53 protein-coding genes and 1 pseudogene are annotated in these 48,225 nt (G+C 61.9%); 39 read left to right on the forward strand and 15 right to left on the reverse strand.

All coding sequences use genetic code 11. From position 1 onward, the window contains the following. Window positions 1-27: 27 nt before the first annotated feature. The 4 genes from ACE04I_RS16170 to ACE04I_RS16185 all read right to left on the reverse strand — a co-directional run bounded on the left by ACE04I_RS16170 (window position 28) and on the right by ACE04I_RS16185 (window position 2,900). Entirely contained in the window at window positions 28-1,326 is a 1,299-nt protein-coding gene (locus ACE04I_RS16170) for an extracellular solute-binding protein (protein ID WP_046794034.1), read from the reverse strand. A 138-nt stretch (window positions 1,327-1,464) separates the two neighbouring features. Next, a complete protein-coding gene (locus ACE04I_RS16175; protein ID WP_046794033.1) occupies window positions 1,465-1,833 on the reverse strand; it encodes a YraN family protein in 369 nt (122 codons plus the stop codon). Beyond that, window positions 1,820-2,734: a 16S rRNA (cytidine(1402)-2'-O)-methyltransferase gene (gene rsmI / locus ACE04I_RS16180; protein ID WP_487207283.1), complete on the reverse strand. Its 915-nt coding sequence runs from the start codon at window positions 2,732-2,734 to the stop codon at window positions 1,820-1,822. Before rsmI ends, ACE04I_RS16175 begins: the two co-directional genes overlap by 14 nt. Before the next feature lie 25 nt (window positions 2,735-2,759). Continuing rightward, window positions 2,760-2,900 carry a hypothetical protein gene (locus ACE04I_RS16185; protein WP_156176940.1) on the reverse strand — a complete coding sequence of 47 codons (141 nt, stop codon included), beginning with the start codon at window positions 2,898-2,900 and terminating at the stop codon, window positions 2,760-2,762. A gap of 93 nt (window positions 2,901-2,993) precedes the next feature. Here ACE04I_RS16185 and dnaN point away from each other — a divergent pair, with 93 nt between their 5' ends. The 11 genes from dnaN to ACE04I_RS16240 all read left to right on the forward strand — a co-directional run bounded on the left by dnaN (window position 2,994) and on the right by ACE04I_RS16240 (window position 11,601). Next, entirely contained in the window at window positions 2,994-4,112 is a 1,119-nt protein-coding gene (gene dnaN / locus ACE04I_RS16190; protein WP_046794030.1) for a DNA polymerase III subunit beta, read from the forward strand. 127 nt (window positions 4,113-4,239) lie between these two features. Further along, window positions 4,240-4,833 (forward strand): phospholipid N-methyltransferase PmtA, encoded by a 594-nt coding sequence (gene pmtA / locus ACE04I_RS16195; RefSeq protein ID WP_046794029.1) that lies wholly within the window; start codon window positions 4,240-4,242, stop codon window positions 4,831-4,833. A gap of 6 nt (window positions 4,834-4,839) precedes the next feature. Continuing rightward, on the forward strand, window positions 4,840-5,439 hold the full coding sequence (locus tag ACE04I_RS16200; RefSeq protein WP_046794028.1) for a histidine phosphatase family protein: 600 nt from the start codon (window positions 4,840-4,842) through the stop codon (window positions 5,437-5,439). Then, entirely contained in the window at window positions 5,426-6,118 is a 693-nt protein-coding gene (gene pyrF, locus ACE04I_RS16205) for an orotidine-5'-phosphate decarboxylase (protein WP_046794027.1), read from the forward strand. The genes ACE04I_RS16200 and pyrF overlap by 14 nt, the downstream gene beginning before the upstream one ends. Window positions 6,119-6,145: 27 nt before the next feature. After that, window positions 6,146-6,433, forward strand: coding sequence for a DUF1330 domain-containing protein (locus ACE04I_RS16210; protein ID WP_046794026.1), 288 nt, complete (start codon window positions 6,146-6,148; stop codon window positions 6,431-6,433). 111 nt (window positions 6,434-6,544) lie between these two features. Then, complete coding sequence (locus ACE04I_RS16215; RefSeq protein ID WP_046794025.1) at window positions 6,545-7,525, forward strand: complex I NDUFA9 subunit family protein; 981 nt, start codon at window positions 6,545-6,547, stop codon at window positions 7,523-7,525. A gap of 256 nt (window positions 7,526-7,781) precedes the next feature. Further along, window positions 7,782-7,949: a hypothetical protein gene (locus ACE04I_RS16220; protein ID WP_170986300.1), complete on the forward strand. Its 168-nt coding sequence runs from the start codon at window positions 7,782-7,784 to the stop codon at window positions 7,947-7,949. Between the two features lie 157 nt (window positions 7,950-8,106). Then, on the forward strand, window positions 8,107-9,243 hold the full coding sequence (locus tag ACE04I_RS16225) for a TRAP transporter substrate-binding protein (RefSeq protein WP_487207284.1): 1,137 nt from the start codon (window positions 8,107-8,109) through the stop codon (window positions 9,241-9,243). A 125-nt stretch (window positions 9,244-9,368) separates the two neighbouring features. After that, window positions 9,369-9,953, forward strand: coding sequence for a TRAP transporter small permease subunit (locus tag ACE04I_RS16230; RefSeq protein ID WP_046794328.1), 585 nt, complete (start codon window positions 9,369-9,371; stop codon window positions 9,951-9,953). Continuing rightward, window positions 9,950-11,368, forward strand: coding sequence for a TRAP transporter large permease (locus tag ACE04I_RS16235; protein WP_046794023.1), 1,419 nt, complete (start codon window positions 9,950-9,952; stop codon window positions 11,366-11,368). The genes ACE04I_RS16230 and ACE04I_RS16235 overlap by 4 nt, the downstream gene beginning before the upstream one ends. Window positions 11,369-11,436: 68 nt before the next feature. Further along, window positions 11,437-11,601, forward strand: a complete 165-nt coding sequence (locus ACE04I_RS16240; RefSeq protein ID WP_170986299.1) for a hypothetical protein — start codon at window positions 11,437-11,439, stop codon at window positions 11,599-11,601. A gap of 9 nt (window positions 11,602-11,610) precedes the next feature. Here the strand turns inward: ACE04I_RS16240 and ACE04I_RS16245 are convergent, their stop codons facing one another. Next, window positions 11,611-12,417 carry an undecaprenyl-diphosphate phosphatase gene (locus ACE04I_RS16245; protein WP_046794022.1) on the reverse strand — a complete coding sequence of 269 codons (807 nt, stop codon included), beginning with the start codon at window positions 12,415-12,417 and terminating at the stop codon, window positions 11,611-11,613. A 143-nt stretch (window positions 12,418-12,560) separates the two neighbouring features. Here ACE04I_RS16245 and ACE04I_RS16250 point away from each other — a divergent pair, with 143 nt between their 5' ends. The 12 genes from ACE04I_RS16250 to guaA all read left to right on the forward strand — a co-directional run bounded on the left by ACE04I_RS16250 (window position 12,561) and on the right by guaA (window position 25,401). Beyond that, on the forward strand, window positions 12,561-13,253 hold the full coding sequence (locus ACE04I_RS16250; protein WP_071007494.1) for a glutathione S-transferase family protein: 693 nt from the start codon (window positions 12,561-12,563) through the stop codon (window positions 13,251-13,253). Then, a complete protein-coding gene (queG, locus tag ACE04I_RS16255) occupies window positions 13,234-14,418 on the forward strand; it encodes a tRNA epoxyqueuosine(34) reductase QueG (protein ID WP_046794020.1) in 1,185 nt (394 codons plus the stop codon). Before ACE04I_RS16250 ends, queG begins: the two co-directional genes overlap by 20 nt. Then, window positions 14,418-15,290 (forward strand): SDR family oxidoreductase, encoded by an 873-nt coding sequence (locus ACE04I_RS16260; RefSeq protein ID WP_046794019.1) that lies wholly within the window; start codon window positions 14,418-14,420, stop codon window positions 15,288-15,290. The genes queG and ACE04I_RS16260 overlap by 1 nt, the downstream gene beginning before the upstream one ends. A gap of 380 nt (window positions 15,291-15,670) precedes the next feature. Beyond that, window positions 15,671-16,033, forward strand: coding sequence for a septal ring lytic transglycosylase RlpA family protein (locus tag ACE04I_RS16265; RefSeq protein WP_046794018.1), 363 nt, complete (start codon window positions 15,671-15,673; stop codon window positions 16,031-16,033). An 88-nt stretch (window positions 16,034-16,121) separates the two neighbouring features. After that, window positions 16,122-17,411: an RsmB/NOP family class I SAM-dependent RNA methyltransferase gene (locus ACE04I_RS16270; protein ID WP_046794017.1), complete on the forward strand. Its 1,290-nt coding sequence runs from the start codon at window positions 16,122-16,124 to the stop codon at window positions 17,409-17,411. Between the two features lie 131 nt (window positions 17,412-17,542). After that, entirely contained in the window at window positions 17,543-18,820 is a 1,278-nt protein-coding gene (locus tag ACE04I_RS16275) for an imelysin family protein (RefSeq protein ID WP_046794016.1), read from the forward strand. Between the two features lie 46 nt (window positions 18,821-18,866). After that, on the forward strand, window positions 18,867-20,408 hold the full coding sequence (locus ACE04I_RS16280; protein ID WP_046794015.1) for a di-heme oxidoreductase family protein: 1,542 nt from the start codon (window positions 18,867-18,869) through the stop codon (window positions 20,406-20,408). Then, on the forward strand, window positions 20,408-21,511 hold the full coding sequence (locus ACE04I_RS16285; protein WP_046794014.1) for an imelysin family protein: 1,104 nt from the start codon (window positions 20,408-20,410) through the stop codon (window positions 21,509-21,511). The genes ACE04I_RS16280 and ACE04I_RS16285 overlap by 1 nt, the downstream gene beginning before the upstream one ends. A gap of 6 nt (window positions 21,512-21,517) precedes the next feature. Next, window positions 21,518-22,603, forward strand: coding sequence for a DUF1513 domain-containing protein (locus tag ACE04I_RS16290; RefSeq protein ID WP_046794013.1), 1,086 nt, complete (start codon window positions 21,518-21,520; stop codon window positions 22,601-22,603). A gap of 80 nt (window positions 22,604-22,683) precedes the next feature. Beyond that, window positions 22,684-23,133 carry a PaaI family thioesterase gene (locus ACE04I_RS16295; protein WP_046794012.1) on the forward strand — a complete coding sequence of 150 codons (450 nt, stop codon included), beginning with the start codon at window positions 22,684-22,686 and terminating at the stop codon, window positions 23,131-23,133. After that, complete coding sequence (locus ACE04I_RS16300; protein ID WP_046794011.1) at window positions 23,130-23,783, forward strand: 5'-methylthioadenosine/S-adenosylhomocysteine nucleosidase; 654 nt, start codon at window positions 23,130-23,132, stop codon at window positions 23,781-23,783. The genes ACE04I_RS16295 and ACE04I_RS16300 overlap by 4 nt, the downstream gene beginning before the upstream one ends. A 40-nt stretch (window positions 23,784-23,823) precedes the next feature. Next, window positions 23,824-25,401, forward strand: coding sequence for a glutamine-hydrolyzing GMP synthase (gene guaA, locus ACE04I_RS16305; protein ID WP_046794010.1), 1,578 nt, complete (start codon window positions 23,824-23,826; stop codon window positions 25,399-25,401). A 117-nt stretch (window positions 25,402-25,518) separates the two neighbouring features. Here the strand turns inward: guaA and ACE04I_RS16310 are convergent, their stop codons facing one another. Both ACE04I_RS16310 and ACE04I_RS16315 read right to left on the reverse strand, forming a co-directional pair. Beyond that, window positions 25,519-26,121: an NADPH-dependent F420 reductase gene (locus ACE04I_RS16310; RefSeq protein ID WP_046794009.1), complete on the reverse strand. Its 603-nt coding sequence runs from the start codon at window positions 26,119-26,121 to the stop codon at window positions 25,519-25,521. Between the two features lie 30 nt (window positions 26,122-26,151). Then, window positions 26,152-26,886, reverse strand: a complete 735-nt coding sequence (locus ACE04I_RS16315; protein WP_046794008.1) for an SDR family NAD(P)-dependent oxidoreductase — start codon at window positions 26,884-26,886, stop codon at window positions 26,152-26,154. Window positions 26,887-27,154: 268 nt separating this feature from the next. Between ACE04I_RS16315 and ACE04I_RS16320 the strand changes: the two genes are divergently transcribed. Beyond that, window positions 27,155-28,051 carry a LysR family transcriptional regulator gene (locus ACE04I_RS16320; RefSeq protein WP_046794007.1) on the forward strand — a complete coding sequence of 299 codons (897 nt, stop codon included), beginning with the start codon at window positions 27,155-27,157 and terminating at the stop codon, window positions 28,049-28,051. 71 nt (window positions 28,052-28,122) lie between these two features. Here ACE04I_RS16320 and ACE04I_RS16325 read toward each other — a convergent pair whose 3' ends face one another. Next, window positions 28,123-28,638 carry a hypothetical protein gene (locus tag ACE04I_RS16325; protein ID WP_046794006.1) on the reverse strand — a complete coding sequence of 172 codons (516 nt, stop codon included), beginning with the start codon at window positions 28,636-28,638 and terminating at the stop codon, window positions 28,123-28,125. After that, the gene (locus ACE04I_RS16330) at window positions 28,635-29,552 is read right to left on the reverse strand and encodes an arginase family protein (RefSeq protein ID WP_046794005.1); all 918 of its coding nucleotides are present in this window, start codon (window positions 29,550-29,552) and stop codon (window positions 28,635-28,637) included. Before ACE04I_RS16330 ends, ACE04I_RS16325 begins: the two co-directional genes overlap by 4 nt. Window positions 29,553-29,853: 301 nt before the next feature. On the opposite strand from ACE04I_RS16330, the gene ACE04I_RS16335 reads away from it, so the two are divergent. From ACE04I_RS16335 to ACE04I_RS16350, 4 genes are all read left to right on the forward strand, one after another. Next, on the forward strand, window positions 29,854-30,498 hold the full coding sequence (locus tag ACE04I_RS16335; protein ID WP_046794004.1) for a DUF47 domain-containing protein: 645 nt from the start codon (window positions 29,854-29,856) through the stop codon (window positions 30,496-30,498). Continuing rightward, window positions 30,498-31,502 carry an inorganic phosphate transporter gene (locus tag ACE04I_RS16340; protein ID WP_046794003.1) on the forward strand — a complete coding sequence of 335 codons (1,005 nt, stop codon included), beginning with the start codon at window positions 30,498-30,500 and terminating at the stop codon, window positions 31,500-31,502. Before ACE04I_RS16335 ends, ACE04I_RS16340 begins: the two co-directional genes overlap by 1 nt. Window positions 31,503-31,585: 83 nt before the next feature. After that, window positions 31,586-32,149, forward strand: coding sequence for a methylated-DNA--[protein]-cysteine S-methyltransferase (locus ACE04I_RS16345; RefSeq protein WP_046794002.1), 564 nt, complete (start codon window positions 31,586-31,588; stop codon window positions 32,147-32,149). 22 nt (window positions 32,150-32,171) lie between these two features. Next, window positions 32,172-33,176 (forward strand): Gfo/Idh/MocA family protein, encoded by a 1,005-nt coding sequence (locus ACE04I_RS16350; RefSeq protein ID WP_046794001.1) that lies wholly within the window; start codon window positions 32,172-32,174, stop codon window positions 33,174-33,176. A gap of 65 nt (window positions 33,177-33,241) precedes the next feature. Here the strand turns inward: ACE04I_RS16350 and ACE04I_RS16355 are convergent, their stop codons facing one another. After that, window positions 33,242-33,409 carry a hypothetical protein gene (locus ACE04I_RS16355; protein ID WP_170986298.1) on the reverse strand — a complete coding sequence of 56 codons (168 nt, stop codon included), beginning with the start codon at window positions 33,407-33,409 and terminating at the stop codon, window positions 33,242-33,244. A 173-nt stretch (window positions 33,410-33,582) separates the two neighbouring features. Here ACE04I_RS16355 and ACE04I_RS16360 point away from each other — a divergent pair, with 173 nt between their 5' ends. The 5 genes and pseudogenes from ACE04I_RS16360 to ACE04I_RS16380 all read left to right on the forward strand — a co-directional run bounded on the left by ACE04I_RS16360 (window position 33,583) and on the right by ACE04I_RS16380 (window position 36,359). Beyond that, window positions 33,583-33,930 carry an ArsC family reductase gene (locus ACE04I_RS16360; RefSeq protein WP_046794000.1) on the forward strand — a complete coding sequence of 116 codons (348 nt, stop codon included), beginning with the start codon at window positions 33,583-33,585 and terminating at the stop codon, window positions 33,928-33,930. After that, window positions 33,930-34,406: a Cys-tRNA(Pro) deacylase gene (gene ybaK, locus ACE04I_RS16365; RefSeq protein WP_046793999.1), complete on the forward strand. Its 477-nt coding sequence runs from the start codon at window positions 33,930-33,932 to the stop codon at window positions 34,404-34,406. The genes ACE04I_RS16360 and ybaK overlap by 1 nt, the downstream gene beginning before the upstream one ends. A gap of 72 nt (window positions 34,407-34,478) precedes the next feature. After that, the gene (locus ACE04I_RS16370) at window positions 34,479-35,732 is read left to right on the forward strand and encodes an aminopeptidase (RefSeq protein WP_046793998.1); all 1,254 of its coding nucleotides are present in this window, start codon (window positions 34,479-34,481) and stop codon (window positions 35,730-35,732) included. Window positions 35,733-35,783: 51 nt separating this feature from the next. Further along, window positions 35,784-36,072 (forward strand): annotated as a pseudogene (locus tag ACE04I_RS16375) (type II toxin-antitoxin system RelE/ParE family toxin). Next, complete coding sequence (locus ACE04I_RS16380; protein WP_046794327.1) at window positions 36,072-36,359, forward strand: addiction module antidote protein; 288 nt, start codon at window positions 36,072-36,074, stop codon at window positions 36,357-36,359. The pseudogene ACE04I_RS16375 and the gene ACE04I_RS16380 overlap by 1 nt, the downstream one beginning before the upstream one ends. 24 nt (window positions 36,360-36,383) lie before the next feature. On the opposite strand, the gene xseA is transcribed toward ACE04I_RS16380, so the two are convergent. Beyond that, the gene (gene xseA, locus ACE04I_RS16385; RefSeq protein WP_046793997.1) at window positions 36,384-37,991 is read right to left on the reverse strand and encodes an exodeoxyribonuclease VII large subunit; all 1,608 of its coding nucleotides are present in this window, start codon (window positions 37,989-37,991) and stop codon (window positions 36,384-36,386) included. Between the two features lie 212 nt (window positions 37,992-38,203). On the opposite strand from xseA, the gene ACE04I_RS16390 reads away from it, so the two are divergent. Further along, window positions 38,204-38,434 (forward strand): hypothetical protein, encoded by a 231-nt coding sequence (locus tag ACE04I_RS16390; RefSeq protein ID WP_046794326.1) that lies wholly within the window; start codon window positions 38,204-38,206, stop codon window positions 38,432-38,434. 11 nt (window positions 38,435-38,445) lie between these two features. On the opposite strand, the gene ACE04I_RS16395 is transcribed toward ACE04I_RS16390, so the two are convergent. Continuing rightward, window positions 38,446-40,284: a hypothetical protein gene (locus ACE04I_RS16395; RefSeq protein WP_137326626.1), complete on the reverse strand. Its 1,839-nt coding sequence runs from the start codon at window positions 40,282-40,284 to the stop codon at window positions 38,446-38,448. Between the two features lie 117 nt (window positions 40,285-40,401). Here ACE04I_RS16395 and ACE04I_RS16400 point away from each other — a divergent pair, with 117 nt between their 5' ends. After that, on the forward strand, window positions 40,402-41,403 hold the full coding sequence (locus ACE04I_RS16400) for a glycosyltransferase (protein ID WP_046793996.1): 1,002 nt from the start codon (window positions 40,402-40,404) through the stop codon (window positions 41,401-41,403). Beyond that, complete coding sequence (locus ACE04I_RS16405) at window positions 41,400-41,774, forward strand: GtrA family protein (protein WP_046793995.1); 375 nt, start codon at window positions 41,400-41,402, stop codon at window positions 41,772-41,774. The genes ACE04I_RS16400 and ACE04I_RS16405 overlap by 4 nt, the downstream gene beginning before the upstream one ends. A gap of 5 nt (window positions 41,775-41,779) precedes the next feature. On the opposite strand, the gene ACE04I_RS16410 is transcribed toward ACE04I_RS16405, so the two are convergent. Further along, entirely contained in the window at window positions 41,780-42,766 is a 987-nt protein-coding gene (locus tag ACE04I_RS16410; protein ID WP_046793994.1) for a Gfo/Idh/MocA family protein, read from the reverse strand. Window positions 42,767-42,959: 193 nt separating this feature from the next. On the opposite strand from ACE04I_RS16410, the gene ACE04I_RS16415 reads away from it, so the two are divergent. The 3 genes from ACE04I_RS16415 to ACE04I_RS16425 are packed head-to-tail and all read left to right on the forward strand — an operon-like array spanning window position 42,960 to window position 45,367. Beyond that, a complete protein-coding gene (locus ACE04I_RS16415; RefSeq protein ID WP_046793993.1) occupies window positions 42,960-43,910 on the forward strand; it encodes an aldo/keto reductase in 951 nt (316 codons plus the stop codon). A 41-nt stretch (window positions 43,911-43,951) separates the two neighbouring features. Further along, window positions 43,952-44,947 carry an aldo/keto reductase gene (locus tag ACE04I_RS16420; RefSeq protein ID WP_046793992.1) on the forward strand — a complete coding sequence of 332 codons (996 nt, stop codon included), beginning with the start codon at window positions 43,952-43,954 and terminating at the stop codon, window positions 44,945-44,947. Window positions 44,948-45,007: 60 nt separating this feature from the next. Further along, the gene (locus ACE04I_RS16425) at window positions 45,008-45,367 is read left to right on the forward strand and encodes a nuclear transport factor 2 family protein (RefSeq protein ID WP_046793991.1); all 360 of its coding nucleotides are present in this window, start codon (window positions 45,008-45,010) and stop codon (window positions 45,365-45,367) included. Between the two features lie 12 nt (window positions 45,368-45,379). On the opposite strand, the gene ACE04I_RS16430 is transcribed toward ACE04I_RS16425, so the two are convergent. Both ACE04I_RS16430 and pheT read right to left on the reverse strand, forming a co-directional pair. Next, a complete protein-coding gene (locus tag ACE04I_RS16430) occupies window positions 45,380-45,997 on the reverse strand; it encodes a hypothetical protein (RefSeq protein ID WP_487207285.1) in 618 nt (205 codons plus the stop codon). Window positions 45,998-46,075: 78 nt separating this feature from the next. Continuing rightward, the coding region (gene pheT / locus ACE04I_RS16435; RefSeq protein ID WP_487207286.1) for a phenylalanine--tRNA ligase subunit beta at window positions 46,076-48,225 on the reverse strand (2,150 nt) is incomplete at its 5' end.

A 48,225-nucleotide genomic window follows, 5' to 3' on the forward strand; every position in this document is an offset into this window, starting at 1 on the left:
CCCCCCCCACTTCCTAGCGATCCTGAATCAGCCGGCGGTCTTGGCGAAGCGGGCGAGGAGGTCGTTGCCTTCCTTCTCGATCGTTTCGAAAGCCTGCTTCACCGTGGTCTCGCCCGCAAAGATCTTGTTGTATTCGCGCTCCATGATGGAGCGGATCTGCGGATAGAAGCCGAGACGATAACCCTTGGACCATTCACCGGAGGGAAGCATGAGCTGCTTGATGCCGACTTCGGCAACCGGCTGCTTTTCGTAATAGCCTTCCTTCTTGGCCAGTTCGTAGGCCGCCTGGGTGATGGCGACGTAGCCGGTGGCCTGGTGGTAGAACTTCTGGATTTCCGGGGACGTGAGGAACTGGAAGAAATCCGCGACGCACTTGTTCTCGGCTTCCGGCTTGCCGGCCATTGCAAAGAGGGCCGCGCCACCGATGAAGGTGTTCGTGCCGGCGCCCTTAACGTCGAACCAGTAAGGCAGGAAATCGGCCGAGAACGGCATGGTGGCGGTCTTCTGGAGGCCGCCGAACGAACCCGACGAGCCGATCCACAGCGCAACCTTGCCCTCTTCGAAAGGTTTCTGGTTGTCGTTCCAGCCCGCGCCGTAGAAACCGTAATAGCCAGCGTCAGCCCATTCCTTGAGCTTTTCGAACATCTTGACGAGATGCTCGTCCGTCAGGTTCATTTTGGTATCGACAACGCTGTCGTAGCCATTGTTGTTCGTCGCAAACTGGATGTTATGGCGCGAGAAGAAGTTCTCGGTGAACTGCCATGTCAGCTGCGATGCCGTCAGCGCGATATAGCCGGCTTCCTTAAGCTTCGGAGCCGCGGCCTCGAATTCTTCCCAGGTCTTCGGAACCGCTACGCCTGCCTTTTCGAAAGCCTGCGTATTGACGTACATGATCGGCGCGGAAGAATTGAACGGCATGCCCACGAACTTGCCGTCGGAATCAGCGTAGAAGTAACGGACGCCTTCGATGAAGGCTTCGCGGTCAAACTTGTAGCCGGCGTTGTTGATTAGGTCTTCAGCGGCGACGGTTGCGCCCTTGGCGTTGATGATGGTGGCAGCGCCGGCATCAAAAACCTGCAGAATGTTCGGCTGCTCGCCCGAGCGGAAGGCAGCGATGCCACCAGCGAGGGCCTCTTCGTAGGTACCCTTCGAGATCGGCGTCAGGTTGCAAGCCGTCTGCGAGGCATTGAATTTCTGAGAGACCTCGTTGATGACCTCGCCATTGCGGCCACCCATGCCGTGCCACCAGGTGATTTCAGTCGCCGCAAGCGTGTGCGACGCAGACAGTGCGACCGCGGTCGCGGCCATCGAAAATTTCCGGAACATGCTTCGACCCTCTCCAGCGTGTAATGGATAAGAGCCGCAATAGAGCGCTCATGTGACGCCATCGTCACAGTTTCATGTCGGAATGATTACAAATGGAACGGTGCTGTGCACAGCCGTGCAAAAAGCTGAGAAAATGACCTAGAAAGCGTCGGGAAAATGCCGCGGCAGGCGGCCCGGCAAAACGGTCACGATGTCATAGCGTTGCGACAGGCGGGCGGCATCGGCCCGCCTTGCGAGCCACAGATCGCTCGCGGCCCGGATGCGCCTCTGCGCGGCAAAGCCCACCGCGTCGATCGCCTCCTGCTCGACCCGGCGCGCCTTCACCTCGACGAAGACAGCGAGATCACCCTTCCTGGCGATGATATCGATCTCTCCGAGCCTGGTTCGATAGCGGATGGCGAGAATGCGGTAGCCCTTCGCGAACAGGAAAAATGCCGCGAGATATTCCGAGAAATGCCCCCGGCGCACGGCTTTCCTGCGCTTCAGGCTCCAGTCATCCTGCGCCATCTTCGCCCTTCAGGCCGAGAAGCCGCTGGTAAAGGTCCTTACGGGAAAGGCCGGTGAGCCTTGCGGCTTCCGCAGCCGCCTTGGCGGTGGGCATCGAGGCGGCGAGTTCCCGCAAGAGGACATCGACCTCGACCGCGCCCGGCACGTCGTCGATTTCGGGAGGTGCCACGAGGAGCACGATCTCGCCCTTCACGACCCGGTCCTCACCGTAATAGGCGGCGAGTTCCCCAAGCGTGCCGCGCCTGAACTCCTCGAAGGTCTTCGTCAGCTCCCGGCAGACGGTGGCGTGGCGGTTCGGGCCGAGGACATCCGCGGCGGTCGCGAGACTCGCGCCGATGCGATGGGGAGACTCGAAGAAGATCAGCGTTGCCGGCACTCTGGAAAGCTCGGCCAGCCGATCGCGCTTGCCCTTGTCCTTGACCGGCAGGAACCCGGCAAAGAGAAAAGCATCGGACGGCATTCCAGAGCCGACGAGTGCCGCAAGCGGCGCCGACGCGCCGGGGATCGGCACCACCCGGTGCCCGGCCTCGATCGCCATCTGCCCCAGCCTGTATCCGGGATCGGAGACCAGCGGCGTACCGGCATCGGAGACGAGCGCCACCGATTTCCCCTCCCCCAGCGCGGCCATGAGACGCGGCCCGGCCTCATCCGCATTGTGCTCGTGATAGGAGAAGGGCCGGTTGACGATGCCGTAACGGTCGAGCAGCACGCGGGTGACGCGGGTATCCTCGCAGGCGAGCACGTCCGCCCCCGCCAGCGTCTCGAGCGCCCGCAGCGTGATATCGCCGAGATTGCCGATCGGCGTGGCGACGAGATAGAGCGCCGGCTCCAGCGGGCGCGCCTGCACGAAAGTGTTTGCGACGCGGTAGCCGCGCGCAGCGGTCTTTTGTTCGTCCGTCACGGGATTTCACGAAAAACGAGGATGCTCATGCCCCTTTATGGGCAAGGCCGCGCCCTTCGGCAAGTAAAGCAAGCCCATGTTTTCTGTGTGCAGTGCGTGCGCGAATGGGGAAATGCCGCATGGCACCTTCGTTCTCCTCTTGCATTCCCATGAAAATCTCTGCCATTTTGCCCGTCCACATCCACCAGCCGCCTTCCGGTGGCAGAATATCAGGGGTCCGGCCCATGCCGGATCGCCACGGTCGAAAGCGATAGCGTCCATGCGTATTACTCTTGAGCGGTCAAATCTTCTAAAGTCGCTGAACCACGTGCACCGGGTCGTCGAGCGGCGGAACACGATCCCGATCCTCTCCAACGTGCTGCTGCGCGCTTCCGGCGCGAACCTGGACCTGAAGGCGACCGACCTCGATCTCGAAGTCACCGAAGCGGCACCGGCCATGGTGGAGCAGGCAGGCGCGACGACCGTGCCGGCGCATCTCCTCTACGAAATCGTCCGCAAGCTGCCGGACGGCTCGGAAGTGCTGCTCGCCACCAATCCCGACGGCGGCTCGATGACCGTGCAATCCGGCCGCTCGAAGTTCTCGCTGCAATGCCTGCCGGAATCGGATTTTCCGGATCTCACGGCCGGCAGTTTCTCGCATACCTTCAAGCTGAAGGCGGCCGATCTGAAGATGCTGATCGACCGCACGCAGTTCGCGATCTCCACCGAGGAGACCCGCTATTATCTCAACGGCATCTTCTTCCATACGATCGAGGCCAACGGAGACCTGAAACTTCGCGCCGTGGCAACGGACGGGCACCGTCTGGCCCGCGCCGACGTGGAGGCGCCGTCGGGCTCGGAAGGCATGCCGGGCATCATCATTCCGCGCAAGACCGTGGGCGAACTCCAGAAGCTCGTGGACGATCCGGAAGCCCTGGTCACCGTCGAAGTCTCCGACGCCAAGATCCGCCTGACGATCGGCAGCATCGTGATGACCTCCAAGCTGATCGACGGCACCTTCCCGGATTATCAGCGCGTCATTCCGACCGGCAACGACAAAGAAATGCGCGTCGATTGCCAGAGCTTCACCAAGGCGGTGGACCGCGTCTCGACCATTTCCTCCGAGCGCGGGCGCGCGGTGAAGCTGTCGCTTTCCGAAGGCCAGCTCATGCTGACGGTCAACAATCCCGATTCCGGCAGCGCGACGGAAGAGGTCGCCGTCAGCTACGAGCACGATCCGATGGAAATCGGCTTCAACGCCAAATATCTGCTCGACATCACCGCCCAGCTTTCCGGCGAGGACGCGATCTTCATGCTGGCCGATGCCGGCTCGCCGACGCTGGTGCGCGATACGGCCGGAGACGACGCGCTCTACGTGCTGATGCCGATGCGCGTTTAACCCATAGAAAGCGGCGATCTCGAATTCGCCGCTTTTTTTGTCGCATTTTCTCGGAGCGACATTTTATCTTGCTTTTGCGCCAGAAGACTCCAGATAGGACCTCGGCGGAACCGGATGGGAGAGGATGATGGAACTGCGCCTGAAAGAGCGGCTCGGCCGCAAGTTCGATGAAGAAATCCGTTTCTTCAAGGGCTGGATGGACGGCCCGAAGCGGGTGGGGGCGATCCTGCCGACTTCCTCCGTGACCGCGAGGCGCATGGCAAGCGTGATCGACACGTCCTCCGGCCTTCCGGTGCTGGAGCTGGGTCCCGGCACCGGCATCATCACCAAGGCGATCCTGGAACGCGGGGTGCGGCCCGAGAACCTGGTTTCCATCGAATATTCGACGGACTTCTATCAGCATCTGGTGAAGACGTTTCCCGGCGCGAACTTCATCAACGGGGATGCCTTCGATCTGGAGCGCACGCTCGGGGAGTGGAAGGACAAGACGTTCGACAGCGTGATTTCCGCCATACCGCTGCTCAGCTTCCCGATGGAAAAACGCATCGCGCTTCTGGAGGACCTGCTCGGACGGATGCCGGCCGGCAGACCGTTTGTGCAGATCACTTACGGCCCCGTCTCGCCGATCGTCGCACGGCCCGACCGCTATCAGATCAAGCATTTCGATTTCGTCGTCCGCAACATTCCGCCGGCGCAGCTCTGGATATACAGCCGCGGCTGACATTCCATGTACGGGCTCTACATCACCCACCCGCAGGTCCGCATCGACCCGAACGTGCCGGTGCCGGACTGGGGCCTTTCCGAGATAGGTCGCGCCCGCGCCGAACAGGCGGCCCGGTCGGCTTGGGCGAAAGGGCTCGGGCGGATCGTTTCGAGCGGCGAGGCCAAGGCGATCGAGACAGCGCAGGTGCTGGCAGCCGCGGCCGGCATTTCCTTCGAGATCGCCGAGGACACTCACGAAAACGACCGCTCCGCCACCGGCTTCCTGCCGCCGCCGCAGTTCGAGGAGGCTGCGGATTGGTTTTTTGCCCACCCGCACGAAAGCTTCAAAGGCTGGGAGACGGCGGCCGACGCACAGGCGCGCATCGTCTCGGCCGTCACGCGCGCGCTCGACGCGCATGACCGGACCGTGCCGATCGCCTTCGTCGGCCATGGCGGCGTCGGTACGCTGCTCAAATGTCATTTCGCCGGCCGGTCCATATCCCGCGACCGGGATCAGCCCGGCGGCGGCGGAAATCTCTTCTGCTTCACCCTTGCGGACCGGGCATTATCGTGCGACTGGACGCCGATGGAAGTCTGGAAGGGATTCGAACATGGACGCACGTGACCGTCTTATCGTTGGCCTCGACATTCCCACCGTTTCCGAAGCGAGAGCGATCGTCAAAACGCTCGGCGAAGAAATCTCCTTCTACAAGATCGGCTATCAGCTCGCTTTCGCCGGGGGCCTGGAACTCGCCCGCGACCTCGTCGCGGACGGCAAAAAGATCTTCCTGGACATGAAGCTGCTCGACATCGACAACACGGTGGCGAAAGGCGTCGAGAACATCGTCAAGATGGGCGTCTCCATGCTCACCCTGCATGCCTATCCGAAGGCGATGCGTGCCGCGGTCGAGGCCGCCAGGGGCTCCGATCTCTGCCTGCTCGGCGTGACGGTCCTGACGTCCATGGACGAGGCGGACCTGATCGATGCCGGCTACGAATACGACCCGCATACGCTGGTGCTGCGCCGTGCCGAGCAGGCGCGGGCGGCCGGCATGGGCGGCATCGTCTGCTCGGCGGCAGAATCTTCCGCCGTCCGCAAGATCGTCGGCCCCGACATGGCCGTAGTGACTCCCGGCATCCGCCCCGCGGGCGCCGAAGCCGGCGACCAGAAGCGGGTGGTGACGCCTGCGGACGCGATCCGCGCCGGCTCCAGCCATCTCGTCGTCGCCCGTCCGATCGTCAAGGCGCCGGACCCGAAGGCAGCCGCGCAGGCGATCCTTGCCGAGATGCAGGGCGCGCTTTAGGCTCAATCGCCAACCGGAGGAGATTTTATGGCAAAGGGATACTGGATCGCCCGGGTCGATGTGCGCGATCCCCAGCGCTACAAGGACTATGTCGCGGCAGCGAAGCCCGCCTTCGAACGCTATGGCGCGAAGTTCCTCGCGCGTGGCGGCGCGTTTACCGAACTCGAAGGCAAGGCGCGTGGGCGAAACGTAGTGATCGAGTTTCCCTCGCTGCAGGCCGCCGTCGACTGCTACAATTCACCGGAATATCAGGTGGCGGCGAAGATCCGCCAGGAAGTCGCGGATGCCGAAATGGTAGTCGTCGAGGGTATTTGAGCCTATAATCAGCGGGTGTGCGGGTGCGGCAGCGGAAAGGCTTCACGCGCTGCCGCAATTCGGTTATGAGGACGGAAAACCATCCCTCCTTGTCGGCTCCCGGAGCAAACTATGACCCTGACCAATCTTCCCCCTCTCGTCACCGTATTCGGAGGATCGGGCTTTGTCGGGAGGCATGTGGTGCGCACGCTCGCGAAGCGCGGGTACCGCATCCGCGTCGCCGTGCGGCGTCCGGACCTCGCCGGCTTCCTGCTGCCCTACGGCTATGTCGGCCAGATTTCGCTGGTGCAGGCCAACCTGCGCTACCGCAATTCGATCGACCGCGCGGTCGAGGGCGCGTCCCATGTGGTCAACTGCGTCGGCATCATGTTCGAGAGCGGACGCAATTCCTTCGATGCGGTGCAGGATTTCGGCGCTCGCGCAGTCGCCGAGGCCGCCCGCGCAGCCGGCGCCAAGCTGACCCATATCTCCGCGCTCGGCGTCGATCCGGATTCGGCCTCCTCCTACGCCCGCAGCAAGGCGCGGGGCGAGGCCGCGATCAACTCGCTTCTGCCTGACGCGGTGATCCTGCGCCCCTCCATCATGTTCGGGCCGGAAGACAGCTTCTTCAACAAGTTCGCCGCCATGGCCCGCGTCTATCCGGCTCTGCCGCTGGTCGGCGGCGGCAAGACCAAGTTCCAGCCGGTCTATGTCGAGGATGTCGCCGAGGTGGTGGGCCGCTCTGTGGACGGCACGATCGCCGCCGGCCGGACTTATGAACTGGGCGGTCCGGAAGTGCTGACCTTCCGCGAATGTCTCCAGACCATGCTTCGCATCACCAATCGCGAGCGTCCGCTCGTCTCGCTGCCCTTCTCGATCGCCTCATTCATCGGCAGCCTCGCTTCGCTCATCCCGTTCATCCAGCCGCCGATTACGGCCGATCAGGTGCAGCTTCTGAAGAGCGACAACATAGTTTCCGAGGGCGCGGCGAAGGAAGGCCGGACGCTCGAAGGCATGGGTATTCGCCCGACACTGCTCACATCGATCCTTTCTTCCTATCTGGTGCAGTATCGCCCGCAGGGCCAGTTCACCGGGTCCGGCAGGGCTGCCTGAGGAAGTTTCTCTCCTTTCGGACGAAGCCGGCCCACACGGCCGGCTTTTTCATGCGCCCAGAAAACGGGCAGGCATGCTCGACCGCACATCCGACGAGCATCTTCTGTGGCACAAAGGCCGCAGTCGGCGACATGCTTGCGTTAACCCGCAGTTCAACAAATTCGGCTATTGAACTTGCGAGTTTTGGCCAATAAACCGCACCGCGCAGACGAACCTCGACTGTGACGTTCCCATTTTCTTCGAAAGGCGTTCCTCCATGGGCAAGCCCATCGCACTCTTTTTTGCGTGTGCGGCACTGATCATTCTCGCCGGTTCCCTGATCGCTCCGGAGATCGGCGTGGCCAGCAAGCCGGGATGCGCCCCCGCCTATGGCGTGGACCCCTGCAAGACCGCCTCCATCACGACGGACAGCGTCGACCAGTAAGGTTGTATTCCTTAAAACAGCCCCCAAATTCCAGGCGATTTTCAACTTTCGTTTGATACGAAAGTCGTAGACGCTCGCATTTGAGTTTCCTCTTGTTTTCCTGAATACTTCCCTCCGGGAGAAGGGCAACAGCCCGCCCATACCGGGAGGAGAAGTTATGGCAACGCCTGATAAGAAGGCGCCGACGCGCCGTTCATTCCTGAAAATGGGCGCAACCACCAGTGGCGCCGTCGCAGCAAGCACACTCGCAGCCCCAGCCGTTCTCGCACAAGCCCCGATCACCATGAAGATGCAGACGTCCTGGCCGGCGTCCGACATCTGGATGGATTTCGCGCGGCAGTATACCCAGCGCGTAGAAGCAATGTCCGGCAATCGGATCAAGGTGGATCTCCTGCCGGCCGGCTCCGTCGTCGGCGCCTTTCAGGTGCTCGATGCCTGCCATGACGGGGTCATCGACGCTGCCCATTCGGTCTGCGCCTACTGGTACGGCAAGCACAAGGGAGCATCGCTTTTCGGCACCGGCCCGGTTTTCGGCGGTTCGGCCACCACCATGCTCTCATGGTTCTACAGCGGCGGCGGGGCGGAATATTTCCGCGAACTGCAGCAGGACATCCTCGGCCTGAACGTGGTCGGTTTCCTGGGCTTCCCGATGTTCGCCCAGCCCTTCGGCTGGTTCAAGGGAGAAGTCAGCACTGTCGCGGACATCAACGGCTTCAAGTACCGCACCGTCGGCCTGGCGGCGGACCTTATGCAGGCGATGGGCATGTCGGTGGCGCAGCTTCCCGGCGGAGAGATCGTTCCGGCAATGGAGCGTGGCGTCATCGACGCCTTCGAGTTCAACAATCCTTCCTCCGACCTTCGCTTCGGAGCCCAGGACGTCGCCAAGCACTATTATCTTTCTTCGTATCACCAGGCCTCGGAAAGCTTCGAATTCCTCTTCAACAAGGACTTCTACGACGATCTGGATCCGGACCTGCAGGCGATCCTGCGCTACACCGTGGAATCGGCTTCGACCGCCAACACGGCAGCGGCAATGGACAATTATTCCGCCGACCTCCTCAAGCTTCAGAACGAGGCAGGCGTCAATGTCCACCGTACGCCGAAGGAAATCCTCGATGCGCAGATCGGCGCCTGGGACGATCTGATCGTCGAACTGGAAAAGGATGCCTTCATGAAAAAAGTGCTCGACAGCCAGCGCGCCTGGGTGGAGCGGGTCACCTATTTCGAGCTGATGGCATCACCGGACTATGCCGCGGCCTATGACCATTATTTTCCGAACAAGCTCAAGCTCTAGAAACTAGCGCCAGCCCCAGCCTAACCGGCCATAGGTACCGGGCATTTTTTCAGACCCATCGCATGTCTATCCGGCAGGAGACCTCTCCTGCCGGGATATCCTTGGAACAGAAAGACGTCCGTTCGATGGTGGCATTCATTCGTTTCGCCGATGCGATGTCGGCATGGTTCGGCAAGGCATTCGCCTGGCTCATCATTCTGATGACATTCGGCACCAGTTTCGAGGTTTTCGTCCGCTACGTCCTCGGACGGCCGACGCCCTGGGCGCTCGATATGTCCTTCATCATGTACGGCACCCTCTTCATGATGGGCGGTGCCTATACCCTTTCGCAAGGCGGGCATGTGCGGGGCGATTTCATCTATCGCCTCTGGAAGCCGCGGACCCAAGCCACGGTCGATCTCATACTTTATCTCATCTTCTTCTTTCCCGGCGTTACGGCGCTGGTCGTAACGGGGTGGAAATATGCCTTCCGCTCGTGGGGCTATGGCGAGGTCAGCATCAACAGCCCGGCCGGCATTCCGATCTACCAGTTCAAGACGGTGCTGGCGGCAGCCGGTGTTCTGCTTTTCATCCAGGGCATCGCGCAGGTGTTCCGCTGCATCAACTGCATCCGCACCGGCCGCTGGATCGAGGCGGAAGCGGAGGTCGAGGAAACCGAGATGCTGCTGATCAAGGAAAAACAGGCCGAACTTTCCGGGGACAAGGCATGACCGATCCCCAAGTCGCCCTGTTCATGCTCGGACTTTTCGTCTTCATCGTCTTTCTGGGTTTTCCGATCGCCTTCAACCTGATGGCGCTCGGCATCATCTTCGGCTACTACGCCTATTTCGAGCCCGGCCGCATGTGGCGCGCCTATAATCGGCTCGACGAGAATGCCGGCTGGTGGGACAGTATCAGCCTCTGGGTCGAGGGCTTCTTCAACAACCGCATCTTCGATCTCTTCATCAACCAGACCTATTCGGTGATGTCGAACGACGTGCTGACGGCGATCCCGCTCTTCCTGTTCATGGGATATATCATCGAGCGGGCCAATATCGTCGACCGGCTCTTCACGACCCTCAACATCGCCTCCAGAAACGTGCCGGGATCGCTTGGCGTCGCCGCACTCATTACCTGCGCCCTCTTCGCCACCGCCACGGGGATCGTCGGCGCGGTTGTCACGCTGCTCGGACTTCTCGCGCTGCCGCCGATGCTGAAGGCCCGTTACAACCATGCCTTCGCGACGGGGATCATATGCGCCGGCGGCACGCTCGGCATCCTGATCCCGCCCTCGATCATGCTGATCGTCTATGCCGCCACCTCGGGCGTCTCCATCGTCCGGCTCTATGCGGGCGCACTCATTCCCGGCTTCCTGCTGGTCGGGCTTTATCTGGTCTATGTGGTCGTTCGGGCCATGCTGCAGCCGAACGTGGCGCCGAGACCCGCGCCTGGAGAGGTGCCGGAAGTGCCCTTCGGCCGCATCGTCATCATGCTGCTGACCTCGTTCTTTCCGCTCGCCTTCCTGATCCTGGCCGTGCTCGGCTCAATCCTCTTCGGGCTTGCGACACCTTCGGAGGCAGCCTCCATCGGCGCGCTCGGCGGCCTGGTGCTTGCGGTCGCATACCGGGCACTGACCTGGGACCGGATCCGACAGAGCGTCTATCTCACGCTTCGCACCACCGCGATGGTGTGCTGGCTCTTCGTCGGCTCCTATACCTTCGCCTCGGTCTTCGCCTATCTCGGCGGCGAGCAGGTCATCTCGCAGTTCGTGCAGAGCCTGGACCTCACGCCCTTCCAGTTCCTGATCCTGGCGCAGCTCATCATCTTCCTGCTTGGCTGGCCGCTCGAATGGTCGGAGATCATCATCATCTTCGTGCCGATCTTCCTGCCGCTTCTGCCGATATTCGGGATCGACCCGCTGTTTTTCGGGATTCTGGTAGCGCTAAACCTGCAAACGGCATTCCTGACACCGCCGATGGCAATGTCGGCCTATTACCTGAAGGGGATCGCGCCTCCACAGGTCCGCCTGACGGAGATATTCTGGGGCATGCTGCCCTTTGTCGGCCTAGTCTTCGTGGCCATGGCTATCATCTACGCGTTCCCCGGCCTCGTCTTCTACCTGCCGGACCAGGTTTATGGACGATAAGAGCCAAGAGATGGAGGCGCCGGGGAACGGCGCCTCATCGACCTACCTCGATGCTATGGGAGATTGATATGCAGGACCGATTACTTGCCCTTCTCGCATTCCTGCTGCTCTGCGGCTTCCTCGCCGTTTTCCTGTGGCGGGTGCCGCGCGCCGACCTTGCGGTCCTGTTTGCGGTCACCGTCGCCATGGCGGGATACGACTTCTTCTTCTATCGCGGCGGCGATCACCACTGAGCTATCGGACTAGCGGTACAGCAGGAGGGCGGCGAGCCCGACCATGCCGATCAGAATACGCCACCATGCGAAGGGTGCGTAACCACGGCTGGAGACGAAATCGAGGAGAGAGCGCACCACGAGAAGCGCGGTGACGAAAGCGGCTATGAAGCCGATCGCGATTACCGCGGTGTCATCGAAGCTCAGCGCCGAACGGTTCTTGTAGAGGTCCAGCGTGAAGGCCCCGAGCATGGTGGGCATGGCCAGGAAGAAGGAGAACTCGGCCGCTGAACGCTTGTCGGCGCCGAGCAGCAGCGCGCCGACGATGGTCGCGCCCGAACGCGATGTACCAGGGATCATCGCGACGCATTGGCAAAGACCGATCTTCAAGGCGAGCGAGACCGGATAATCCATCACGTTGTGATATTTCGGCTGGAACTTCATGCGGTCGACGGCGAGCAGCACGAAGCCGCCGAGGATCAGCACGACGCAGATCAATATCGGGGTTTCGAAAAGCACGGTCTTGATGAAATCATGCGCGAGGGCGCCGATTACGGCAGCCGGCAGGAACCCGGCAAGAACCGTCGCCACGAAGCGGCGAGATTGCGTGCTCGTCGGCAAGGAGAGTGCGATCGACATGAGCTTCTGGAAATAGACGAGCAGGATCGCGAGTATCGCCCCAAGCTGGATCAACACCGCGAACGTGTTGCCTGGAGACTGGAAACCGAGGAAATGACCTGCAAGAAGCACATGAGCGGTGGAGGAAACCGGTATGAATTCGGTCAACCCCTCGATCAATCCAAGAACGAGGGCGCTGATGATCGACTGGTCGGGCATTCTTAATCCTTTGCTTAGGAAACGCGGGCAAATCTCGCTTGCTTGCCTCGCCCCTATCAAACCCATATAGCTGCAATATGTCAGCGGGTGCGCGACGCAGCCATGCCGTCTTTTAGTACAATAATCGCAAAGCGCCAGTAACGATGCCCACGCTCTATCACCATCCCATGTCTTCCGCTTCCCGGTTCGTCCGGCTGATTTTGTCGGAATACGGCTTCCAGGTGGACCTGATCGAGGAGCAGCCCTGGGAACGACGCCGCGAGTTCCTGACGCTCAACCCGGCCGCCACGCTGCCCGTCTATGTGGACGACAGCATGCGGGTTCTTTGCGGGCCGGCCGTGCTGATGGAATTCCTGGACGAGACCCACGGCGTTCTGAAACGCGACCGGCGGCTGCTGGCCGAAGATCCCTGGCAGCGCGCCGAAATCCGCCGGCTGACCGAATGGTTCCTGCAGAAGATGGAGAGCGACGTTACCCGGCCACTCACCCGCGAACGGGTCTACAAGCTGCAGATGACGGCGGCGCAGGGCGGAGGCGCGCCGGATTCGAAAGTGCTGCGCACCTCGCGCGCCAATATCCGTCAGCACATGAAATATCTCTCCTGGCTTGCGGGATCGCGGCCATGGCTTGCGGGCGACCGGCTGAGCTATGCCGATCTTGCAGCGGCAGCCTCGATTTCCGTGCTAGACTATATGGGCGAGATCGACTGGTCGGAGACGCCAATCGCCAAGGAATGGTATCAGCGGCTCAAATCCCGCCCATCCTTCCGGCCGCTGCTTGCCGAGCGCATCCGCGGCCTAACGCCGGTATCCCATTATGCGGACCTCGATTTCTGATAGGACAAGACCGGGCGAGCAGGCACCGGAAAAGGAAGCCCGCAGACGCGAGAAGCTGACCGCCTTCATCAGGGCGGAAGCCGCCGCGCAGGGCTTCGATCTCTGTCGCATCACGCATCCGGACAGCATTCCGCAGGCGCCTGGCCGTCTGCGGACCTTTCTGAACGACGGCCATCACGGCACGATGGAATGGATGGCCGAAACGCGCGAGCGCCGCGGCGACCCGAAGGTGCTGTGGCCGGAGGTGCGCTCCGTCGTCGTGTTCGGCCTCAACTACGGCCCGGACGAGGACCCGCGAGAGCTACTCGACAAACCGGAAAAGGCAGCGATTTCCGTCTATGCCCGCAACCGCGATTATCACGACGTGATCAAGGGGCGGCTGAAGGAGATCGCCACCCGCTTTGCAGCGCGGGCAGGCGAGGACGTGAAGGTCTTCGTCGATACGGCGCCGGTCATGGAAAAGCCGCTGGCGGAAGCTGCCGGGCTCGGCTGGCAGGGTAGGCATACCAACCTCGTCAGCCGCACGCATGGCTCCTGGATATTCCTCGGCAGCCTCTTCACCACAGCCGATCTCGACATCGATGCGCCGGAGATCGACCATTGCGGCTCCTGCCGCGCCTGTCTCGACGCCTGCCCGACAGCCGCATTTCCGGCGCCTTATCGGCTGGATGCGCGGCGCTGCATTTCCTATCTCACGATCGAGCACAAAGGGCCGATCGATCCCGAATTCCGGCCTCTCATCGGCAACCGCATCTATGGCTGCGACGATTGCCTCGCGGCCTGCCCATGGAACAAGTTCGCGGCAAGCGCTTCCGAAATGAAGCTGAAGGCGCGCGAGGACCTGAAGGAGCCGTCGATCGCCTTTCTGCTGACGCTGGACGAAGCCGCCTTCCGCAGCTTCTTCAGCGGTTCGCCGGTGAAACGCATCGGCCGCGATCGGTTTATCCGCAATGTGCTGATCGCGGCCGGCAATTCCGGTGACCGGAGCCTGATCGATCAATGCCGGATGCTGGCCAGCGATCCTTCGGCGACCGTTCGCGGCATGGCTATCTGGGCGCTGAAGCAGCTGATGACCCTTGAGGAATTCGCACGCTTCGCGGAGATGCGTGCGGGCGAGACGGACGCGGAGGTGCAAGAAGAATGGCGAATGGCGGGAGTGGCGTAATGCGAGTGATGATCTTCGGCTGCGGCTATTCGGGACAGGCAATCGCGGAAGCCTTCAAATCCGCCGGCTTCGCGGCTTCGGGAACCGTCCGCACACCAGAGAGTGCCGAGAAACTTGCAAAACAAGGCATCAAGCCTTTCATCTTCGACGGCAGCGCATTTGGCGACGAGCTTGCGGAGGAACTCGCCGAGGTAACGCACCTGGTGCAGTCCATCCCGCCCGGCGGCACGGGCGATCCGCTGCTGAAACTTGTGGCCGGGCGGCTTCAACAGGTTTGCCCCAAACTCCAGTGGATCGGCTATCTCTCGACCGTCGGGGTCTATGGCGACCATGGTGGTGGCTGGGTGACGGAGGAAACGCCCGGCAGCCCCATCCAGGGCCGGTCGATTGAGCGGGTCGATACCGAAGAAGCCTGGACGGCGGAAGGGGACGCGGTCCACGTGCCTGTGGCCCGCCTTCGGCTCGCCGGTATCTACGGGCCGGGCCGTAACGCCTTTGTCAATCTGGCGCGCGGCACGGCCCGGCGGATCATCAAGAAGGACCAGGTTTTCAACCGCATCCGGGTCGAGGATATTGCCGGGGCCGCGCTCCTCCTCGCCGAGCGCAAGCTCGGCGGCATCTATAACGTCACCGACGACGAGCCGGGGCCGCCGCAGGACGTGATCGTCGAAGCCGCCCGGCTGATGGGTGTGGAGCCTCCGCCGGAGCAGGATTTCGAGACCGCCGAGATGACACCGATGGCCCGTTCCTTCTACGGGGCCAACAAGCGGGTCTCGAATACGAAGCTCCGCGCGACAGGGTTCGAATTCCGCTTCCCAAACTATCGAATGTCGCTCGCCGAAATGTGGGATTCAGGTCGTTGGAAGGGATAAATTCCTAGCGTCAACTGGATGGAATTTCCTTCCATCCAGTGTCATCCGGTCATTTTTTCTTAATATCTGGGGCAAGCGATCCGGAAAATGCCCTGATTTTGGCAGTGCCTTGGCGCTCTGCAAAAATTTTTTTCTTCCGATTTCGTGAACATTGCCGCGCAGGCCGAAGAGAGGGAATGCTTTTCCGCTTTCCTCCTGTTTTTAAATGTTTTCTTTCCTTAATGCTTAGCCGGCTTCCGTCGAAATACAGCCAGCGATTGAGTCACAAATGTTACATGTTGTAACATTGCGTGATCGCTTATCCCTCTTTTTTGCCATCTTTGGCCGGATTCCAGCCAATTGCACGCAACGTGCAGGGACGATCGGACGGGACGACAAACGTGAATACAACTCCACGCTGGATTTTCGCTGCGGCCGCCATTGCTGCATTCTCGCTTCATGGCTCCGCACAGGCAAAGCCTACGCCCGGATGCGGGCACGCTTCCTGGTATGCCCTCACCTCCAAGACCGCGTCGGGCGAGCGGATGAACCCCGCCAAGCTGACGGCGGCACATCGCTCGCTGCCTTTCGGGACCAAGCTCAAGGTCACTAACAAGCGCAATGGCAAGAGCGTCGTGGTGCGCATCAACGATCGCGGCCCGTTCATTCGCGGCCGGGTCATCGATGTTTCCAAGGCTGCTGCCCAGAACATCGGCATGGTGAGCTCCGGCACGGCACAGGTCTGCTACCAGATCATCGGCTGATCCGGCCAAAACCGGCTTGGCCCTTGCCCGGCAGCCCGATCACGGTTAGGACCCTCACCATACGGGTGCAACCGAGACGGAGAGCGACATGCGACTGGGCGGGCGAATGGCCGGAGCCATCGAGGTTCTGGCAGACATAGAAGCGCGCAAACGGCCGGTCGCCGACGCGCTCAAGGATTGGGGCCTGGCGCATCGTTTTGCCGGTTCCGGCGATCGCGCCGCTATCGGCAACATTGTTTACGACGCGCTCCGGATGCGGCTTTCGCATGCCTGGCTTATGGATGATGACGGCCCTGTCGCGCTTGCCTATGCGGTCCTCATCCGTCAGTGGGGTCTGACGCCGGAAATCCTGGCCGCCGAGTTTACCGATGACCGCTTCGCGCCGCCGACACTTGCCGAAGCGAACCTCTCGGCCCTCGCCTCTCGCAAGCTCGAAGACGCCCCCCTCCATGTGCAGGGCGACATCCCCGACTGGATTCAGCCTTCTCTCGAAGCCAATTTCGGCGAGGACTGGCTGGCGGAGGCCAAGGCGCTGGCCGAACGCCCCACCCTCGATCTCCGGGCCAATACCCTGAAGGCATCCCGTGAGAAGGTCGTGAAGGCGCTGGAACGCGCCGGTGCAAAACCTTCGCGCATCGCCCGAAACGGCATCCGGATCGCCGCCGGCGAAGGCGCATCCCGCCTGCCGAACGTGACCGCCGAGCTTTCGTTCCAGAAAGGCTGGTTCGAGGTTCAGGACGAGGGCTCGCAGATCGTTGCCGACCTGGTGCATCCCGGTGAGCACGACCAAGTGCTGGATTATTGCGCCGGCGGTGGCGGCAAGACCTTGGCGCTCTCGGCCGCCATGGGCAACAAGGGCCAGATCCATGCCTATGATGCCGACCGCAAGCGACTTGCGCCGATCATCGAGCGGCTGCGGCGGGCGGGTACCCGCAATGTGCAGGTACATGACGATCCGCGACAGCTCGAAGCCTTGAAGGGCAAGCTGCATGCGGTTCTCGTCGACGCGCCTTGCACGGGCACGGGCACCTGGCGGCGCCGGCCGGACACGAAATGGCGGCTGACGGCGAAGAACCTCGAAGAGCGCATCGCCCAGCAGCAGGAGGCGCTCTCGGAGGCAGCAGCCTTCGTGAAGCCGGGCGGCGCGCTTCTCTACGTCACCTGTTCCATATTGCCCGAGGAAAACGACACGCAGGCCGCCCGCTTCTGTGCCGAGAACCCGGAATTCTCCATCATGCCGGCGCTCGAAACCTGGGAGGAAGTCTTCGGCAAGGATGCCCCTAAGCCACGCTCGAAAGACGAGCGCACCGTAACACTCACTCCCGCAAGTACCGATACGGACGGCTTTTTCTTCTGCCGCATGCAACGCAAGGTTTGATCCGCCTTGAAGCGGATCAAGTATACTTCACTCTTTCAAAGTATTCTAAACTAGATAGTTTGACACCAGTTTGCATTTGCGCGATGACACGCCGGGCAGCGCGAAATTTCCCGTTGCGAAGGAGAGGGACAATGATCCGCAAGACCGTTCTCGGCGCCGCCATGGCGCTGCTCGCCGCCTCGGCGGCGTTCACCGTCGCGCCCGCGCAGGCGGCGACCGATGCCGCCGCCGTCGTGAAGCACTACACCGAACTGGCGCATGCGAAATACGAAGATTCGCTGACGACCGCCAAGGCCCTCGATGCTGCGATCGATGCCTTCCTGGCAAAGCCGAGCGAAGAGACGCTGAAGGCGGCGCGAGCCGCCTGGATCGTCGCGCGCGTTCCCTACCAGCAGACGGAAGTCTACCGCTTCGGCAATCCGATGGTCGACGAGTGGGAAGGCAAGGTGAACGCCTGGCCGCTCGACGAGGGCCTGATCGATTATGTCGATGCCTCCTACGGCACCGAAAGTGACGAGAACACCCTTTATACCGCCAATGTCATCGCCAATCCGAAGGTGACGATCAACGGGGAAGAGATCGACGCGACCAATATCACGCCCGAGCTCATCCGCAGCCTGCACGAGGCGGGCGAGATCGAGGCCAATGTCGCGACCGGCTATCACGCCGTCGAGTTCCTGCTGTGGGGGCAGGACCTTAACGGCACCGGGCCGGGCGCGGGCAACCGGGCCTATACCGACTACGACAAGGCCAATTGCACGAACGGTAATTGCGACCGCCGCGCCGCCTATCTGAAGGCTGCCTCCACGCTGCTCGTCTCCGACCTGGAGGAGATGGCCGCGGCCTGGGCCCCGGACGGCGAGGCCACGAAGGAAGTGGAAGCCGATCCCAAGGCCGGCCTCACCGCGATCCTGACCGGCATGGGCTCCCTCTCCTATGGCGAGCTTGCCGGCGAACGCATGAAGCTCGGCCTGCTGCTGCACGATCCGGAAGAGGAGCATGACTGCTTCTCCGACAATACCTACGCCTCGCACCTCAATGACGCGATCGGCATCAAGTCGGCCTACACGGGCGAATATGTCCGGATCGACGGCACGAAGCTCACCGGTCCCTCGCTTTCGGAGCTCGTTGCGGCCAAGGATGCCGCGCTCGACACCGAGGTGAAGGGCAAGCTCGACGCCACGCTTGACGCCATGAACGCCATGGCCGACCGCGCCCAGAAGATCGAGGCCTATGACCAGATGATCGGCGAAGGGAATGCCGAGGGCAACGCCGTCGTGCAAAAGGCGATCGACGGATTGATCGACCAGACCCGGTCGATCGAGCGCGTCATCGCATCGCTGGATCTCGGTACGGTCACCCTCGAAGGCTCCGACAGCCTCGACAATCCCGACGCTGTTTTCCAATGAGATGAAGAGGCCGGTCGCGGTATCCTCAACTACCGCGACCCGATGAATGATGAGAACGCCCAAAGCCGCACTGTTCCTGTTGCCCGTTCTTTCGGGCGTTCTCTTCCTTGCGCCGCTTGTCGCCGGCGGCGGAGAGGCGCTTTTTCCCACCGAACGTACCGATCTCAACCCGAAGGACCGCAAACGGGTCGAGAGCGTGACGCGTCCCGCCTCGGACTTTTCCAAACCAGAACAATTCGAGCGGATGCCGGCGGGTGCTGCGACCAGCAAGGCGATCGTCAACGGCGACGCCTTCTCGCATTTCTCCGCCAATCTCACCTTTGCCGAGGAAGAGACTTTCAAGCTCGGCAATGCGCTCTTCACCAAGCTCTGGGTTTCCTCTCCGTCTTCCACCCAGGCCTCCGACGGCCTGGGGCCACTCTTCAACGCGCGGGCCTGTCAGAGCTGCCACCTGAAGGACGGGCGCGGGCACCCGCCGGAAGGCTCGACGGATGCGACCTCGATGTTCCTGAGGCTGGCCCGGCCGGCGCGAACCGAGGAAGAGAAACGGGCAATCGCCAATCATGAAAAGCTCAATTTCGCGGATGCGACCTATGGCGAGCAGCTCCAGGATGCTGCGGTTCCCGGCCTGAAATCCGAAGGCCGCATGCAGATTACCTATGAGGAAACTCCCGTCACGCTCGGCGACGGCGAGGTGGTTTCCCTGCGCAAACCGACCTATTCGGTTTCCGATCTCGCCTATGGGCCGCTCGAGGCCGATGTGACGCTTTCGCCGCGCGTTTCACCGCCGATGATCGGCATGGGTCTCATCCAGGCCATCCACGAAGCCGATATTCTCGCAAAAGCCGATCCGGACGATATCGACCATGACGGCATTTCCGGCAGGCCGGCTTTCGTCCGCGATCACCGCACTGGCGGGTTGAAGCTCGGCCGCTTCGGCTTCAAGGCCCAGAATGCCTCGATCCGCGACCAGACCGCTTCCGCCTTTGCAGGCGATCTCGGCATTTCCACGCCGGACAGGCCCGTGAGCCATGGCGACTGCACCGAAGCACAAACCGCATGCCTCGCCATGCCAACTGGGGTACAGCCACGTCTCGGCGATACGGAGGCACCCGATCCGGTGCTCGACCTGGTCAGCTTCTATTCGGAGAACCTTGCAGTTCCCCTCCGGCGGGATCTCGATGATCCGACCGTGCTGCATGGCAAGGAAATGTTCTATCAGGCGGGCTGCACCTCCTGCCATACGCCGAAATTCGTGACCCGCCGCGACGCGGGAAACAAAGCGCATTCCTTCCAGCTCGTCTGGCCCTATTCGGATTTCCTGCTGCACGACATGGGCGACGGCCTTGCCGATGGCCAGCAGGTGGGCGTGGCAGACGGCCGCGAGTGGCGCACCCAGCCGCTCTGGGGCATCGGGCTTACGCAAACCGTCAACGGCCATACCTTCTTCCTGCATGACGGGCGGGCGCGAAACCTTACCGAGGCCATTCTCTGGCATGGCGGGGAAGCGACAAAAGCGCGGGATGCCTTTGCCGCACTTCCCAAGGATGATCGCGCAGCCCTCATTAAATTCCTGGAGTCGCTCTGATGCGTAAACTGCTTGCCGCTGGTCTCGTGGCACTCCTTCCTTTCGGCACTCTTGCGCAGGATGCCAATCCTTCCGGTGCCGTCGTGCTGACCGACGAGGGGGTCGGCGCGGTGATGGCCGCGGCGGTCGATGGTTTCATCCGCCCCGGCTACCGGGATTTTCACGCGGCCTCCGGACGACTGTCGACGGCGATGAGCGCGCTTTGCAGCTCCCCCTCCCCCGAAACCTATGAAGCGGCGAAATCGGCTTTCGTCGAAACGGCAGGACGCTGGGCGCACATCGAGGTCGTGCGGGTGGGACCGGTGATCGAGCAGAACCGTTTCGAACGCATCCTCTTCTATCCCGACCGCAAGAGCACCGGCCTCAAGCAGGTGCAGGCAATCCTTGCGAAGCCGGACGAAAGCGCCACCTCGGCCGAAACGCTGGCCGACAAGAGCGTCGCCATGCAAGGGCTCGGCGCGCTGGAATACCTGCTTTTCGGGACGGGTTCGGAAACACTGGGGGCGGAGAAGAACGCGTTCCGTTGCCGTTATGGTGCTGCAGTCGCGGGAAATATCGAGAGCATCGCCGCCGAGCTTGCCTATCTTTGGGACCGGCCGGACGGCATCCAGCAGGCCTGGAAACATCCGGGGCCGGACAATCCCGTTTTCCGCGACAGGCGCGAGGCGATCACCGCGCTTCTCGGCATTCTCGTCCACGGCGCCGAGACCGTGCGGGACCAGCGCATCGAGACCTTCTACAAGGGCCCCGACAGCGCCAAATTTCCGCGACAGGCGCTCTTCTGGCGATCCGCAAATACCTGGACCATGGTCAAAGGCAATCTGGAAGGACTGGATGCCCTGATGAAGAGTTCCGGCATGGTCAACCTGCTCAACGAAGACGAGCGCTCCATCATCTCTTCGATCGACTTCGTCATGAAGTCGATGATCCGGGTGGCCGGCACCATCGATCCGGATGTCGAAAAGGCTGTTGCTGACCAGACCGAACGTCAGAAGCTGGATTTCCTGCTGTTGAACGGCCGCGATCTCATCACCCGTCTCAACAATGGCTACGGCAGCGCGATCGGCCTTACCTCCGGCTTTTCCTTTTCGGATGGGGACTAGAAAACCATGTGGCGCGGGGAGGCCCTGGATCGGCGTGGTTTTCTGAAAGCGGCGGGTCTTGCCTTCACCGCCGCGCTTTCACCACGCTCCCTGATGGCGCTCGAACGCGCCGATGCGGTCTATGCCGCCGGTTTCAAGGCGCCTGACGGTTCCTTCGGCATCGCGACGGTTTCCGAACGGGGCGAGATCATCGACCGGGTGGCTCTTCCCGCGCGCGCCCATGGAATGGCCTACAGCGCTGCGGCCGGCCGAGTGGTGGCCTTTGCCCGCCGGCCCGGCACCTTCGCCATGATATTCGATCCATCGCGGCAAGCGGAGCCCGTCATCATCAGTTCGCCGGAAGGTCGGCACTTCTATGGTCACGGGCATTTTTCACCGGACGGCGCGCTCCTCTACACAAGCGAGAACGATTTCGACGGCAATCGCGGCATGATCGGCATCCATGATGCCCACGACGGCTTCCGCCGCATCGGCGAGTTCGACGCCCATGGCATCGGCACCCACGACATGACCGTTTCCGACGACGGCACGATGCTGGTCATCGCCAATGGCGGGATCGAAACGCATCCGGATTTCGGGCGCACCAAGCTCAACCTCGACCGCATGGAGCCTTCCCTGGTACTGCTCGACGCCAGGACCGGCGCGCTCATCCAGCGACACGGCCTACCCGCCCCGCTTCGCCAGCTTTCAACCCGCCATCTCGATATCGCCGACGACGGCCACATCTGGTTCGCCTGCCAATGGGAGGGCGCGCGCAACGAGCTGCCGCCACTTGCCGGCTGGTTCGCCAAGGGCGAAGACCTTTCCTTCATTTCCCTGCCGGAGGAAACGACGATGCGGCTCGGCAATTATGTGGGGGCGATCGCAGTCAATCGCCGCGAAGGCCTCGTCGGCCTCACCTCGCCCGTCGGAGGCGCCGCCGTGACGCTCGATGCCCGCACCGGCAGGGTGCTGAAGGAGGAAATCGTGCAGGATGCCGCCGGTGTCGCTCCTGCCGCGCATGGTATCGCGGTCTCCTCCTATGATGGCCGGTTCAACGAGACCCGCAGCGAAGTCGCCTGGGATCAGCATATCGTGCGGATAAGCTCCTGATCTTCTTCCAAACCGGTTTTTTAACCGCTTGCCGAAGCCTTTTCGACATGCCAGTTTTCGCGCCTGCGAAAGGATGAGAGATGGACGGAACGGATACCGGCGATTTCCGCGAGCGCGTGCAGCAGAGTTTTGGCCGCCAGGGAGCGATGGCGATGCTCGGCGCGGAACTGACACGCGTCGAACCTGCGATGGTCGAGATCGAGCTACCTTTCGATCCCAAGCTCACGCAACAGCATGGCCTGCTGCATGCGGGCGTGATTTCGGCCGCTCTCGATGCCGCCTGCACCTATGCCGCCTATACGACGATCGCACCCGATGTCTCGATCCTTACCATCGAGTTCAAGGTGAACCTGATGTCGCCAGGGCGCGGCGAGCGCTTCCTTTTCCGCGGCGAAATCACCAAGCCGGGCTCCACCATCATCGTCGCCGACGGACGGGCCTATGCAATCAGCGACGGCCCGGCCAAGCTGATCGCCTCCATGACGGGCACGATGATGGCGATCCGCGGCAGACAGGATCTCATCGGATGACATTTCCCTCTTCCCCAAGCGTGCTGAAACGGGTCGGCGACCGTTCCATCCTCTTCGTTATGGCGGTGGACGCGGAATACGGTCCCGCGCTCAAGGCCCGCATCAAGCCGCTGATGACCGGCGTCGGGCCAGTTGAAGCCGCCGTGGTGCTCTCCCATGCGCTGACGAAGCTGGAGGCGGCGGCAAGGCTTCCCGATCTCGTCGTCTCGCTCGGCTCCGCCGGCTCGCGCAACCTCGAACAGACCGAAATCTACCAGGTTACCTCCGTCGCCTATCGCGACATGGACGCCTCGCCGCTCGGCTTCGAGAAGGGCTGCACGCCGTTCCTCGATCAACCCGCAACCGTCCCGCTGCCGATACGCATTCCCGGTATTCCGGAAGCCTCCCTTTCGACGGGTGCGAACATCGTCTCGGGCGCCGCCTACGATCTCGTCGATGCCGACATGGTGGATATGGAAACCTTTGCGGTGCTGCGCTGCTGCCAGCTTTTCAACCTGCCACTCATCGGCCTTCGCGGCATTTCCGATGGGAAGGAAGAGCTGAAGCATGTCGGCGACTGGACCGAATACCTGCATGTGATAGACGGGAAACTGGCAGAAGCCGTCGATCGCCTGACGGAGGCGCTGGAAAGCGGCGATTTGGCCTTCTGAGACAGTTGCAAGAAATGCAAGTTTTCTTTAAAGGCTCGCCATGACCCAGATAGCCCATCCCGACAGCATCCTCATCATCGATTTCGGCAGCCAGGTGACGCAGCTGATTGCGCGCCGCATCCGCGAATCCGGCGTCTACTGCGAGATCCATCCGTTTCAGAACGCGGCCGAAGCCTTCGAAAAGCTGCAGCCGAAAGGCGTGATCTTTTCCGGCGGCCCCGCCTCGGTGACAGCCGAAGGCAGCCCGAGGGCGCCACAGGCGGTATTCGACAGCGGCGTGCCGATCCTCGGCATCTGCTACGGCCAACAGACGCTTTGCCTGCAGCTCGGCGGCGAGGTGGAAGGCGGACATGCGGCGGAGTTCGGCCGCGCCGACGTGGAGATCAGGGCGGCAAGCCCGCTGTTCGATGGCTTCTGGGAATCCGGAAAGCGCTATCCCGTCTGGATGAGCCATGGCGACCGTGTCACCAAGCTTCCTGAGGGCTTCGAGGTTATCGCGACCTCGGAAAACGCGCCGTTCGCGATCGCCGCGGACGAGAGCCGTCATTACTATTCCACCATGTTCCATCCGGAAGTGGTGCATACGCCGGATGGCGCGAAGCTTCTCTCCAATTTCGTGCACAAGATCGTCGGGTTGAAGTCGGACTGGACGATGTCCGCCTACCGCGCCGAGATGATCCGCAAGATCCGCGAACAGGTCGGCAAGGGGCGGGTGATCTGCGGTCTTTCCGGCGGTGTCGATTCTTCCGTTGCGGCCGTGCTCATCCACGAGGCGATCGGCGACCAGCTCACCTGCATCTTCGTCGATCACGGCCTGTTGCGGATGAACGAAGCGGAAGAAGTCGTGAAGATGTTCCGCGACAACTACAACATCCCGCTCGTGCATGTGGATGCGTCCGACCTGTTCCTCACCGAGCTTGCCGGTGTCTCCGACCCGGAACTGAAGCGCAAGACGATCGGCCGCCTGTTCATCGAGGTCTTCGAAGCGGAAGCCAGCAAGATCGCCGAGGACGGCAAGGGGGCACCCGCCTTCCTCGCCCAGGGCACGCTCTATCCGGATGTGATCGAAAGCGTCTCCTTCTCCGGCGGACCTTCGGTCACGATCAAGAGCCACCACAATGTCGGCGGCCTGCCCGAGCGCATGAACATGAAGCTCGTCGAGCCGCTTCGCGAGCTCTTCAAGGACGAGGTGCGCGCGCTCGGCCGCGAGCTCGGCCTTCCCGACCAGTTCATCGGCCGCCACCCCTTCCCGGGTCCGGGGCTTGCGATCCGCTGCCCCGGCGGCGTGACGCGCGAGAAGCTCGACATCCTGCGCAAGGCGGACGCGATCTATCTGGACGAAATCCGCAAGGCAGGCCTCTATGACACGATCTGGCAGGCCTTCGCCGTGCTTCTGCCGGTGCAGACCGTCGGCGTCATGGGCGACTACCGCACATACGATTTCGTCTGCGCGCTACGCGCGGTCACTTCGGTCGATGGCATGACGGCGGATTTCTATCCGTACGACATGAACTTCCTCGGCCGGACCGCGACCCGCATCATCAATGAGGTGCGCGGCATCAACCGCGTCGTCTACGACGTGACCTCCAAGCCGCCCGGCACGATCGAGTGGGAGTGAAAGCGGCCGTCAGGCCCATCCCAACCTTCGCGACTTTGTGGCCTATTCGGTCGCGCGCTGCTCGAAGACGTTAGCGCGCGACCAGTTCTCGGCGTCGATCACACAGCCGTAGATCGATTACTGCTCCTTCTTGAACAAATCCTGGAAGATGAGCTGGCCCCACGTGCGGCCGCGTGCGTGCACCAGCGCGCCACCCTCGTCGAGCTTTCCCAGCTTGACGGGTGCGAACCCGAGTTGTTTGGCCAAGTCCGCCACGGGAGCGATCGCGTCCTCGTCGTCGCTCGACAGGAATACGACCCGGTGCCCGCCCTCGACGAGGGGATCGGCAGCCAGGGTGGCCGCAACCAGGTGATTGAAACCTTTCACGAACTTGGCGCCGGTGAACGACTTTGCGACGAAGGCGGAGGACGGGAGGCCGTCCAGCTCTTCAGGGGGAACGCCATACGTGTTCATCGCGTCGATGATTGTCTTGCCTTCCCAGTTCGGCAGCGCCTTCGCAACCTCGCGATGTTCCCAGAACGGGACCGCCAGGATGATTGTGTCGGCCTCGAGTGCGTCCCGCAGCGACCTGGCGACGACCATGGGTCCAATCGCCCGAGCCTGCGGCGCCAACGCCTCGGGCGGACGGCGGCTCGCGACAGTCACGTCGATGTTCCTACGGGCGAAGGCGTGGGCGAGGGCCTGCCCTATCTTACCGAATCCAATAATCGCATAGCTCATAATAATTCTCCGATCCGTGTTTGCGTGAATTCAGATGGCCGAGAAGCCGCCGTCGACGTTCAACTCCATCCCATTCACGAAGCTCGAATCGTCTGAAGCAAGAAACAGCGCGACCGCCGCGATTTCCTCGGGACGACCCATCGTTCCCCGCGGGATCAGGGATTCGAACATCAGCTTGGCCTCCTCGGTGAGAACCTGGTCCTGCATCGGTGTGGCGATCGGCCCCGGGTGCAGCACGTTCACCCGGATATTCCTGCCCTTCAATTCGTTAAGCCACCCGCGTGCGAATGCGTGCAACGCCGCCTTGCTCGCCGCATACACGCTGTAACCGGGAAAACCTTTCAGCGAAGCAACCGACCCGGTCATGAAGATCGATCCGCCATCGTTGAACAGCGGCAGCGCCTTTTGCACCGTGAACAGCGTGCCGCGCGTATTCAGGCCGAAGGTCGTATCGAAATGCTGCTCGGTTATCTCGCCCAGCGGGACGGCTTCGCCCCAGCCGGCGCTCGCGTACAGGATATCGATCTTGCCCTTTTCCCGTTTGACTATATCGAACAGGCGATCAAGGTCGTCGAGATTGGACGCGTCGCCGCGCACGCCGGTTACGTTCCGGCCGATCAGCTTGACGGCCTGGTCGAGCGCCTCCTGCCGCCGGCCCGTGATGAAAACATAGGCACCTTCTTCAACGAACCGCTTGGCGCTCGCCAGCGCCATGCCGCTCGATCCACCCGTGACGACTGCAACCTTACCTTCAAGCTTTCCCATGATTTCTCTTTTGCTCCGTCTTTGGTTGTTCGGGGACAACGCCCCGAGAACCTCCAAGTAGGTCCGCCGGAGTCAGGCGTTGAGTGCGGAAGCACGCACATCGGTGGTGCAAAATCGATCCGGCTGGACGACTGACGCCCAGCCGCGTCCGCCATTCGGAATTGGGCCGCGCTCGTCGACACAAGTTATGATGACCGCCCATACTGCTTACTGTACGATGCGTCAGATACGGCTTTGGAAGGCGCACCATGTGGTGCCGGATTGCACCATGATCGACTGGGATGACATTCGCTATTTTCTTGCCGTGGCGCGCGGAGGTTCAGTGCGTTCTGCCGCAGAGGGCCTCGGGGTGTATCACTCGACCGTGCTGCGACGCATCGCACAACTGGAGGAACGGCTCGGGGCGCAGATGTTCGAAAAGCTGCCTTCGGGCTACCGCCTGACGGCTGCGGGCGAGGAGGTCCTCGAACTCGCCAACCAGATGGAAGCGTCGTCGCACCAGCTGGAGACGCGCGTCTTCGGGCGCGACCAGAGCGCGCGCGGACTTCTACGGGTGACGCTGCCACCGTTTCTCGCAACACATCTGCTCATGCCGGACTTCGCCGATTTCGCGCGTATGCATCCGGACATCGAGATGGAAATCCTGCCGTCGGGCGAGGTGGCGAACCTCACCAATCGGGAGGCCGACGTGGCGATCCGCATAGTCTCCGACCGCAGGACCCTGCCGCTCAATCTTCACGGGCTGAAGGGACCGGAGCTGTTCGGCGGCGTCTACATATCCCGCGACCGACTGGCCGCGTGGCGTGCGGGCGCGCCCGATCCCATCCGGCGGATCGTCATAAATACCCGCAGAATCCCGGACTGGGCCCGCGGGGGTGAGGTTCGTACCACGGGGGTTTCATTCAGGACCCCGGACGCCGAGGCGCAGATCGTTGCGGCACGGCAAGGGATCGGAATGACGACGCTGCCGTGCTTCGTCGGAGATGCCGACCCACTACTGGTGAGGGTGCCGGGCACCGACCCGCACATGTATGGAACGCTCTGGCTTCTCACACAGGGGGAGACACGCAAGACGAAGCGCGTGCGGCTCTTCACGGAGTTCGCATCCGGCAGGCTCGCCGCGTACGCTCCGCTTCTCGCGGGGCTGTCCCTATCGCGCGACTGACGGCCGGCAGGTCGCCGTCGACGCTTGCCGTAATCCGGTCGAAAGCCGAGCTGCGATCGCTTGAAGTGGCGTCATGGCGCCTGGGACGTAACTCCGATCGAGATGAGCCAGGCCAGGATTTCGAGCACGAGAACCACCAGGCCAATCTCAAGCGCGATACGGATACGCTGGATGATGCGCCAGTTGCTGCTCATGTCCGCCTTGATCTGCAGAGCAAGCGAGCGATGGATTACGGACATGCTCGCCTTGCTGTCCTGGTCGATATACCGGGCCAGCAAATCTCCCGGATCGAATCGGAACGTGTAATTGTAATAGGGCCACAGGATGAACGCGGCGAAGCATCCGATGAGGAACAACAGGATCAGCGCCATCCAGTCCCACGGGCCGACGCCGTCTCTCAGCGCGGCCGTGCCGAGGAGCGAAGTCGCGAATGCGGCCGCGAAGATCAGATTGCCGCCTCTGGCATTCAGCGATTCGACGACCTGCTGTTGATGCTGGAGGCCACGCACGGCCTCCTGGTACACGAATGCAAGCCGCGGATCGTCATCGACGGTTTCATGAAGCTCTTTTCCTGCGGAAGAACTCATTGATGCGGCCTTGGTGATGCGGCGAGCGCCTGGGTCAACATGGCAATGAGGCTGGCGAACGCGGCGCGCTCATCCGGCGCATGATCCGGATTCAATTCCGTCAGCGCGAGCGCATGCCAGTTCGGTGCCTTCAGCAGGACAGTGAGAACCTTTCCGAGCTCAAAGAGTTCGAGCCCGGTATCGCGCGCGCCATAGCGAACGTTCTCGGCAATCGGGAAGGACGTAAACGCGAGTATATCGATATCGATATGAACGAGCAGGCGATCAAACCGATGCCCCCAGGCTTTTGCCCGTTCGGCCGCGGCCGTGGGGTCCGCCTTTATTTCAGCCAGGGCAATGTGCTGAATGTCATTGGCAGCAATGGTCCTTGCCTCCGGCGCCGTGATCTCGTGAGGGCCGAAGAGCAGCACATCGGAGGGGTGCAGCATCGGCCGCCTCGATGCGAGACCGCTGAGGTCCGCGAGTGCGCCGGGCAGATCGAGCATATGCGCGATCCCCGTCCAGTCGAGAGCGCCTTCGGCGGTTTCCGGCACGTTGAGGTCCGCATCGCCATCGATGTAGATCAGTCCGACCGAGGCGCCGTCAGCCAAGGCTCCGGCAACGACCCCCAGCCCGATCGTGCAATCGCCGCCTAGGACGAGCACCGCCCCGCCATTCGCCATGGCGCGGGACACCTCACGGGACACCGCCTCCGCCGCGTCGCGAACAGCCGCCAGGTTCATCGCATTTGGGTTATCAGGATCGGGACGCCAACGAAAATGGGGTATATCGGCCAGATCGGTAACCTGCCATCCGGTCCGCTCCAAGGCCGGCACCAATCCATGACGTCGAAACGCTTCGGGCGCCTTCTCCTGGCCGGGAGCATAGGCCCCGGCGCTTGTAGGCGCTCCAATGAGGGCTAGGCGATTGCTCATGGTCCGCACCGGCCTTCTCCGGGACAAAGATTCGAGCTTGGGCGTAGTCCGCACATATATAGAGAGGGAAACCCATATTGCCCGTGAGAAATCACACGCGGAACGGAGAAGGACCCGTGCTGTTCCAAGACATTTGTAAGGATCGGCGCGATGACCTTGGACATCCCTGTGGAGAGCATGCTTCCCGGCCGACGAGGCCGTTTACCCTTCCGAGCTTTTGAGTCTACAGGAGTTTCCTTCGCCCGGCCCGTCATTTATGACAGTTTTGTGACAACCCGGACACGACCCAGAAGGAACGAAGATGCTGAGCCTGTTCAGAAAGCTTTTGCCGCGCGAGGATCGCTTCTTCGACCTCTTCGAGCAGCATGCGCGCATGGTCGTAAGCGCTGCCGAAGCTTTGAACCAGCTACTGTCCGGCACGGATATCGAGGGCAATTGCGCTCGGATCGTCAAACTCGAGGACGAGGCGGACGAGATCACCCGTCAAGTGCTGCTCGCCGTGCGCCGCAGCTTCATTACGCCCTTCGATCGAGGCGACATCAAGGATCTCATCCAGTCCATGGATGATGCCATCGATATGATGCACAAGACCGTGAAGACGATCCGGCTCTACGAGCAGACGAGCTTCGATCCCGGCATGCAGGAAATGGGCAAGGCGGTGGTCGAGGCCGCTCACCTGATCGCGGAGGCGATACCCCTGCTCGACAGGGTCGGCACCAATGCCCAGCGCCTCAGCACGATTGCCGAGGACGTGACGCGGGTGGAGGGCCGTTCCGACGATCTTCACGACCACGGCCTCAAAGACCTCTTCCATCGCTATGGGGCGACGGGCAATGCCATGGCTTATATGATCGGCAGCGAAATCTATGGTGAGCTGGAAAAGGTCGTCGACCGCTTCGAGGACGTCGCCAACGAGATCAGCGGCATCGTGATCGAGAACGTCTGATGGATGCGACGCTCGCCTTTCCCCTGCTCGTCGGCCTTATCGGCATCGCGCTCTTCTTCGATTTCCTGAACGGGCTGCATGACGCGGCGAATTCCATCGCCACCATCGTCTCGACGCGGGTGCTGAGGCCGCAATATGCGGTCTTATGGGCGGCTTTCTTCAATTTCATCGCCTTCCTGTTCTTCGGCCTGCATGTGGCAGAAACGCTCGGCACCGGTATCATCGATCCGGGCATCGTCTCGCCCCAGGTGATCTTCGCGGCGCTGATGGGCGCGATCCTCTGGAACATCATAACCTGGGTCTTCGGCATTCCCTCGAGTTCATCGCATGCGCTGATCGGCGGTCTTGTCGGTGCAGGGCTCGCCAAGGTCGGCTTCAGCTCGATCGTCTGGGCCGGCCTTCTGAAGACCGTGGCGGCGATCTTCATGTCTCCGGCGATCGGCTTTTTCCTGGCGCTGATGTTGATCCTCGCGGTCTCCTGGCTCTTCGTGCGGCAGACGCCGTTCGCGGTGGACAGCACCTTCCGGGTGCTGCAATTCGTCTCCGCCTCGATGTATTCGCTCGGACACGGCGGCAACGACGCCCAGAAGACCATGGGCATCATCGCTGTGCTCCTGTTTTCGCAAGGATATCTGGGCTCCGAATTCCACGTGCCCTTCTGGGTGGTCATCACCTGCCAGGCAGCCATGGCGCTCGGTACGCTCTTCGGCGGCTGGCGCATCGTGCACACGATGGGATCGAAGATCACCAAGCTCAATCCGATGCAGGGCTTCTGCGCCGAAACCGGCGGCGCGTTGACGCTCTTCGGCGCGACCTGGCTCGGCATTCCCGTCTCGACGACCCACACTATCACCGGTGCGATCATCGGGGTCGGCGCGGCACGGCGCGTTTCGGCAGTTCGCTGGGGGCTGGCCGGCAACATCGTCATCGCCTGGATCGTCACCCTTCCCTCCGCGGCGCTGATCTCCGCCTGCTTCTACTTCATCGCAAGCGCGTTGAGCTGACGAAGTCGCTGTTCCGGCAAGAAACGGGTTGATTTGAAGTCTCCCACGCGTGATCCTGCCGGTCATGCAAGGGAGGCCATGTCATGAGCGATAAGGCACACCATTACCATATCTTCGAAACCGCCGGCGGCTATTGCGGCATCGCCTGGAGCGAGGCCGGCATCACGCGCTTTCAGCTTCCGACGAGTAGCGCGCAATCCACCGAGCGCCTGTTGCTGCGCCGGCTTTCGGGAGGCCGCCCCAGCCGGCCGACGCCGCCGGTGGAGCAGGCCATCGCGGCAGTGAGACGCTACTTCCAGGGCGAGCAAATGGATTTCTCCGCTGTGGCGCTCGATCTCGAAGGACAGGACGAGTTCTTCCGTACCATCTATGCGGCAGCCCGGCGTGTCGGCTGGGGCCACACCACCACCTATGGCGCGCTCGCAAAAGAGATCGGCGCAGGACCGGAGGTCGCGCGCGATGTCGGCCAGGCCATGGCGAAAAATCCGGTTGCGCTCATCATTCCTTGCCATAGGGTGCTGGCGGCCGGCGGCAAAATCGGCGGCTTTTCGGCACCGGGCGGCTCCGGTGCGAAAATGCGCATGCTGGAGCTGGAAGGAGTACGGCTCGGGCCGCCGGAACCGGCACAGCAATCGCTGGGCTTCTAGCCAATCCTCGGGAGGAGTGCGGATGGCAAAATTGCGGGTGGGGATGATAGGGCTCGGCATGGGCGCGGGGCACCATGCCCGCAGCCTGAAAGACCTTTCCGACGAGATCGAATGCGTGGCGGGTTATAGTCCCACCGCAGCGCGCCGGGAGGCATTCACCGAGAAATACGGCCTGCCGGTCACCGCCGATCTCGACGGCATGTTCGCCGATCCGAGCATCGACGCGATCATGATCATCACGCCCCCCAACACGCATCTGGAACTCGTGCGACGCGCGGCGTCGGCAGGAAAGCATATTCTTCTGGAGAAGCCGCTGGATATCACGCTCGAGCGGTCCGAAGCGATCGTAGAGACAGCGCGCAATGCCGGCGTGACGCTGGGGGTAGTGCTGCAGAACCGCTTCCGTCCCGGCATACTCGCACTTGCCGAAGCCGTCGCCTCAGGCAGGCTCGGAGAGATCGTGGAGGCTTCGGCCGCGATCCGGAACTGGCGCCCGCAGAGCTATTACGATGAGCCGGGACGCGGCACGAAGGCACGTGACGGCGGCGGCGTACTCTTGACCCAAGGCATCCATACGATCGATCTTCTGCTGAGCCTTGCGGGCACCCCGAAGGAGGTCGCCTCCTTCGTGCGCACGAGCCCGATCCATAGGATGGAGACGGAGGATCTCGTAACGGCCACCTTCACTTATGCAAACGGTGCGATCGGGACGCTGAACGCCACAACTTGCGCCTATCCGGGCCTGCCTGATCGCATAGAACTGATTGGGACGAAGGGGACGGCCGTCTTTTCGGGCAACAGGCTCGAGGCCGCATTTATGGACGGCACGACGCTGAAGAAAGGGGAGGATGAGACGGGTTCCGGCAGCGGGGCCGATCCCATGGCTTTCGGGCATGGGCTGCACCGAGCACTAATAGCGGACTTCGCGTCCGCCATACGGGGAAACCGTCCGCCGAAAGTGACGGGCGAGGATGCGCTGAAGGCGCATCGCTTCATCGAGGCTATTCTTCGCGCCTCGAAATCTTGAGCCGGCACCGTTTCACCAGAGCAAAAACGGTGCGCTCACAAGCCGGGAAGGCCCGGCTGACGTCTTCAGCCGATCTTCGCGAAGGCCTTCGGGTCGATGCCGAGGGTTTCGAGATCGTGCCTCTTCGGGGTACGGCGACCTTCGACAGCAGCGGAAACAGAGACCGCAGCGCCGAAGACGGCGATGGCGCGGCCGAGGAAGCCGCCACGGACATTGTAATTCTGTACGGGCATGGAAGTTTCCTTTCTTCGTTGCCCTGTATATGTGGCCGGCGGCGGCTTTGTGCAACGCACAACTGAACAAGGGAGCCATGCAACTGCGGCATGGCCATGGCGTGCCCGGTCGGCACTTGCCTATCGAGCAGGCATGTTGCTATCCCTCTGTTGTTCACCGAGGGAGAGAAAGCGTGACGATCACCATCTACGGCATCAAGAACTGCGACACGATGAAGAAGGCGCGGAACTGGCTCGATGCGAAGGGTCTCGCCTACCGGTTTCACGACTACAAGGCCGAGGGTATCGACCGCGCCCATCTCGATAAATGGACGGAGGAAGCCGGGTGGGAGACCGTGCTCAACCGGGCCGGCACGACCTTCCGTGCATTGGATGAGGCGAAGAAGGCCGGTCTCGATCGTGAGAAGGCGATCGCACTGATGCTGGAACAGCCATCCATGATCAAGCGCCCGGTGCTGGAGGCTAGCGGCAAGCTCATCGTCGGCTTCAAGCCGGAAATTTACGAAGGCCTCTTCGCCTGATGTCCAGGTCGACCCGCGCTACGCAGGTTCTTTCCAAGGCCGGCATCGCCTTCGAGACTGTTACCTACGACTATGATCCCGATGCCGAACGGATCGGGCTGCAGGCGGCCGAAGCGATCGGTGAGGAGCCGCGCCGGGTTCTGAAGACATTGATGGCCATGGTGGACGGAAAGCCGGTCTGCGTCGTCGTGCCTTCGGACCGGGAGGTGTCGATGAAGAAGCTGGCCGCTGCCTTCGGCGGCAAGTCCGCCAGCATGATGAAGCCGGCCGACGCAGAACGCGCGACCGGCTATCACGTCGGCGGCATCAGTCCCTTCGGCCAGAAGAAGCAGGTACCGACAGCCATTGAAGTTACCGCGCTCGAAGAGACGCATGTCTATATCAATGGCGGACAGCGCGGATTGCAGGTCCGGCTCGATCCGCGAGCCGCACGCGACATCCTGAAGGCCATCGCAGCACCGCTTATTGCCGACTGAGGTTCTGCGCTTCAATTACGCCGCAAAGCGCACTAAGTTTTCCGGATCACCAAACTCGAGAGCAGGCCGATCATGAACATTCACGCCGACGTCAAGACAGCAGTCGACCCACGCAAACTGGAAAAACTGGCGGAGGTGGCCATTCAAGTCGGCCTGCAGCTGCAGCGGAACCAGGATCTCGTCATCACCGCGCCGCTGGCGGCCCTGCCGCTGGTGCGCCTCATCACCAAACACGCCTACATGGCCGGCGCCGGCCTCGTCACCACCTTCTATTCCGATGAGGAAACCACGCTTGCCCGCTACGCCCATGCTCCCGATGCGAGCTTCGACAAGGCCTCGGGATGGCTCTACGACGGCATGGCCAAGGCTTATGAAGGGGGTGCCGCGCGGCTGGCGATCGCCGGCGACAATCCGATGATGCTGGCGGGTCAGGACCCGGCCAAGGTAGCGCGCGCCAACAAGGCGAATTCCATGGCCTACAAGCCGGCGCTGGAGAAGATCTCCAACTTCGACATCAACTGGAACATCATCTCCTATCCGAACCCCTCCTGGGCGAAACAGGTGTTTCCCGAGCTTTCCGAGGAAGAGGCCGTGCGAAAGCTGGCCGACGCGATCTTCGCGGCCTCGCGCGTCGATCTGGACGATCCGGTCGCAGCCTGGAAGGAGCACAATGCAAACCTCAAGAAGCGGTCGAGCTGGCTGAATACCGAGCGCTTTGCGTCGCTGCATTTCACCGGTCCGGGTACGGACCTGATCGTCGGCCTCGCGGATGGGCACGAATGGCATGGCGGGGCCTCGACTGCCAAGAACGGCATTACCTGCAACCCGAACATCCCGACGGAAGAGGTCTTCACCACGCCGCATGCTCTGAAGGTGGAAGGTCACGTTTCGAGCACCAAGCCGCTGTCGCACCAGGGAACGCTGATCGACAACATCCAGGTGAAGTTCGAGGGCGGCCGCATCGTCGAGGCCAAAGCCTCCAAGGGCGAGGAAGTGCTGAACAAGGTGCTCGATACGGACGAGGGCGCGCGCCGGCTGGGCGAAGTGGCGCTGGTGCCGCATTCCTCACCGATCTCGAAGAGCGGCATCCTCTTCTACAACACCCTCTTCGATGAGAACGCCTCCTGCCATATCGCGCTCGGCCAATGCTATTCGAAATGCTTCCTGGACGGCGCTTCGCTGAACCAAGAGCAAATCAAGGCGCAGGGCGGCAATTCCAGCCTCATCCATATCGACTGGATGATCGGCTCCGATCAGGTCGATATCGACGGCATCCGTGCTGACGGCTCGAAAGTGCCGGTCATGCGCAAGGGCGAATGGGCCTGATCAGCTTTCGTCACGATTGACGGAATGTAGTTTATAAACTACATCCCGTCCGTGTTCGAGCTCAAACAAACGGAAATATTTCGCAAATGGCGCATGCGCCTCAAGGACGAGCGCGCACGCGCGATGATCGCTTCGCGATTGGACCGGCTGGCTTTCGGGCATGCAGGTGACGCTGCTCCGGTCGGAGACGGTATCAGCGAGTTACGGATTCACTATGGTCCTGGCTACCGCGTGTACTTCGAGCGACGTGCTGATCGTTCTTCTCTGTGGTGGCGACAAAAGCAGCCAGGCTCGGGATATCAAGCTTGCGAAGAAGCTTTCCCAGGAATGGAGTGAATGATGGCCGAGAAACTTTCAAACTACGATCCTGCCGAGGATCTCAGCTCGGATGAAGCAATCGCCATCTTCATGGCTGAAGCCTTTGAAACGGAAGATGCCGCCTATATCGCACATGCACTCGGCGTCGTTGCCCGGGCCAAGGGTATGACGCAGATCGCCAAGGATACCGGCCTCTCGCGCGAGCAACTCTACCGGTCTTTCAGTGCGACCGGCAATCCGACGCTCAAGACAACAATCGCGGTCATGAAATCACTTGGAATAGAACTCACAGCAAGGGTGCATTCCTGATATCAGGCGACAATCGAACCCCGGTCAGAAAAGGCTGCCCTGCTTCGGGGCATCATCGCCAGCCGATTCCGACTTTGATGCTCGCTTCTTAGGCTGCGGCGGGAGAGGTTTTTCCCCAGCCGCGCCCGGCTCACTGGTGATGGCGGCTATTCGGCCGTCAGCGAACTCGATCGCGACGGCAAGCCCTTCGCCGATGCCAGCGGCGCGCGTCAAGGGCTTGTCGTCCTCGCCGCGCACCACGGCATAGCCGCGATTCAGCACGTTCTTATAGGAAAGCGATTGCAAAACGCGATCCTGCGCGGTGATCGCCGACCGGCTGCGGATGAGCGTATGCGAAATCGCGGTATCCGCATGACGGGCGAGAGCGGAAAGGTGCTGCCGTTCTCTTTGCAGGTGGCCGGTCAGCCGGGCCGGGAGCGCTCCTAACGAGGCTTCGGCCCTCGCCACACGACCGCGCTCCTTCAAGAGATGGCGCTCCAGGCAGCGTTCGCTTCGCAGCAGCCGATCGGCAAGCAGTTGGCGGTGCTGGGCAAGACGGTTCGTGAGAAGTTCAAGACGCAGGCCGCTGGATGCCCTTTCGAAACTGCGGCGCTTGACCACCGTCGTCCGCTCCAAGGCGCGGCCAAGATTGGCGGCCGCCTCATCGAAGCGGCGGCGCGGCAGGGCCAGCAGCTGGTCGAGCGAAGGTAGAGCGCGGACGAGCGCACGGACGGACTGCCGACGGATATCCATCTGCCGGCTTGCGGCCCCCCGAAGCCTTGCGGCGAGGCTTGCCACCTGCGCATCCAGTTCCGCCTTCACCGGCACGGCCATTTCGGCGGCGCCCGTGGGCGTCGGCGCGCGCATATCCGCCGCGTGATCGATAAGCGTCCAATCCGTTTCGTGGCCGACCGCCGAGATCAACGGAATTTCGCTTGCCGCGGCGGCGCGCACCACGGCCTCGTCGTTGAAACTCCAGAGATCTTCGAGGCTGCCGCCACCGCGCGCGACGATCAGCACGTCCGGCCGTTTCATCGGACCGCCCGGCTCGATCGCGTTGAAGCCGCGGATCGCGGCCGCCACCTCATCGCCGGAGCCCTCCCCCTGCACTTTCACCGGCCAGACGATGACGTGCACCGGGAAGCGGTCCGAAATGCGGTGGAGGATATCGCGGATGACGGCGCCGGTCGGGGAGGTCACCACGCCGATCACACGCGGCAGATAAGGCAAACGCCGCTTGCGGTTCTGGTCGAAAAGGCCCTCGGCGGCGAGCTTGCGCCGCCTCTCCTCCAAGAGCGCCATCAGCGCGCCGGCGCCCGCCGGCTCCAGATGATCGATGACGATCTGGTATTTCGAGGAGCCGGGGAAGGTCGTCACCTTGCCGGTCGCGATCACTTCCATGCCCTCTTCCGGCCGGAACTTGATGCGCGGAAACGTGCCCTTCCAGATTACCGCATCGATACGGGCGCGGTCATCCTTAAGAGAGAAGTAAGCATGACCGGAAGAATGCTGGCCGCGATAGCCGGAAATCTCCCCGCGCACCCGCACATGGTCGAAGGCCGTCTCGACGGTCCGCTTGATCGAACCGGAGAGTTCCGAGACCGAGAATTCGGTCAGGTTAGTGGGCGAATCATTCGCAGGAAACGTGTTCATCACCCTTGTTTATCGGAAGAACGCGGCGAATTCACCAGCGGAGTGGGAAGCAGAAACCGATATCGCCTCACGCGCCGGACGAGAGGGCACACGGGGCAGATCCAGGCTCCTCTACCAGATTATGCCCGCAGTTTTTCCGGTGGTTCATGCAACTTTTTCTTAGCATCTTTCTTTAAAGGTGATGCTATTATCCCAATTGGGAGGATATGTACTTGCTACTCTTGACCGCTACAGCGATCGGCTTCTGTGCCGGATTGATGCGATCGGCCTTTGCCGTCGCATTGAGCGCGATGCTGGTCGTCCTCACCTTCGCGGCAGCCTCGATCCTCTCCGATGGTCCCTGGATCTTCGGCAATCTCTTGATCGCGATCCTCGGCTATAATCTCGGCATCATCAATCTACTTGCCGGCATGGTGCTGATCGATCGGCTGCGCTCGGCATAAGCCATTCGCCCCTACTGAGCGGGCAAAACCCGAAACAACCGGAACTCGCCTTGCCCCTCCCCGCCGATCGGCTGGAGATAGGCAGGCACCTCGCCGCGCGCGAGAGCGGCATAGAGACCGCCCGGCTTCAGTTTCATCAGGTTCTGCGTCTGCGGATCGGCGGCGCAGAAGGCGAGCAGGGTCACGCCAGCCTGATGTAAAAGTGCCTCGGCTTTCTGCGGCGTAGCAAGGCCGATATGCAATTCTGCCAGCATGCCGCCCTGGTTGCGGTGATACGGTGCTGCGAGCACCCGGTGCGGCGTATAGCGCAAGATGGAGGCGCCGCTGTTTGAGGGGGCTGCAACGACACCAGGCGGAAGCTCTGCCAGCGCCTCCATATCGGCCGCGCTGCGGCAATCGCCCACCTCGTCCGTATTGGTGCCCTGAGAGGAGAGCATCTTTATCTCGATACTGTCCACCCCTTTGACCGCGAGCGCACCGGCAAGCCCCCAGACCACAGGCACCGAGGCAAGCACCGTCAAAACATAGGGAAGCGCCAGGCTCATGTTCTCCGGATCGGCCTGTGTTTGGCGGCGAAGATCGGCGATCAGCAGGGAGAGCGGCAGAATGCTCATCAAGTTTGCGAAAAAGGCGCCGCGCACCTGGATCGCCGCCACACCCCAGGAGACGAGAAGGAGCGCGAAGAACACGAGATGGAATTCCACCCGCTCCCCCTGGGCCGCCCGGAAAAGGCAGGCGGCCATCGCAAAAAGACCCACCGCATAGAAGCCGCCGACCACGGCGGCATCCGACCTCATTTCCGAAAGCAGCGATTGCGCTTCGGTGACCGAATTCAGCCAGAGTTCCACCAGCATAGGGTCGAGGCTGCCGAGCGGATCGCCCAGGCATTCTGGCGCAACCAGCCTGGCGACGCCGAGCAGCATGATGCCGACACTTCCGATGAGGCCGAACCTCGCCGTTCGTGGCAGCCTGGCCGGCAGACACGCCAGCAGGGCTAATGAGACGCCTCCAAGCGCACTCAGCGCATAGAAGCCGAACGAGAGGCTGTCGCAGGTGACGGCCGTATACCGGGCGGGCGGGACGGTGAGGAAGAAGCATGCCGAAACGGCAAGCGCCAGCCCGAGGCCAAAAGCTCGGGCCGATGCCGCGAAGGCAGGTCCATGCCAGGCCCATTGCAGCACGACGCAAAGGCAGGCGACCGCAACGAAGGGCATGGTTTCCGCACCGATGGCGATGGCGAGGGCCGCGGCAGTGCCGGCGATCGCGTAACTCGAGATCCGCCTTTCCGGATCGGCCAGCATGGCGGCGATCCACATGGCAAGCACGAGCTGGACATTATGATGATCGATGGCGCCGGGTGCGAAACGAATGCAGGTGAGCAGGAAAATCGATCCCAGGCCGAGCGCAATATGCATCATCTGGCTACCGCCGATCCGCCGCGCGGCAATTCCCAGCGGGATCAGCAGCAGCGGCACCAATAGAAGCGGCCATATCGCGAGCGCTGCGGCTTCGGCCTCAAGGGCCGGCAGAAATAATGAGAAAAGACGGATCAGAAGCGCGATCGGCAGATCGACGAGGCGCGACCAGTGCATCGGTGTGCCGCCGGCAAGGCCGAGACGATACTGCATCAGATCGAACCAGCCCTGCCCCGCGAGGAGATCGCGCACCTGAACAAGACGCATGACATCGTCGTTGTCGCGACCGACATAGTCCTCGGCTGCCGGCAGAGCCATCAGAAGGATCAGCCCGACCGTGACGACGGAATAGGCAAGCGCCATCGACACGGGCCTTGTCGTCAGCGGTCTCCCGATCCGTTCCGCCGATCCCGCTTCAGCCATCATGCCCGCCATTTTCGTGCCCTTCCCGGAATGCGCGAAACTTAGATTTAACCTTCCCAAGAAATAGTAAAACCTGCAGCGCTGGCGGGTCCCGCGTTCCGATTTTCTTGCGTTCTCCGAGTGGAAATCATGACCGACGCCGTTTCCAGCCAGTATGACATCGCCATTCTGCTGCCCTGCTACAATGAAGCGGCAACCATCGGCACCGTCGTACGTGATTTCCGCGAGGCCTTGCCGCAGGCGCGCGTCTATGTCTACGACAACAATTCCACCGACGGCACGGCGTTGCAGGCCATGCTTGCGGGCGCCCTCGTCATGCGCGAGCGGCGACAGGGCAAGGGCCATGTGGTGCGCCGCATGTTCGCGGATATCGATGCCGACATCTACATCATGGCCGATGGCGACGGCACCTATTCGCCCCAGGATGCCGAAGAGCTTGTCCGCACGCTCATGACCGAACGGGCCGACATGGTGGTCGGAACGCGGCGGGGCGTACAGGCCGATGCCGGCAGGCAAGGGCATGCGGCGGGCAACCGGCTCTTCAATCTTCTCTACCGCTCGATCTTCGCCCGCGATTTCACCGATATCTTTTCCGGCTACCGCGCCTTTTCTCGCCGCTTCGTGAAAAGTTTCCCCGCCGTTTCAGCCGGTTTCGAGATCGAAACGGAAATCTCGGTGCATGCCTCGCGGCTGAAGCTGCCGGTGAGCGAAATCGAGCTCGACTACGGCCGCCGGCCGGAAGGCTCGCATTCGAAGCTCTCAACCTTCCGGGACGGCGCCAAAATCCTCTGGATGTTCGCCATGCTGATGAAAGAGACCCGCCCCTTCGCCTTCTTCGGCGCCATCAGCGGCGCCTTCATGGCCGCAAGCCTCGCCTTCATGGCGCCGGTGCTCCTGGCTTATTTCCAGACCGGGCTCGTGGAACGCATGCCGACATGGGTCTTCTCACTGGTACTGATGCTGATTTCCTTCCTGATCTTCACGGCCGGCCTCATCCTGGATTCCCTCTCCAGGGCACGCTCCGAACAGTTGCGCATCCACTATATGAACATATCGGAGCAATCGCAGAGACGGGAAATCGGAAGGCACTCGCCGCCTGCTGGGCACGCCAGAAAGATCGACGCCGCATGAAGCGGCTCCTCTGGTTCATGGTCGCCGGCGGCAGCGGCTTCCTCATCGACGCGGGGGTGACCCTGGCGCTGATCGCGTGGACGCCTGCCGGGCCTTACATCGCCCGTGCAATCGCGATCTTCGTTGCCATGGGCTTCACCTGGTTCTTGAACCGCAGCTACACTTTTGGCCGCTCCAGTCATTCCCTCGCTATCGAGGGCATCCGCTACTGGGCGGTCGGCATCACAGCGGCGCTGGTCAACTACGTGGTCTATTCCGCGCTTCTATATCGCGCGCCGGTACTGCAGCCGCTCGTGGCGATCGTCTTCGCCTCGCTTGCAGGAATGGCCTACAGCTTTTTCGGCTATTCGCGCTTCGTGTTCCGCAGGTAACCGGTTCAGACCTTCTCCCAGCCGTCATGGGTGCTGGCGCGATAGATCGCATCGATGAACTTCTGGTTCAGGAGCGAGCTTTCGAGCGTCACCACTTCCGCCGCCTCGCCTTTCGCCGCGCGCGCAAAGCTTTCCGCCTGCCGGCGATACTGGCGGCTGTCCTGGAAGCGGAAGATCTGGGAGACGTTGTGCTTCTGGTTGGCGAGCTCGATCTCTTCCGCGCCCCACCGGTCAGCGTTGAAGGGTGACTTCACCTCGATATAGCCCTCGGTACCGTGGAAGACCATGATCTGGCGGTTGGCGAGCTGGGTCGCGATGTAGAAGCTCATCTCGAAGTCCCCGAAGTCGGCCTTGACGCTGGAATAGATATCGGTGCCGAATTCCGGATCGCGCTCGGTCACCGCCTGTACCCGCAGGGGCTCCCTGCCGGTCGAAAAACGGGTGGTGATCGTCGGGTAGACGCCGATATCGGGAAGCGCCCCGCCACCGAGTTCCGGAATATTGCGCATATTGCCTGGATCGCGGTTGAAATAGGTAAAGGCACCCTGGACATGCCGCAGGCGTCCGATCGCGCCATCGGCGATCAATTCACGCACCTTCAGCCATACCGGCGCATAGGTGACCATGAAGGCTTCGCAGATCAGGACCTTGTAGCGATCACGCGCCTCGATCAGCCGGTCGATCTCATCGGCCTTCAACGAAATCGGCTTCTCGCAAAGCACATGCTTTCCCGCTTCGGCGGCTTTCAGCGACCATTCCACATGCTGGCTGGTCGGCAGGGGGATATAGACGGCATCGATAACGTCCGAAGCCAGCATCTCCTCATAGGACCCGAAGGCGTGCGGCACGCTGAAACGATCGGCCAGCGCTCTTGCCTTGGCAGGATCGCGGCTTGCGACCGCCGTGATCACGCAGTTTTCCGCATCCTGAATGGCGGGCATGACGAGTTCCCGCGCAATTCTGGCCGTCGACAGGATTCCGAAACGCAGCATGTCTTTCCCTCCGGGCTTGATACGGCCGCACCATATTGGCGGGCCGGCAGCGATGCAACGGCCGCGAGGCAATCAAGCCTCGTTGAAAAACCACCGATCCGCTCCAAATGAAACTGGTCAGCGGCGGAACATGCGATAATCTCCCACCATTCTTCCGCCTCACCACCCATCGCAAAAAATCTGGAGAACTCCCATGGAGCTGCGCGCACTCGGACGGACCGGCCTTTCCATCGCTCCCATCGTCTTCGGCGGCAATGTCTTCGGCTGGACCGCCGACGAGAAGACATCTTTCAACCTGCTCGATCGTTTCTTCGACGCAGGCTTCAATGCGATCGATACGGCTGATGCTTATTCGCGCTGGGTGCCGGGCCATCAGGGCGGTGAATCCGAGACGATTATCGGCAAATGGCTGAAGCGCGGCGGCATTTCCCGCGACAAGGCCGTCATCGTCACCAAGGTCGGCTCAGACATGGGTCAGGGCAAGAAGGACTTGTCCGCCAAGTGGATCATGCAGGCAGTTGAAGATTCTCTCTCTCGCCTGCAGACCGATTATATCGATCTCTACCTCTCCCATTGGCCGGACCCGGATACACCGTACGAGGAAACACTCGCCGCCTATGCGAAGCTTTTGGATCAGGGCAAGGTCCGTTCGATTGGCTGTTCCAATCTCGATGCCGGGCAGCTCAAAGACGCGCTCGAGGTTTCCGCCGCCAAGAACCTGCCGCGCTACGACGTCATTCAGCCTGAATACAATCTCTACACCCGCGACAGTTTCGAGGGGCCGTTGGCCGATCTCTGCGTGAAGGAGGATATCGGCGTCATCACCTATTTCAGCCTCGGCGCCGGATTTCTCACCGGCAAGTATCGCTCCAAGGAGGATGCGGGAGGCCGGGCGCGCGAAGGCCGTGTCTCCGGATATTTCGACGACAAGGGCATGCGCGTTCTCGCCGCGCTCGATGAAGTGGCCGTCGAGACCAATGCGGCACCCGCGAGCATCGCGCTCGCCTGGCTGATCCGCAAGCGCGGCGTCACTGCGCCGATCGCCAGCGCCACCAGCCTTTCCCAGCTCGAGACCATGATCGCCGCCGGAAATCTCGAACTTTCCGACGATCAGATGGCGCTGCTCGATGAGGCCGGGGCATAGTCCCTGCTGCCCGCTCATATTCAGAAAGAAGGACGAAGACCATGAAGACACGCAAGCTCGGATCGCAGCTCACGGTTTCAGCAGTCGGGCTCGGCTGCATGGGCATGAGCCATGCCTATGGCGGACAGGACGAGAGCGAATCCATCCGCACGCTTCACCGTGCCGTGGAACTCGGCGTCACCTTCTTCGACACGGCAGAGGTCTACGGCCCGTTCGAGAACGAGATCCTGGTTGGCAAGGCGCTGAAATCTCACCGGGATAAGGTGGTGATCGCCACGAAGTTCGGTTTCAGGATCGATACGAGCAAAACGGGCGCCAACGCGATGTCCGGCGTCGATAGCCGGCCGGAACATGTCCGCGAAGTCGCGGAGGCATCGCTCAAGCGGCTCGGCGTCGAGGTGATCGACCTCTTCTACCAGCATCGCGTCGATCCGCAGGTGCCGATCGAAGACACGGTCGGGGCCATGGCCGAGCTCGTGAAGGAGGGCAAGGTCAGAACGCTGGGATTGTCGGAAGCCGGCGCCGATATCATCCGCCGGGCGCATGCCGTTCACCCGATTTCGGCACTGCAAAGCGAATACTCGCTCTGGACCCGCGATCCGGAAGGCGAGATCCTCGATACCTGCCGCGAACTCGGCATCGGCTTCGTGCCCTTCAGCCCGCTCGGCCGAGGCTTTCTCACCGGCAAGATCCAGAAGCCGGAGGATTTCGGCGATAACGATTTCCGCCGGACGCTGCCCCGTTTCAGCGAAGAGAACATGGCTGCCAATGCCGCGCTCGTGAAAATGCTCGAGAATATGGCCGCGGCCAAGGGCGTCACGGCCGCCCAGCTCGCACTCGCCTGGGTCATCAATCAGGACGATTTCATCGTGCCGATCCCCGGAGCAAGAAAGATCGGCCATCTGGAACAGAACGTCGCGGCCGCCGAGATCAGCCTTTCGCCGGAGGAACTGAAGACGCTCGGCGACATGCTGGCGCCGGAGAAATTCGCCGGCAGACGGTATGGCGATGCAGCCATGTCACTAACGAACCGGTGATTTGCGGCTACAAATCCGGATTGACTGCTCTACATCCGCCAACGGAAACAGGAGGAAACCATGTCGGAGGAGCAGGCAATCCAGGCAGTCGTCCATCTCTATGTCGACGGGATGACCTTTGCGCATGAGGCTGCGCTTCGAAAGGCCTTCCACCCGAAGGCCTGCATCATCGGCAACTTCAGCGGAAAAGTTGAATGGCTCTCCCTCGACGAGTTCATCAGCGCCGTCGTCTCGGAGGGGGCGGCGCCGGCCGGCACGCAGCCTCCCATCGATATCGAAGCTCTCGACGTGACCGGCGACGCGGCAACCGTCAAGGTGGTGGACGAGTTCGCCGGAATGCGGTTTTCGGATTATCTCTCGCTTCTGAAGACCAATGGACGCTGGATGATCGTCAGCAAGCTCTATCACCTGCACTCCTGATCGGTGGGGGCCTCATCGGGCCAATGCGGGAAAGCCCTCGTAGAACTCCGAATGGTCGCCCTCATGATTGGCCATTCCAGGCTTCGTCAATATGCCGCGCGGCTCGGCGAAACTGCGGATGCGTCGCGCCGGCCTCTCGTGCCACTGGATGTTGACGGCCCATAGCTTCGGAAAGAAGCAGAGCGAACCGTAGGGCAGATGGTCGTGAATCCACCAGGCGAGCTTTCGCCAATCGCCCTCCTCATGATGGTGGTCGATGAGCCATGGCACGACGACGCAGGCCGTCGCACCCATGAAGCCCTGCGCATCCCGCCGGTCCCAGATGTGATCGGCCGCCGTGTTCGCATTCGAAGCGCAGTTCAGGTTATTCCTGTTGCCGAACTCGTTGACCTTAGCCGAACGATAGCCTGAGCGGAGATGCAGCCGCCCGAAGGTGGCCTGCATCGGCTCGAGCAGTTCCTCGCAGAGATGACGGCCCGCCTCGATCGCCAGATCAGGATCCTCGGGAATATTGGGTATGCCGTAGAAGCTCGATATTTCGGAAAACAGGAAATCACGGAAAAAGAAGTTCCTCGAGAGCCGGACACGGCCAAGCTCTTCCAATCCCTTCATCGATCCCGGTGAGCGCATCCTACCTCCCAAAGAAAAAGCCTGCCCCACATTCAGCAGAGCAGGCTATCTTTGGGCGGTGATTCACGCCACCCGTTTTCAGGCTCGCAGGACCCCGCCCGTCGTCTTCTCGACATTGGCGACGATCTTGGCGGTCAGAGCCTCGAAATCCTCATCCGTGAGCGTCCGCTCAGCCGGCTGAATAAGGACCTCGATCGCCACCGACTTCCGGCCTTCGCCGAGCGAGGCGCCCTCGAAGACATCGAAAACATTGACCCCGGAGATCAGCTTGCGGTCGGCACTCGATGCAGCCTTGATGATCGCGCCGGCCTCCACTTCGCTTCCCACCACGAAGGCGAAATCGCGCTTGACCACCTGGAAGGGAGAGAGCTCCAGCGGCGGCTTGGTGCGGGTCGCCTTCCTCTTCGGTTCCGGCATGGCATCGAGGAAGACCTCGAAGCCGCAGAGCGCACCGGAGACATCGAGCGCGCCGAGTGTTTTCGGATGGAACTCGCCGAAATGGCCGAGCACGACCTTCGGACCCATCTTGATCGTGCCCGAGCGGCCGGGATGGTACCATGACGGCGCACCCTTCTCGATCTGCACGTTGGCCATGGGAAGGCCGCAGGCTTCGATTACGGCAAGCACATCGGCCTTGGCATCGAAGACATCGACCGGCTTGCCGCCGCCTTTTGCATTGTTCGACCAGAGCCGGCCGGCGCCGTTGAGCGATGCCGTGCCGCGGCGAATGCCGCCGGCAACGCGACGCTGGCCTTCCGGCGTATCGGTCTCATAGGTGCCCGATACCTCGAAGATCGCCACATCGCCAAAGCCCTTGTCGGCATTGCGCTGCGCGGCCGTCAGCAGGCCGGGCAGCAGCGAGGGGCGCATATCCGACATGTCCGACGCGATCGGGTTCGCAAGCTTCAGCTCGCGCCTTCCTCCGCCGAAGAGCTTGGCCTGTTCTTCCGGAATAAAGGACCACGTGACAGCCTCGAGCATGCCGCGCGAGGCAAGCGCGCGCCGTGCCGTACGAGAGCGGATCTGCAGCGTCGTCAATATCCTGCCGTTGACCGCCGCATGGCTTTCCAGCGGCTCCGGCTTGATCTGGTCGACGCCATGGACGCGCATCACCTCTTCCACGAGATCCGCCTTGCCGTCGATATCCGGCCGCCAGGAGGGGACCTTCACCGCGACGCTCTCGCCGGTCCCCTCAACCTCGAACCCGAGACGGGTGAGAATGGAGCGGCTCTCTTCGGTGGAGACTTCGAGGCCGGTCAGCCGCTTCACTTCCGAATAGGGGAAATCAACCACCTTCGGCGTGTATCCCTTGTAGCCGACGACCTTCGCCTCCGCTGCCGTGCCGCCGCAAAGCTCCAGCACCAGCTCGGTCGTGCGCTCAAGACCCGGAACCATGTATTCCGGATCGACGCCGCGTTCGAAGCGATAGCGGGCATCGGTGATGATGCCCAGCGAGCGGCCGGACTTGGCGATGTTGATCGGATCCCAAAGCGCCGACTCGATCAGCACATCCGTAGTGTTCTCGTCGCAGCCGGAATGCTCGCCGCCCATGATGCCGCCGATGGATTCGACACCGTTGTCATCGGCGATGACCACGTTGTTGGGCGTCAGCTTGTATTCGCGGGTGTCGAGCGCCAGCACGGTCTCGCCGGCAAGCGCGCGGCGTACGGTCAGGCTTCCCTTCACCTTGGCCGCGTCGAAGACGTGCATCGGGCGGCCCTGGTCGAAGGTCATATAGTTGGTGATATCCACCAGCGCATTGATGGGGCGCAGGCCTATCGCCTTCAGGCGCTGCTGCATCCAGGCGGGGCTCGGGCCGTTCTTGACGCCGCGCACGAGGCGGAGCGCGAAACCAGGGCAAAGCCGCTCGTCATCAAGCACGATCTTGAGGCCGACCGAGGTTTCACCTTCCACGCGGAAGCTTGGCTTGGCCAATGTCTTCAGCCGCCCAAGACCGGAGGCCGCGAGATCGCGAGCGATACCATGGATCGACGTGCAATCAGGCCGGTTCGGCGTCAGATTGATCTCGATGACCGGATCATCGAGGCCCGCATAGCTCGCAAACGGCGTCCCGACCGGAGCATTCTCCGGAAGGTCGATGATGCCCTCGTGACTGTCGGAGATGTTCAGCTCCTTTTCGGAGCACATCATGCCGTGGCTTTCGACGCCGCGGATATTGCCGACGGCGAGCGTCACATCGATGCCGGGAACATAGGTGCCGGGGGGCG

The sequence above is a fragment of the Rhizobium moroccans genome (assembly GCF_057559155.1).

Excerpts from the sequence above, each read along its gene's own strand:
- ACE04I_RS16300 (WP_046794011.1), top strand. The coding sequence starts at position 23,130 with ATGACATTTCCCTCTTCCCCAAGCGTGCTGAAACGGGTCGGCGACCGT.
- ACE04I_RS16280 (WP_046794015.1), top strand. The coding sequence starts at position 18,867 with ATGATGAGAACGCCCAAAGCCGCACTGTTCCTGTTGCCCGTTCTTTCG.
- ACE04I_RS16185 (WP_156176940.1), bottom strand. The coding sequence starts at position 2,900 with ATGGCAGAGATTTTCATGGGAATGCAAGAGGAGAACGAAGGTGCCATG.
- ACE04I_RS16355 (WP_170986298.1), bottom strand. The coding sequence starts at position 33,409 with ATGCCCGTACAGAATTACAATGTCCGTGGCGGCTTCCTCGGCCGCGCC.
- queG (WP_046794020.1), top strand. The coding sequence starts at position 13,234 with ATGCGGACCTCGATTTCTGATAGGACAAGACCGGGCGAGCAGGCACCG.
- pyrF (WP_046794027.1), top strand. The coding sequence starts at position 5,426 with ATGGACGCACGTGACCGTCTTATCGTTGGCCTCGACATTCCCACCGTT.
- ACE04I_RS16340 (WP_046794003.1), top strand. The coding sequence starts at position 30,498 with ATGGATGCGACGCTCGCCTTTCCCCTGCTCGTCGGCCTTATCGGCATC.
- ACE04I_RS16250 (WP_071007494.1), top strand. The coding sequence starts at position 12,561 with ATGCCCACGCTCTATCACCATCCCATGTCTTCCGCTTCCCGGTTCGTC.
- ACE04I_RS16290 (WP_046794013.1), top strand. The coding sequence starts at position 21,518 with ATGTGGCGCGGGGAGGCCCTGGATCGGCGTGGTTTTCTGAAAGCGGCG.
- ACE04I_RS16325 (WP_046794006.1), bottom strand. The coding sequence starts at position 28,638 with ATGAGTTCTTCCGCAGGAAAAGAGCTTCATGAAACCGTCGATGACGAT.
- dnaN (WP_046794030.1), top strand. The coding sequence starts at position 2,994 with ATGCGTATTACTCTTGAGCGGTCAAATCTTCTAAAGTCGCTGAACCAC.
- ACE04I_RS16310 (WP_046794009.1), bottom strand. The coding sequence starts at position 26,121 with ATGAGCTATGCGATTATTGGATTCGGTAAGATAGGGCAGGCCCTCGCC.
- ACE04I_RS16260 (WP_046794019.1), top strand. The coding sequence starts at position 14,418 with ATGCGAGTGATGATCTTCGGCTGCGGCTATTCGGGACAGGCAATCGCG.
- ACE04I_RS16395 (WP_137326626.1), bottom strand. The coding sequence starts at position 40,284 with ATGGCGGGCATGATGGCTGAAGCGGGATCGGCGGAACGGATCGGGAGA.
- ACE04I_RS16420 (WP_046793992.1), top strand. The coding sequence starts at position 43,952 with ATGAAGACACGCAAGCTCGGATCGCAGCTCACGGTTTCAGCAGTCGGG.
- ACE04I_RS16175 (WP_046794033.1), bottom strand. The coding sequence starts at position 1,833 with ATGGCGCAGGATGACTGGAGCCTGAAGCGCAGGAAAGCCGTGCGCCGG.
- ACE04I_RS16425 (WP_046793991.1), top strand. The coding sequence starts at position 45,008 with ATGTCGGAGGAGCAGGCAATCCAGGCAGTCGTCCATCTCTATGTCGAC.
- ACE04I_RS16270 (WP_046794017.1), top strand. The coding sequence starts at position 16,122 with ATGCGACTGGGCGGGCGAATGGCCGGAGCCATCGAGGTTCTGGCAGAC.
- ACE04I_RS16415 (WP_046793993.1), top strand. The coding sequence starts at position 42,960 with ATGGAGCTGCGCGCACTCGGACGGACCGGCCTTTCCATCGCTCCCATC.
- ACE04I_RS16410 (WP_046793994.1), bottom strand. The coding sequence starts at position 42,766 with ATGCTGCGTTTCGGAATCCTGTCGACGGCCAGAATTGCGCGGGAACTC.
- ACE04I_RS16200 (WP_046794028.1), top strand. The coding sequence starts at position 4,840 with ATGTACGGGCTCTACATCACCCACCCGCAGGTCCGCATCGACCCGAAC.
- ACE04I_RS16405 (WP_046793995.1), top strand. The coding sequence starts at position 41,400 with ATGAAGCGGCTCCTCTGGTTCATGGTCGCCGGCGGCAGCGGCTTCCTC.
- ACE04I_RS16210 (WP_046794026.1), top strand. The coding sequence starts at position 6,146 with ATGGCAAAGGGATACTGGATCGCCCGGGTCGATGTGCGCGATCCCCAG.
- ACE04I_RS16225 (WP_487207284.1), top strand. The coding sequence starts at position 8,107 with ATGGCAACGCCTGATAAGAAGGCGCCGACGCGCCGTTCATTCCTGAAA.
- guaA (WP_046794010.1), top strand. The coding sequence starts at position 23,824 with ATGACCCAGATAGCCCATCCCGACAGCATCCTCATCATCGATTTCGGC.
- ACE04I_RS16320 (WP_046794007.1), top strand. The coding sequence starts at position 27,155 with ATGATCGACTGGGATGACATTCGCTATTTTCTTGCCGTGGCGCGCGGA.
- ACE04I_RS16220 (WP_170986300.1), top strand. The coding sequence starts at position 7,782 with ATGGGCAAGCCCATCGCACTCTTTTTTGCGTGTGCGGCACTGATCATT.
- ACE04I_RS16245 (WP_046794022.1), bottom strand. The coding sequence starts at position 12,417 with ATGCCCGACCAGTCGATCATCAGCGCCCTCGTTCTTGGATTGATCGAG.
- ACE04I_RS16400 (WP_046793996.1), top strand. The coding sequence starts at position 40,402 with ATGACCGACGCCGTTTCCAGCCAGTATGACATCGCCATTCTGCTGCCC.
- ACE04I_RS16430 (WP_487207285.1), bottom strand. The coding sequence starts at position 45,997 with ATGCGCTCACCGGGATCGATGAAGGGATTGGAAGAGCTTGGCCGTGTC.
- ACE04I_RS16315 (WP_046794008.1), bottom strand. The coding sequence starts at position 26,886 with ATGGGAAAGCTTGAAGGTAAGGTTGCAGTCGTCACGGGTGGATCGAGC.
- ACE04I_RS16335 (WP_046794004.1), top strand. The coding sequence starts at position 29,854 with ATGCTGAGCCTGTTCAGAAAGCTTTTGCCGCGCGAGGATCGCTTCTTC.
- ACE04I_RS16345 (WP_046794002.1), top strand. The coding sequence starts at position 31,586 with ATGAGCGATAAGGCACACCATTACCATATCTTCGAAACCGCCGGCGGC.
- ACE04I_RS16215 (WP_046794025.1), top strand. The coding sequence starts at position 6,545 with ATGACCCTGACCAATCTTCCCCCTCTCGTCACCGTATTCGGAGGATCG.
- ACE04I_RS16380 (WP_046794327.1), top strand. The coding sequence starts at position 36,072 with ATGGCCGAGAAACTTTCAAACTACGATCCTGCCGAGGATCTCAGCTCG.
- ACE04I_RS16230 (WP_046794328.1), top strand. The coding sequence starts at position 9,369 with ATGGTGGCATTCATTCGTTTCGCCGATGCGATGTCGGCATGGTTCGGC.
- ACE04I_RS16350 (WP_046794001.1), top strand. The coding sequence starts at position 32,172 with ATGGCAAAATTGCGGGTGGGGATGATAGGGCTCGGCATGGGCGCGGGG.
- ACE04I_RS16235 (WP_046794023.1), top strand. The coding sequence starts at position 9,950 with ATGACCGATCCCCAAGTCGCCCTGTTCATGCTCGGACTTTTCGTCTTC.
- ACE04I_RS16170 (WP_046794034.1), bottom strand. The coding sequence starts at position 1,326 with ATGTTCCGGAAATTTTCGATGGCCGCGACCGCGGTCGCACTGTCTGCG.
- xseA (WP_046793997.1), bottom strand. The coding sequence starts at position 37,991 with ATGAACACGTTTCCTGCGAATGATTCGCCCACTAACCTGACCGAATTC.
- ACE04I_RS16275 (WP_046794016.1), top strand. The coding sequence starts at position 17,543 with ATGATCCGCAAGACCGTTCTCGGCGCCGCCATGGCGCTGCTCGCCGCC.
- ACE04I_RS16285 (WP_046794014.1), top strand. The coding sequence starts at position 20,408 with ATGCGTAAACTGCTTGCCGCTGGTCTCGTGGCACTCCTTCCTTTCGGC.
- ACE04I_RS16330 (WP_046794005.1), bottom strand. The coding sequence starts at position 29,552 with ATGAGCAATCGCCTAGCCCTCATTGGAGCGCCTACAAGCGCCGGGGCC.
- pmtA (WP_046794029.1), top strand. The coding sequence starts at position 4,240 with ATGGAACTGCGCCTGAAAGAGCGGCTCGGCCGCAAGTTCGATGAAGAA.
- ACE04I_RS16240 (WP_170986299.1), top strand. The coding sequence starts at position 11,437 with ATGCAGGACCGATTACTTGCCCTTCTCGCATTCCTGCTGCTCTGCGGC.
- ACE04I_RS16370 (WP_046793998.1), top strand. The coding sequence starts at position 34,479 with ATGAACATTCACGCCGACGTCAAGACAGCAGTCGACCCACGCAAACTG.
- ybaK (WP_046793999.1), top strand. The coding sequence starts at position 33,930 with ATGTCCAGGTCGACCCGCGCTACGCAGGTTCTTTCCAAGGCCGGCATC.
- ACE04I_RS16295 (WP_046794012.1), top strand. The coding sequence starts at position 22,684 with ATGGACGGAACGGATACCGGCGATTTCCGCGAGCGCGTGCAGCAGAGT.